This is a genomic window from Tianweitania aestuarii (genome assembly GCF_018457165.1).
Lineage (GTDB): Bacteria > Pseudomonadota > Alphaproteobacteria > Rhizobiales > Rhizobiaceae > Tianweitania > Tianweitania aestuarii.
The window spans coordinates 1,348,806-1,406,476 of record NZ_JAFMNX010000001.1; the positions used below are offsets into that span (position 1 = coordinate 1,348,806).

48 protein-coding genes and 1 pseudogene (2 of these 49 cut by a window edge) are annotated in these 57,671 nt (G+C 60.6%); 19 read left to right on the plus strand and 30 right to left on the minus strand.

The genetic code is table 11. The annotated features are described in order from the left end of the window. The 4 genes in view from JYU29_RS06720 to JYU29_RS06735 are tightly spaced (at most 60 nt apart) and all read left to right on the plus strand, a layout consistent with a single transcriptional unit that may run on beyond the window. Positions 1-127 carry the 3' end of an HNH endonuclease gene (locus JYU29_RS06720; RefSeq protein WP_213983905.1) on the plus strand. Its footprint begins 290 nt before the window's first position, so only the last 127 of its 417 coding nucleotides appear in the window; the start codon falls outside the window, past its left edge; the stop codon is at positions 125-127. Further along, the gene (crcB, locus tag JYU29_RS06725; RefSeq protein ID WP_213983906.1) at positions 124-501 is read left to right on the plus strand and encodes a fluoride efflux transporter CrcB; all 378 of its coding nucleotides are present in this window, start codon (positions 124-126) and stop codon (positions 499-501) included. The genes JYU29_RS06720 and crcB overlap by 4 nt, the downstream gene beginning before the upstream one ends. Before the next feature lie 31 nt (positions 502-532). Continuing rightward, positions 533-1,516, plus strand: a complete 984-nt coding sequence (locus tag JYU29_RS06730; protein WP_213983907.1) for an RluA family pseudouridine synthase — start codon at positions 533-535, stop codon at positions 1,514-1,516. Positions 1,517-1,576: 60 nt separating this feature from the next. Then, the gene (locus JYU29_RS06735; RefSeq protein ID WP_213983908.1) at positions 1,577-2,377 is read left to right on the plus strand and encodes an ATP12 family chaperone protein; all 801 of its coding nucleotides are present in this window, start codon (positions 1,577-1,579) and stop codon (positions 2,375-2,377) included. A 31-nt stretch (positions 2,378-2,408) separates the two neighbouring features. Here JYU29_RS06735 and JYU29_RS06740 read toward each other — a convergent pair whose 3' ends face one another. Further along, positions 2,409-2,597 (minus strand): DUF2735 domain-containing protein, encoded by a 189-nt coding sequence (locus tag JYU29_RS06740; protein ID WP_213983909.1) that lies wholly within the window; start codon positions 2,595-2,597, stop codon positions 2,409-2,411. A gap of 328 nt (positions 2,598-2,925) precedes the next feature. Between JYU29_RS06740 and JYU29_RS06745 the strand changes: the two genes are divergently transcribed. Next, a complete protein-coding gene (locus JYU29_RS06745) occupies positions 2,926-3,966 on the plus strand; it encodes a glutamine synthetase beta-grasp domain-containing protein (protein WP_213983910.1) in 1,041 nt (346 codons plus the stop codon). A 100-nt stretch (positions 3,967-4,066) separates the two neighbouring features. Here the strand turns inward: JYU29_RS06745 and JYU29_RS06750 are convergent, their stop codons facing one another. From JYU29_RS06750 to JYU29_RS06760, 3 genes are all read right to left on the minus strand, one after another. After that, positions 4,067-4,666, minus strand: coding sequence for a YdeI/OmpD-associated family protein (locus JYU29_RS06750; protein WP_213983911.1), 600 nt, complete (start codon positions 4,664-4,666; stop codon positions 4,067-4,069). Positions 4,667-4,756: 90 nt separating this feature from the next. Further along, entirely contained in the window at positions 4,757-6,166 is a 1,410-nt protein-coding gene (glnA, locus tag JYU29_RS06755) for a type I glutamate--ammonia ligase (protein ID WP_213983912.1), read from the minus strand. A 41-nt stretch (positions 6,167-6,207) separates the two neighbouring features. After that, complete coding sequence (locus JYU29_RS06760) at positions 6,208-6,546, minus strand: P-II family nitrogen regulator (protein WP_213983913.1); 339 nt, start codon at positions 6,544-6,546, stop codon at positions 6,208-6,210. Positions 6,547-6,825: 279 nt separating this feature from the next. On the opposite strand from JYU29_RS06760, the gene JYU29_RS06765 reads away from it, so the two are divergent. Then, positions 6,826-8,310 carry an NAD(P)H-hydrate dehydratase gene (locus tag JYU29_RS06765; protein ID WP_250157198.1) on the plus strand — a complete coding sequence of 495 codons (1,485 nt, stop codon included), beginning with the start codon at positions 6,826-6,828 and terminating at the stop codon, positions 8,308-8,310. Here JYU29_RS06765 and JYU29_RS06770 read toward each other — a convergent pair. Beyond that, positions 8,300-9,106, minus strand: a complete 807-nt coding sequence (locus JYU29_RS06770; protein ID WP_213983914.1) for a DUF72 domain-containing protein — start codon at positions 9,104-9,106, stop codon at positions 8,300-8,302. The two genes, JYU29_RS06765 and JYU29_RS06770, sit on opposite strands and share 11 nt — an antisense overlap. Positions 9,107-9,125: 19 nt before the next feature. Next, complete coding sequence (gene uvrA / locus JYU29_RS06775; protein WP_213983915.1) at positions 9,126-12,050, minus strand: excinuclease ABC subunit UvrA; 2,925 nt, start codon at positions 12,048-12,050, stop codon at positions 9,126-9,128. Between the two features lie 717 nt (positions 12,051-12,767). Between uvrA and ssb the strand changes: the two genes are divergently transcribed. Continuing rightward, positions 12,768-13,313 (plus strand): single-stranded DNA-binding protein, encoded by a 546-nt coding sequence (gene ssb, locus JYU29_RS06780; protein WP_213983916.1) that lies wholly within the window; start codon positions 12,768-12,770, stop codon positions 13,311-13,313. 63 nt (positions 13,314-13,376) lie between these two features. Here ssb and JYU29_RS06785 read toward each other — a convergent pair whose 3' ends face one another. Continuing rightward, positions 13,377-14,477: a catalase family protein gene (locus JYU29_RS06785; RefSeq protein WP_213983917.1), complete on the minus strand. Its 1,101-nt coding sequence runs from the start codon at positions 14,475-14,477 to the stop codon at positions 13,377-13,379. Positions 14,478-14,641: 164 nt separating this feature from the next. Here JYU29_RS06785 and JYU29_RS06790 point away from each other — a divergent pair, with 164 nt between their 5' ends. After that, positions 14,642-14,842 (plus strand): hypothetical protein, encoded by a 201-nt coding sequence (locus JYU29_RS06790; RefSeq protein WP_213983918.1) that lies wholly within the window; start codon positions 14,642-14,644, stop codon positions 14,840-14,842. 84 nt (positions 14,843-14,926) lie between these two features. Here the strand turns inward: JYU29_RS06790 and JYU29_RS06795 are convergent, their stop codons facing one another. From JYU29_RS06795 to JYU29_RS06825, 7 genes are all read right to left on the minus strand, one after another. Then, on the minus strand, positions 14,927-17,239 hold the full coding sequence (locus tag JYU29_RS06795) for an FdhF/YdeP family oxidoreductase (RefSeq protein WP_213983919.1): 2,313 nt from the start codon (positions 17,237-17,239) through the stop codon (positions 14,927-14,929). Between the two features lie 226 nt (positions 17,240-17,465). Continuing rightward, positions 17,466-20,012, minus strand: a complete 2,547-nt coding sequence (locus tag JYU29_RS06800; protein WP_213983920.1) for a cellulose synthase — start codon at positions 20,010-20,012, stop codon at positions 17,466-17,468. Then, positions 20,009-21,073: a family 8 glycosyl hydrolase gene (locus JYU29_RS06805; protein ID WP_213983921.1), complete on the minus strand. Its 1,065-nt coding sequence runs from the start codon at positions 21,071-21,073 to the stop codon at positions 20,009-20,011. Before JYU29_RS06805 ends, JYU29_RS06800 begins: the two co-directional genes overlap by 4 nt. Then, positions 21,070-23,535 (minus strand): cellulose biosynthesis cyclic di-GMP-binding regulatory protein BcsB, encoded by a 2,466-nt coding sequence (locus tag JYU29_RS06810; protein ID WP_213983922.1) that lies wholly within the window; start codon positions 23,533-23,535, stop codon positions 21,070-21,072. Before JYU29_RS06810 ends, JYU29_RS06805 begins: the two co-directional genes overlap by 4 nt. Beyond that, positions 23,532-25,724: a UDP-forming cellulose synthase catalytic subunit gene (bcsA, locus tag JYU29_RS06815; protein WP_213983923.1), complete on the minus strand. Its 2,193-nt coding sequence runs from the start codon at positions 25,722-25,724 to the stop codon at positions 23,532-23,534. The genes JYU29_RS06810 and bcsA overlap by 4 nt, the downstream gene beginning before the upstream one ends. Positions 25,725-25,950: 226 nt before the next feature. Next, a complete protein-coding gene (gene bcsN / locus JYU29_RS06820; protein WP_347879859.1) occupies positions 25,951-27,039 on the minus strand; it encodes a cellulose biosynthesis protein BcsN in 1,089 nt (362 codons plus the stop codon). A 154-nt stretch (positions 27,040-27,193) separates the two neighbouring features. Next, a complete protein-coding gene (locus tag JYU29_RS06825) occupies positions 27,194-27,940 on the minus strand; it encodes a glucose 1-dehydrogenase (RefSeq protein ID WP_213983925.1) in 747 nt (248 codons plus the stop codon). A 240-nt stretch (positions 27,941-28,180) separates the two neighbouring features. Here JYU29_RS06825 and JYU29_RS06830 point away from each other — a divergent pair, with 240 nt between their 5' ends. The 9 genes and pseudogenes from JYU29_RS06830 to mazG all read left to right on the plus strand — a co-directional run bounded on the left by JYU29_RS06830 (position 28,181) and on the right by mazG (position 37,992). After that, positions 28,181-29,356: a septal ring lytic transglycosylase RlpA family protein gene (locus JYU29_RS06830; RefSeq protein WP_213983926.1), complete on the plus strand. Its 1,176-nt coding sequence runs from the start codon at positions 28,181-28,183 to the stop codon at positions 29,354-29,356. Between the two features lie 62 nt (positions 29,357-29,418). After that, positions 29,419-30,606, plus strand: a complete 1,188-nt coding sequence (locus JYU29_RS06835; RefSeq protein WP_213983927.1) for a D-alanyl-D-alanine carboxypeptidase family protein — start codon at positions 29,419-29,421, stop codon at positions 30,604-30,606. Positions 30,607-30,686: 80 nt separating this feature from the next. Beyond that, entirely contained in the window at positions 30,687-31,355 is a 669-nt protein-coding gene (tmk, locus tag JYU29_RS06840) for a dTMP kinase (protein WP_213983928.1), read from the plus strand. Beyond that, the gene (locus JYU29_RS06845; protein ID WP_213983929.1) at positions 31,348-32,388 is read left to right on the plus strand and encodes a DNA polymerase III subunit delta'; all 1,041 of its coding nucleotides are present in this window, start codon (positions 31,348-31,350) and stop codon (positions 32,386-32,388) included. The genes tmk and JYU29_RS06845 overlap by 8 nt, the downstream gene beginning before the upstream one ends. Positions 32,389-32,423: 35 nt before the next feature. Continuing rightward, a pseudogene (metG, locus tag JYU29_RS06850) lies at positions 32,424-34,001 on the plus strand (methionine--tRNA ligase); the annotation flags it as partial. A gap of 2 nt (positions 34,002-34,003) precedes the next feature. Continuing rightward, positions 34,004-34,795, plus strand: coding sequence for a TatD family hydrolase (locus JYU29_RS06855; RefSeq protein ID WP_213983931.1), 792 nt, complete (start codon positions 34,004-34,006; stop codon positions 34,793-34,795). A 4-nt stretch (positions 34,796-34,799) separates the two neighbouring features. Beyond that, positions 34,800-35,618, plus strand: coding sequence for an MBL fold metallo-hydrolase (locus JYU29_RS06860; RefSeq protein ID WP_213983932.1), 819 nt, complete (start codon positions 34,800-34,802; stop codon positions 35,616-35,618). Between the two features lie 132 nt (positions 35,619-35,750). After that, a complete protein-coding gene (locus JYU29_RS06865; RefSeq protein WP_213983933.1) occupies positions 35,751-36,956 on the plus strand; it encodes an ABC transporter substrate-binding protein in 1,206 nt (401 codons plus the stop codon). Between the two features lie 196 nt (positions 36,957-37,152). Then, on the plus strand, positions 37,153-37,992 hold the full coding sequence (gene mazG, locus JYU29_RS06870; protein WP_213983934.1) for a nucleoside triphosphate pyrophosphohydrolase: 840 nt from the start codon (positions 37,153-37,155) through the stop codon (positions 37,990-37,992). Here mazG and hflX read toward each other — a convergent pair. The 9 genes from hflX to dusB form a co-directional block, all read right to left on the minus strand. Further along, positions 37,975-39,321, minus strand: coding sequence for a GTPase HflX (hflX, locus tag JYU29_RS06875; RefSeq protein ID WP_213984306.1), 1,347 nt, complete (start codon positions 39,319-39,321; stop codon positions 37,975-37,977). The genes mazG and hflX overlap by 18 nt on opposite strands. Before the next feature lie 18 nt (positions 39,322-39,339). Continuing rightward, positions 39,340-39,588 (minus strand): RNA chaperone Hfq, encoded by a 249-nt coding sequence (gene hfq, locus JYU29_RS06880; protein ID WP_213983935.1) that lies wholly within the window; start codon positions 39,586-39,588, stop codon positions 39,340-39,342. 117 nt (positions 39,589-39,705) lie between these two features. Continuing rightward, positions 39,706-40,566 (minus strand): D-amino-acid transaminase, encoded by an 861-nt coding sequence (locus JYU29_RS06885; RefSeq protein WP_213983936.1) that lies wholly within the window; start codon positions 40,564-40,566, stop codon positions 39,706-39,708. 11 nt (positions 40,567-40,577) lie between these two features. Next, positions 40,578-41,954, minus strand: coding sequence for a Trk system potassium transporter TrkA (trkA, locus tag JYU29_RS06890; protein WP_213983937.1), 1,377 nt, complete (start codon positions 41,952-41,954; stop codon positions 40,578-40,580). Between the two features lie 19 nt (positions 41,955-41,973). Beyond that, positions 41,974-43,338 carry a nitrogen assimilation response regulator NtrX gene (ntrX, locus tag JYU29_RS06895; RefSeq protein ID WP_213983938.1) on the minus strand — a complete coding sequence of 455 codons (1,365 nt, stop codon included), beginning with the start codon at positions 43,336-43,338 and terminating at the stop codon, positions 41,974-41,976. Beyond that, on the minus strand, positions 43,328-45,601 hold the full coding sequence (locus tag JYU29_RS06900) for a sensor histidine kinase NtrY-like (protein ID WP_213983939.1): 2,274 nt from the start codon (positions 45,599-45,601) through the stop codon (positions 43,328-43,330). The genes ntrX and JYU29_RS06900 overlap by 11 nt, the downstream gene beginning before the upstream one ends. A 116-nt stretch (positions 45,602-45,717) precedes the next feature. Further along, positions 45,718-47,172, minus strand: coding sequence for a nitrogen regulation protein NR(I) (gene ntrC / locus JYU29_RS06905; protein WP_213983940.1), 1,455 nt, complete (start codon positions 47,170-47,172; stop codon positions 45,718-45,720). Then, the gene (locus JYU29_RS06910; RefSeq protein ID WP_213983941.1) at positions 47,169-48,317 is read right to left on the minus strand and encodes a two-component system sensor histidine kinase NtrB; all 1,149 of its coding nucleotides are present in this window, start codon (positions 48,315-48,317) and stop codon (positions 47,169-47,171) included. The genes ntrC and JYU29_RS06910 overlap by 4 nt, the downstream gene beginning before the upstream one ends. Then, a complete protein-coding gene (dusB, locus tag JYU29_RS06915; protein ID WP_213983942.1) occupies positions 48,314-49,309 on the minus strand; it encodes a tRNA dihydrouridine synthase DusB in 996 nt (331 codons plus the stop codon). Before dusB ends, JYU29_RS06910 begins: the two co-directional genes overlap by 4 nt. A 146-nt stretch (positions 49,310-49,455) precedes the next feature. Between dusB and JYU29_RS06920 the strand changes: the two genes are divergently transcribed. Beyond that, positions 49,456-50,649, plus strand: a complete 1,194-nt coding sequence (locus JYU29_RS06920) for a bifunctional 2-C-methyl-D-erythritol 4-phosphate cytidylyltransferase/2-C-methyl-D-erythritol 2,4-cyclodiphosphate synthase (RefSeq protein WP_213984307.1) — start codon at positions 49,456-49,458, stop codon at positions 50,647-50,649. Beyond that, positions 50,646-51,137, plus strand: a complete 492-nt coding sequence (locus tag JYU29_RS06925; RefSeq protein WP_213983943.1) for a CinA family protein — start codon at positions 50,646-50,648, stop codon at positions 51,135-51,137. Before JYU29_RS06920 ends, JYU29_RS06925 begins: the two co-directional genes overlap by 4 nt. Before the next feature lie 6 nt (positions 51,138-51,143). On the opposite strand, the gene JYU29_RS06930 is transcribed toward JYU29_RS06925, so the two are convergent. From JYU29_RS06930 to JYU29_RS06960, 7 genes are all read right to left on the minus strand, one after another. Further along, complete coding sequence (locus JYU29_RS06930; protein WP_213983944.1) at positions 51,144-51,599, minus strand: type II toxin-antitoxin system RatA family toxin; 456 nt, start codon at positions 51,597-51,599, stop codon at positions 51,144-51,146. Continuing rightward, on the minus strand, positions 51,599-52,573 hold the full coding sequence (gene lipA / locus JYU29_RS06935; RefSeq protein WP_213983945.1) for a lipoyl synthase: 975 nt from the start codon (positions 52,571-52,573) through the stop codon (positions 51,599-51,601). Before lipA ends, JYU29_RS06930 begins: the two co-directional genes overlap by 1 nt. Positions 52,574-52,713: 140 nt before the next feature. Further along, a complete protein-coding gene (locus JYU29_RS06940) occupies positions 52,714-52,971 on the minus strand; it encodes a GlsB/YeaQ/YmgE family stress response membrane protein (protein WP_213983946.1) in 258 nt (85 codons plus the stop codon). A gap of 139 nt (positions 52,972-53,110) precedes the next feature. Then, entirely contained in the window at positions 53,111-54,574 is a 1,464-nt protein-coding gene (gene lpdA, locus JYU29_RS06945; RefSeq protein WP_213983947.1) for a dihydrolipoyl dehydrogenase, read from the minus strand. Positions 54,575-54,584: 10 nt separating this feature from the next. Further along, on the minus strand, positions 54,585-55,223 hold the full coding sequence (locus JYU29_RS06950) for an SGNH/GDSL hydrolase family protein (protein WP_213983948.1): 639 nt from the start codon (positions 55,221-55,223) through the stop codon (positions 54,585-54,587). A 6-nt stretch (positions 55,224-55,229) separates the two neighbouring features. Then, positions 55,230-56,636: a pyruvate dehydrogenase complex dihydrolipoamide acetyltransferase gene (locus JYU29_RS06955; protein ID WP_213983949.1), complete on the minus strand. Its 1,407-nt coding sequence runs from the start codon at positions 56,634-56,636 to the stop codon at positions 55,230-55,232. A 10-nt stretch (positions 56,637-56,646) separates the two neighbouring features. Next, positions 56,647-57,671 carry the 3' portion of a pyruvate dehydrogenase complex E1 component subunit beta gene (locus tag JYU29_RS06960; protein ID WP_213983950.1) on the minus strand. The gene runs 448 nt beyond the window's last position, so 1,025 of the gene's 1,473 nt are visible here — the last part of the coding sequence; its start codon lies off the right edge, out of view; it ends in the stop codon at positions 56,647-56,649.

Here is a 57,671-nt window from a genome sequence, read left to right on the forward strand (position 1 = left end):
AAGAGACCTCTGGCTCGTGACCGCACTTGCAGCGGTGGAACAGGCAAAGGGATGCGAGAACGATGAAAGACAGTCTGTTTTGAAGATACCTGCGCCGAAGCCAGCGAACCGGCAGCAGCCGCGATGAACAACCTTCTTCTGGTTGCCGCAGGGGGCGCGGTCGGCGCGTCCTTGCGTCATCTCGTGAACGCCGGCAGTGCGCGTCTGACGACGACGGCCTTTCCTTGGTGGACGATCGTCATCAACATCCTGGGATCGCTGATCATGGGCCTGCTCGTCGGTTGGCTTGCGCGACGAAGCGGCACGTCGGATGCCTTGCGCCTGTTTGTCGCCACCGGCATGCTTGGCGGCTTCACGACATTCTCGGCTTTCTCGCTCGATTTCGCGACACTCTGGCAGCGCGGCGAGGTCATGGGAGCCTTCGGCTATGTGGCTGCAAGCGTCATCGTGTCTTTGATTGCCGTCTTTGCGGGATTGTGGGTCGCGCGCATCCTGCCGTGATGCTATCTGCGGATCAAACAGAGCGTGAAGTATGGCAGGCGTTGAAGTAAAATCGGTGGATGCGGGCGAGGCGGGCATGCGTCTCGATCGCTGGTTCAAATCCCATTATCCAGGGCTGGGCTTCGGCCACCTGCAGAAGCTGCTGCGATCCGGTCAGGTGCGCATCGATGGAAGCCGTGCGAAAGCCGACACGCGTATCCAGCCCGGCCAGTCGATCCGCATCCCCCCGCTGGGTATCGACGAGAAGGGTACGGGCGGACCGCTGACGGCGCGCACCATTCGCGGTCAGGATGACGGCGATCTGCTTGCCAAGATGCTGATCCATGAGGACGACAAGGTCTTCGTGTTCAACAAGCCTGCGGGTCTGGCAGTGCAGGGTGGTTCGGGCGTTTCGCGCCACGTTGACGGCATGCTGGAAGCCTGGCGCAACAAGAAGGGCGAAAAGCCGCGTCTGGTGCATCGCCTCGATCGCGATACATCCGGCGTGCTCGTCGTCGCGCGCTCGCGGCTGGCTGCGATGAAGCTCGCGGAAGCCTTCCGTCACCGGGAAACGCAGAAGACCTATTGGTCGCTCGTCAAAGGTGTGCCCAAGCAGCGGGAAGGCCGCATTTCCTCGTGGCTCATTCGGGAAACCACGCCTGATGGCGACCGCATGCGCGTGGCCAAGCATGGCGAAAAGGGTGCCGATCACGCCGTATCGAACTACCGCATTGTCGAGCAGGCTGGCCAGCAGTTGAGCTGGCTCGAGATGGAGCCTTATACCGGCCGGACCCATCAGCTGCGCGTTCATGCGCTCGACATGGGCTGCCCGATCATCGGCGATCCCAAATATTTTGAGGCCGATCAGAACTGGGACTTTCCCGGCGGCATGCAGAACCGTTTGCATCTGCATGCGCGGCGGATCGTGATCCCGCATCCGGATCGCGGCTCGATCGATGTGACGGCCGAGATGCCACCGCATATGGTGCAAAGCTGGAACCTGCTCGGCTTCGAAGAAGCAAGCGCGGCCGATTAAAGGTAGCGAAGCAGCGTTTCCATTCCTATCTGTGCTGCTTCAAGCAGAGTGCGAGTTTTCATGCGCGACATCCTGAACGACCTTGAAGGCGGACCTGTTCACAAAGACGAGGACCCGGTGAAGCGGGCGCAGCGGCTCACCAAGCCGGTGATGCCCAAGCGCTTCTACAAGGACGTCGCCGTTGTTCAGAATGCGGTTGGCTGGGTGGTCGAGCTTGATGGCAAGGCGATCCGCACGCCGGGTCAGCGGGTGATTGCACTGCCTTCAGAAGCGGCAGCAGCGCTGGTGGCCGATGAGTTCCGGGCTCAGGAAGATGTGGTCAATCTTGCGACCATGCCGGCTTATCGGCTGGTGAACACCGCGGTCGATGGTGTGGCGAGTGATCCGCAGGCGGTGATCGAAGACATCATGCGCTTCGCTTCGTCCGACCTTGTTTTCTACCGGGCCGACTCACCGGAAAAGCTGGTCGCGCTGCAGGCCGAAGGCTGGGATCCGGTGCTGGACTGGGCGCGCACGACACTTGGTGCACGCTTTTTCCTGGCGGAGGGCGTCATGCATGTCGAGCAGCCCAAGGAATCCGTTGCCGCGGTCGGCTTTCACCTCAAGCGCGACGCAGACCCGTTTCGGCTGGCTTCGCTTCACATCATGACCTCGATTGCCGGTTCGGCGCTGATTGCGCTGGCGCTGGAAGCCGGTGAACTTAGCTTCGATGGAGCGTGGAACGCTGCCCATGTCGATGAAGACTGGAACATTGCGCAGTGGGGTGAGGATGAGGAAGCGCAGGCACGCCGCGCATTCCGTCGCCGCGATATGCAAGCGGCGCACGCTTTACTGCAAACGCGCGCTGTAGACGGGCAGTAAGAGCCTCGCTTCGCCGGGGCCGCGCTCCAGCTTAGTTCTTCTGCGGAACGTCTTCCTGAACAGCCACATCATGGTACCAGCCGCTTTCCGGCATGATCACCGGAGCCGGCGCTGACGGCTGCGAAGCCTTGTCCCACTTGCGAAAGCCTTTAAGGCGGCCGGCGCGGCCTCCAACGGGAAACTCATAGATCGTTGCTGAAGAAGTCTGGGAAGTCGTCATGGCGCTTCCTTCCAAGTCGTTGTTTGTCCGAAGACTATGATGTCGAATATAGAGACTGCAAATGATTTGTGCAATGAAGCCTATTTTTTGAGCGGCATCCTGCAGAGCTGATCCGGCGATTGGGCCGGTAAGATCATCAACGGTTCTGCTGCCTGCCGGTTCCACTCATGCGCAGCCTTGTTTGCGTGGGATCCGAGGGCCAACTTGCGTCTATTGCCATCGTTGCAGTTCAATTGGCACGCCCCTTGCTAAGTATGATCTGACGCCGTCGGTCCCTTCACGACCGCACCGACGAGGACGCTTCAGGTCGTGGTTACGAGAGGCTAGAATGACAAAGTACAAGCTCGAGTATATTTGGCTGGATGGCTACACGCCGGTCCCCAACTTGCGCGGCAAAACGCAGATCAAGGAGTTCGCCTCCTTCCCAACGCTTGAAGAGCTTCCTTTGTGGGGCTTCGATGGCTCGTCCACGATGCAGGCTGAAGGCCACTCGTCGGATTGCGTTCTGAAGCCGGTCGCCGTGTATCCGGATCCCGCCCGTACCAACGGCGTGCTGGTGATGTGCGAAGTCATGATGCCCGATGGGGTCACGCCGCACGCCTCCAACAGCCGCGCGACCATCTTGGACGATGACGGCGCCTGGTTCGGCTTCGAACAGGAATACTTCTTCTACAAGGACGGCCGTCCGCTGGGCTTCCCGGAATCCGGCTATCCCGCTCCGCAGGGTCCGTACTACACGGGCGTCGGCTTCAAGAATGTCGGCAACGTCGCGCGTCAGATCGTCGAAGAACACCTCGACCTCTGCCTGGCCGCCGGCATCAACCACGAAGGCATCAATGCCGAAGTGGCCAAGGGCCAGTGGGAATTCCAGATCTTCGGCAAGGGCTCCAAGAAGGCTGCCGATCAGATCTGGATGGCGCGCTACCTGCTGCTTCGTTTGACCGAAAAGTACGGCATCGACATCGAGTTCCACTGCAAGCCGCTGGGCGACACCGACTGGAACGGCTCGGGCATGCACTGCAACTTCTCGACGGCGCATATGCGCGAAGTCGGCGGCAAGGACTACTTCGAGGCACTCATGGCTGCCTTCGACAAAAACCTCGATGACCACATCGCGGTTTACGGTCCGGACAACGACAAGCGCCTGACCGGCAAGCACGAGACCGCACCGTGGAACAAGTTCTCCTATGGTGTTGCCGATCGTGGCGCTTCAATCCGTGTACCGCATTCCTTCGTGAACAACGGCTACAAGGGCTATCTCGAGGATCGCCGCCCGAATTCGCAGGGCGACCCGTACCAGATCGCCTCGCAGGTGCTGAAGACGATTGCCGACGTTCCTGTTGAGGGCGTCAAGAAGGCTGCCGCTTAAAGACTGCTGATAATCCGAAGGGGAACAGCGAAGGGGCTCGGCAGGAAACTGCCGGGCCTTCTTTACATTCAAGCGTCGGTTGAGATGCTTACTGAGCGAGCTAGCGCTTGCGCTGAGGATAAATCGTCTCGCCTCGGGCAAGCATGGCCACATACCGCTCTATGTTGCGGGCACGCGCGGCCGGCGTCTTGATGGTGTGCATACGGAAAGCAAGCGCAAAACGATTTTGCTCGGTGAGAACGGCGAGCATGGCGTGCGCAGCCTCGTCCTGCTCTATCGCCTGCTGCAGGTCATGTGGGATCTTCAGATCCTTGCCGCTGGCATAGGCGCGCTCCCATCGGCCATCTGCCTTTGCGCTTTCGACGTGGTGCAGACCGTGTTCCGTCATCCGCCCTTCAGCGATGAGGCGCGCAACATTGTCGACATTGATCTTGCTCCAAACGCTGCGGGGGCCGCGTGGCGTGTAGCGCTGCAGAAAGCTGACGTCGTCGTGACTTTTACGGATCGCGTCGATCCAGCCCCAGCAAAGCACGACATCAACAGCCTGCGCCGGTGTGATCGTGGTCAGGCCGCTCTTCACCTTATGGATCTTGATCCAGATCTCGTCCTCGCTGTCGTGATGCAGCGCCAGCCAGTCGTTGAACGAGCTGGCATTCGCGAACGTCTGCACCTTGGATGGATCAACACTGATCTTTGGCATAGCGTACCTTCGAAGAGGTCTATGTGAGCCGTTCCGAACAACAAAAAAGCCCCGCCTTCTCAGGCGGGGCTTTGCTTAGCTTCGGTCGGTTTAGACCGAGTAGTACATGTCGAACTCAACCGGATGCGGCGTCATTTCGAAGCGCATGACCTCGGCCATCTTCAGCTCGATATAGGCGTCGATCTGGTCGTCGTCGAACACGCCGCCGGCCTTGAGGAAGCCGCGGTCGCGGTCGAGGCTCTGGAGCGCTTCGCGCAGCGAGCCGGACACGGTCGGGATCTTCTTCAGTTCCTTCGGCGGCAGATCATAAAGATCCTTGTCCATCGGCTGGCCAGGATGGATCTTGTTCTTGATGCCGTCGAGACCGGCCATCAGGAGGGCTGCAAAGGCGAGATAGGCGTTTGCGCCCGGATCCGGGAAGCGGACTTCAACGCGTTTCGACTTCGGCGAGGAGCCGAACGGAATACGGCAGGACGCCGAACGGTTGCGCGCGGAATAAGCGAGCAGCACCGGCGCTTCATAACCTGGAACGAGACGCTTGTAGGAGTTCGTCAGCGGGTTGGTAAAGGCATTGACCGCCTTGGCGTGCTTGATGACGCCGCCGATGAAGAACAGGCAGCTTTCCGACAGGCCAGCATATTCGTTGCCGGCGAAGGTCGGCTTGCCATCGCGCCAGATCGACATGTGCACGTGCATGCCCGAGCCGTTGTCGCCGAAGACCGGCTTCGGCATGAAGGTCGCGGTCTTGCCATAGGCGTTGGCGACCTGATGCACGACATACTTGTAGATCTGCATCTTGTCGGCGTTGCGAACGAGCGAGTCGAACTTGAGGCCGAGTTCGTGCTGCGCGGCAGCCACTTCGTGGTGATGCTTTTCGGTGCGCACGCCCATTTCGGACAGAACGGTCAGCATTTCCGAACGCATGTCCTGTGCGGAATCGATCGGCGGAACCGGGAAATAGCCGCCCTTGACGCGCGGGCGATGGCCCATATTGCCGGTTTCGTAATCGGTGTCGTCGTTGGTCGGCAATTCGGTGGAGTCGAGCTTGAAGCCGGTGTTGTACGGATCAGCCTTGTACTTCACGTCGTCGAAGATGAAGAACTCGGCTTCCGGACCAACGAAGATCGTGTCGCCTACGCCTTCAGCCTTCATGTAGGCTTCGGCCTTCTTGGCGGTGCCGCGCGGATCGCGGTTGTAGGCTTCGCCGGAGACCGGATCGAGGATATCGCACATCACCACCATGGTGGACTGTGCGAAGAACGGATCCATGTGGACCGTGTCCATATCCGGCATCAGCACCATGTCGGACTCGTTGATCGCCTTCCAGCCGCTGATGGAGGAGCCGTCGAACATGACGCCATCAGCGAACATGTCTTCATCAACTTCCACCACATCCATCGTGACGTGGTGCATCTTGCCCTTCGGATCAGTGAAGCGCAGGTCAACGAACTTTACCTCGTTGTCCTTGATCTGCTTCATGATGTCATTGGCTGTCGTCATGTTGTCTTTCCTGTCTCCGGTGGGATGGTTTCTGCCGTGGCTCAGATTGCGTCGACGCCGGTTTCACCGGTACGAATTCGCACGACTTCTTCGATATTGGAAACGAAAATCTTGCCGTCGCCGATCCGTCCCGTCTGTGCGGCGTTGCGGATGGCCTCGACGGCGGCCTCGACGGCTTCGTCGTTCAGCACGACCTCGATCTTCACCTTGGGCAGGAAGTCGACCACATATTCCGCGCCGCGGTAAAGCTCGGTATGCCCCTTTTGCCGGCCAAAGCCCTTGGCTTCCATGACCGTGATGCCCTGGAGCCCAACTTCCTGAAGGGCTTCCTTGACCTCGTCAAGCTTGAACGGCTTGATAATGGCTTCGATCTTCTTCATGGCGCCTGCCTCCACTGTACTGACTGCGCGTCATTTGCCGCTCGCACTGTTGTAAGCAGGAAGCGTGCCAAAGCCTAGCCTTTCAAGCGGCTTCCAACAGGCTTCGCGCGAACACGCGCGACAGCTGACGATGCTTGGGAAACGGATCAACGAAATTCTCGTTATGCAAACGAGAAGAGCAAGTCGCCGCCTTTTTGATGCACAAATGGCAGGCAGATTGCGCGAAGAATGTGCTTTAGTGGGATCGTTTGCTTAGCAGCAGCCGATCGAACGGGAGACATGATGGAAGTCCTTACGCCAAAGGAGATGGGGCAGGCCGATCGCCTCGCAGAACAGGCTGGAAGGTCCTTGTGGCACCTGATGCAGGCGGCTGGCGGTTCGGTGGCGCGTGAGGCTTTGGCGCGGTTCCCCGATAGGCGCTCGGTCGCGGTTTTGTGTGGGCCCGGCAACAATGGTGGCGACGGCTATGTTGCCGCTCGCCTATTGCGCGAAAGCGGTCTGGCGGTGGATGTTTGGCGCAGTGCTGAGCCGAAGCCGGGAAGCGATGCCGCACGCGCGGCGGATGCATGGAAAGGTGCGGTGGGCGCGCTGGCGGATTTCACGCCACAAGCCGACATGCTGGTGATCGACGCCCTGTTCGGCGCTGGCCTGGCGCGCGACTTGGATGGCGCAGAACGCGAAGCGGTGGAACGGGTGAAGGCTGCCGGCTCTGTCGTGCTCGCCGTTGATCTGCCATCCGGTGTCTCGGGCTCGAGTGGTGAGGTTATGGGCGAGGCGTTGCAAGCCGATTGCACCGTGACCTTCTTCCGTCCAAAGCCCGGTCATCTCCTATATCCCGGACGGGCACTGTGCGGTGAGGTCGTCGTCGCGGACATCGGCATTCCCGCCGGCGTTCTGGCTGACATCGAACCACAGCTATGGGCGAATGAACCCGCCCAGTGGCGGCATGCCCTGCCACGCCCAAAAAACATCGCGCACAAGTACCAGCGCGGTCATGTCGCTGTTTTCTCGGGCAAGATGTCGGCCACGGGCGCTGCGCGGCTTTCGGCGGACGCGGCTGCGCGGGCAGGGGCTGGCGCGGTGACGGTTTTGTCCCCGCCGGATGCGATGGCGGCGCTGGCGACGCACCTGACCGCCACCATGCTGCACCGCTTCGATGCGCCCGAGGATGTTCTTGCGTTCATCAAGGAGCGGAAGGTTCATGCTGCGGTTTGCGGGCCGGGTTTTGGCACCGGGGAAAAGCAGAAGGCGGTTGTCGAAACCCTGATGCATGAGAGTGATGTGCCGCTGGTGATCGATGCCGATGCCATCACGGTCCTGTCGCAAGACCTGGACTGCTTTCTGGCTGTGCGGAACAGCGGCGAGCCAACTCTGGTGCTAACCCCGCATGAGGGTGAGTTCGGCCGCTTGTTTCCGGATTTGGCGGAGAACAAGACACTGTCGAAGGTGGAACGTGCGCGGCTGGCAGCGGCCCGCGCAAAGGCGGTTGTGATCTATAAAGGTGCGGACACCGTGATTGCCGCATCGGATGGGCGTGCTGCGATCAATACCAATGGCACAGTGTGGCTCGCGACGGCGGGATCCGGGGACGTGCTGGCCGGGCTGGTTGCGGCGCTGCTGGGGCAGGGCATGCCACCGTTCGAAGCGGCTTGTGCTGCGGTGTGGATCCATGGGCAAGCCGGACAGCGGGAGGGCTTCGGGCTGACTGCGGAAGATCTGCCGCAAGCAGCCCGCAAGGTCCTGGCGGAGTTGATTAGTCGTTGAGCTTTTGCTGGAGCGCCATTGCGGCCTGCGGCGCGCGGATCTTTCCCTCGTGGATGAAGTAAACGAACACGTCCCGCGCCATCTTCTTCGGCTTGCGATCAGGCGCAGCCAAGTTCAGTCCCTCCGGCTGCTCACCCGACGCCCAAGCCTTTGCTCTCTCAGCCCACGTCTCAAGGTCCTTTTCCGGATAAGCGGTCGGAATGTCATCCTCCCCCTTCTGGAGCCGCGAATAAACAAAGTCGGCAGTGACATCCGCGATCTCAGGATAATCGTGATGATCGGCGTGGCAGATCGCAGTCTTGTACTTTTCAGCCAAGGCAACAAAGGCAGGGTCGATGAAGCTGGCATTGCGCACTTCGAGAACGTGCCGAAGCGAAACGCCGCCGCTGGTGGACGGCAGAAGCTTCAGGAAGGCTTCGAAGTCGTCGGGCTCGAACTTCTTGGTGGGGGCGAACTGCCAGATGATCGGCCCCAGCTTCTCGCCGAGTTCATGAACGCCGGTATCGAAGAACTTCTTCATCGACTCACCCGCTTCACCGAGCACCTTCTTGTTGGTGACGAAGCGGTTGCCTTTTACCGAAAAGACGAAGCCCTCCGGTGCGTCCGCAGCCCATTTCGCAAAGGTCGCGGGCGTTTGTCCGCGATAATAGGTGCCGTTCACCTCGATCGTGCGCAGCTGGGATGAGGCATATTCGAGCTGCCGCTTCTTGGGCAGATCGTCGGGATAGAACGTGCCTTCCCATGGCTCGAAGGTCCAGCCGCCGATACCGGCCCGGATCGTCCCGCTCTTGCTCATCCTTGCACCCTCCCGTGCGTCATTCTGCGGCCTCGGCCTGGCGGGCGCCCGGCCGGCGTTGGAGAAGGTCCTTCAGGAAGCGGCCGGTATAGCTGCGCTCGACCTTCACCACGTCTTCCGGCGTGCCGCTCGCAACCAGCTCGCCGCCGCCGTCACCCCCTTCGGGACCGAGATCCAGCAGCCAGTCCGCCGTTTTGATGACCTCCAGATTGTGCTCGATCACGACAACCGTGTTGCCCTGATCAACCAGCTCCTGCAGCAGTTCGAGCAGCTTGGCGACATCGTGGAAGTGGAGACCGGTGGTCGGCTCGTCCAGGATGTACAGCGTCTTGCCGGTGGCCTTGCGCGACAGCTCCTTGGCCAGCTTGATGCGCTGGGCCTCGCCGCCGGAAAGCGTCGTCGCCTGCTGGCCAACCTTGATGTAACCGAGGCCGACCTGCTTCAGCGTTTCCAGCTTGTCGCGAACCACGGGCACGGCCGCAAAGAAGTCGACGCCTTCCTCGACCGTCATGTCCAGCACATCCGCGATCGACTTGCCCTTGAAGGTCACATCGAGGGTTTCGCGATTGTAGCGCTTGCCGTGGCAGACATCGCAGGTGACGTAAACGTCCGGCAGGAAGTGCATCTCGATCTTGATGACGCCGTCGCCCTGACAGGCCTCGCAGCGACCGCCCTTGATATTGAAGGAAAAGCGGCCGGGCTGATAACCGCGGGCTTTTGCTTCCGGCAGGCCTGCGAACCAGTCGCGGATCGGCGTGAAAGCGCCGGTATAGGTGGCAGGATTGGAGCGCGGCGTGCGTCCGATCGGCGACTGGTCGATGTCGATGACCTTGTCGATGAACTCCAGACCTTCGATCCGATCATGCTCCGCCGGAAGCTCGCGCGAGCCCATGACGCGACGCGACGCTGCCTTGAACAAGGTCTCGATCAGGAAGGTCGACTTGCCGCCGCCGGACACGCCGGTGACCGCCGTGAAAGTGCCGAGCGGAATCTCGCCGGTGACATTGCGCAGATTATTGCCGCGCGCGCCAACGACCTTGATCGACTTGCCCTTCTTGGCCTTCCGACGTTCAGCCGGCAGGGCGACTTCCATTGCACCGGACAGGTATTTGCCGGTCAGCGACTGGTCATTCGCCATGATGTCGGATGGCGTGCCCTGGGCGATAATCTGTCCGCCATGGACGCCGGCTGCCGGGCCGATATCGACGACATAATCGGCTGTGAGGATCGCATCCTCATCATGTTCCACCACGATCACCGTGTTGCCGAGATCGCGCAGATGTCGGAGTGTGTCGAGCAAACGGGCATTGTCACGCTGATGCAGGCCGATGGAGGGCTCGTCGAGCACGTAGAGCACGCCCGTCAGGCCGGAGCCGATTTGGGATGCCAAACGGATGCGCTGGCTTTCGCCACCGGACAGCGTGCCGGAATTGCGCGACAGCGTGAGATATTCCAGACCGACATCGTTGAGAAAGCGCAGCCGCTCGCGGATTTCCTTGAGGATGCGATAGGCAATTTCGTTCTGCTTGCTGCTGAGACCTTCCGGCAGATCCTCGAACCAGGTCACGGCGTTGCGGATCGACAAGGCGGTCGCTTCGCCGATGTGCTTGCCACCGATCTTCACGGCCAAGGCTTCCGGCTTCAAACGATAGCCGCGGCAGGCCGGGCAGGGCGTTGCCGACATGAAGCGCTCGATCTCTTCGCGCATCCAGGCCGATTCCGTTTCCTTCCAGCGGCGCTGAAGATTGGGAATGACGCCCTCAAAGGTCTTCGTCGTCTTGTAGGCGCGCAGACCATCATCATAGCTGAAGGCGACCTGGCGATCACCCGTGCCATGAAGAACGGCCTGCTTGGCCTCATCAGACAGGTCACGCCAGCGGTCGGCGAGCTTGAAGCCGTATTCCTTGCCGAGGCCTTCCAGGGTCTGGCCGTAATAAGGCGAGCTCGACTTGGCCCAGGGGGCAATCGCCCCTTCCTTGAGGCTTACATGATCCTCGGGAACCACCAGGGCGGCATCAATGGCGCTCTGGCTGCCAAGACCGTCGCAGGTCGGGCAGGCACCAAACGGATTGTTGAACGAGAACAAGCGCGGCTCGATCTCGGGGATAGTAAAGCCTGAGACGGGGCAGGCGAACTTTTCCGAGAACAGAATGCGCTCATGCGTCTCGTTCTTGGACTTGTTGACGGCATCGGCGCCCGTCCGCTTTCCTTCCAGCGGCTTGTCGGCAAATTCCGCGACTGCCAGACCTTCGGCCAGCCTCAAACAGGTCTCGAGGCTGTCGGCCAGGCGGGCCTTGATGTCGCCGCGCACGACAACACGATCCACCACGACATCGATGTCGTGCTTGTACTTCTTGTCGAGAACCGGAGCGTCCGCGATTTCGTAGAACTCGCCGTCGATCTTGACGCGCTGGAAGCCCTTCTTCTGAAGCTCGGCGAGTTCCTTCTTGTACTCGCCCTTCCGGCCGCGAACCATCGGCGCCATGATGAAAAGGCGTGCGCCTTCCTCCAGCGCCATCACACGATCAACCATCTGGCTGACGGTCTGGCTCTCGATCGGCAGGCCGGTGGCGGGCGAATAAGGAATGCCGACGCGCGCATAAAGCAGGCGCATATAGTCGTAGATTTCGGTGACGGTGCCGACCGTCGAGCGCGGATTGCGGCTGGTGGTCTTCTGCTCGATGGAAATGGCAGGCGACAGACCGTCGATCTGATCCACGTCCGGCTTCTGCATCATTTCCAGGAACTGGCGCGCATAAGCCGACAGGCTCTCGACATAACGACGCTGGCCTTCCGCATAGATCGTGTCGAACGCCAGCGAAGATTTGCCGGACCCCGAGAGGCCCGTCATCACGATAAGGCTGTCGCGCGGCAGGTCGAGATCGATGTTCTTGAGATTGTGCTCGCGCGCGCCGCGAATGGAAATGTGCTTGTGGTCGGCCATGCCGCCTCGCAAATAAGATGTGACGGAGGTTGCGCGACGAGGCTCGCACACGCATCCCGCATGTAGGTTCGTGGTCCCGGTCTGTCCACGTCTGCAGGCAGCATTAACCTCTTCCTCCTGCCGTGCAAAGCAAAAAGAACAAAGGAGGAACTTTGTAGTTTATGTTTCAGCCGATCACATTTCACCGGTGCGGTTGACGTAGAGGCAAGAGCGGCGCATCCTTCCTTCAGTCGATCGGCAATGCCACAAGGGCGGCTGAGAGAAGCGTCAGGCAGAAAGCCGGATCGGCGTAGCCAAAGGCGAGGAGACAGGCATGACTCCACCGGACTGTTAAGAAGGGGCTCTGCTTCACTTCAGGGTCCCGCCGGCGCAAAGACTTAAAACGCCATAGCGTTCGGCAAACCGAAAATCAGAGACTGCAGTCGGATCGCGGCTGAACCGCACAGCATCCGAGACAGCGTCGGGAGCTCCGTCCCGACCGGAGGCTCAGACCTCATTATAGGCTCCGTGGTCTTCCATGATGGAAGCGCGGAGCCTTCGTCCATTTGGCTTATCCAAGATTTCTGTTGCAGCAAACGAACCAAGGCTATAGAACAAAAAGGGAACGATCTTTTGGTTGCCTCGCGGCAGATCGTGGAAAACCAGACAGGCCGGGCGACAGAGCGCCCTTGCTTCTATAGGGTGCGGCCACTTTTCGGATGAGCACGGAGTAGCATCATGGCGGGTAGCGTCAATAAAGTCATTCTGGTGGGAAACCTCGGGGCTGATCCGGAGATCCGTCGGCTGAATTCCGGCGATGCGGTCGTCAACCTGCGCATCGCGACTTCCGAAACCTGGCGCGACAAGAATTCGGGCGAGCGCAAGGAAAAGACCGAATGGCACAGCGTCGTCATCTTCAACGATAACCTTGCCAAGGTGGCCGAGCAGTATCTGAAGAAGGGCATGAAAGTGTACCTCGAAGGATCGCTGCAAACACGCAAGTGGCAGGACAAGGACGGTCAGGATCGCTACAGCACCGAAGTCGTGCTGCAGAAGTTCCGTGGCGAATTGCAGATGCTGGACGCACGCGGCGGCGGCGGCGGCTCGGATGTGGGCGAATATGGCGGCGGCTCAAGCTACGGCGGCGGTGGCGGTGGCGGCGGTGGACGCCGAGGCGGTTCCGACTTCGGTCAGTCCAGCCCGTCCGATGATCGTGGCGGCCGAGGTGGTGGCGGCGGAGGCGGAGGCTTCTCGCGCGATCTCGACGACGAGATCCCCTTCTGATCATGAAAAACAAAAAGGCCGGCGATAATCGCCGGCCTTTTTGCATCATGCCTGTGCTTCGGTTCAGGGCAGGTCGAGCGTATCAGGCTCCTGCACCGGCGTTCCGTTTCGCTCGCTGCGAAACTGCTGGGAATGTTTGTACGCCGCCTTGCGCATGCGCATGAGGGAGCCAAGCGGTCGATGGGCTTCCACGCCGTTCCAGGGATTGAAGCCCATTCCATCGTCGACAAGGCGCGAACGCTCTTCGCTCCAGGCTTGCTGCGGCTTGGCGGTCAGCGTGCCCAGGCGCACATATGGACTCTCGTCTTCGCTCCATTCCTTGTTGGCTGGCTCAAGCGGCATGTCGTCCAGATTGGTGCAAAGCTGGGCGCGGATCTCCCACACAGCGGTCTGGCTGCCGAAGAAATCGACCACAGCGGCGCGGATGCCATCCGGTACGCCGTTGACGTCCAGCGGCTGATCGGTGAGCGCGCGCAGGTTGTCGGATAGAGGTGCGACCGAAATCTTGGCGATGTAATCGCCGAAGCGCATAGGCAGCTGGCTGAAGAAGCTGTCGCCGAGAATATGGGTTTCCGGTTGGCCGCCCATGCTCTTCAGCATGGCGCTTTCCCCGCCGACGGCTTCCACGACCGTCTCGATGCCGCGCGCCGCAGCAGACACGACCTTTTTCAGACCCTCTACGCGATCGGTGGTGGCTGCGATCGGCTTGAGGCTGCCGAGGAAGGCTTTGCCGTCCGGGGCCTGGAAGGTAGGGCCATTGACCAGAATGAAATCCTGATTTCGGCTGCCTTCCGAATCCGGCAGCCGGTCGCCGTCAACGTCAAAAATCTTTATGGCCACGCCACGCGGCGTCGAGACGCTGTCAGGAAGAATGTCGCCGGGGATCGTGGAAAAGCGCATCAGGACGTCATGGCGGCCGGGATGGGCAAAAATGCCTTGGGCGAGCACATCAGGGAGATCGCCGTCGATCTCCAGCTCGGCCTGCAGGATGCCGTGGCTTTTCGCATGCACGCTGCGAATAGCGTGGCCGGAATCCTCATAGGTCTTCTCGCGGACCTTGCCCATCGTCTCGTCGATCTTGCGGCCGATTTCCGCTTCTTCAGGCGTGGGCTCATCAAGAGCCGGTGAGTAGCGCTGCAGAGAAAGAGGTGGCTGGCTCGACATGGCGGGCTCCCTGGTGAGTGAATGAAGCTGAGCATCGGCACAATTCACAAGGCGCCTTGTGGTTGCTTTGCAGGAGCTTGTGGTTGCTTTGCAGGAGAAAGCGGAACCGGATCATCCCGTGGTTGTTCGAGAGGACCTGTTGCGCGCAATCCACGGAGGACATCATGCAGCGACGCGAAATCTGGATCCTGGTACTGGTTGTCGTGCTGATCGGCGCGATCTGGACCGTGCACACTCTGCTCGACCAGGAAATGATGACGGACACAGCCCCAGTGGAGCGATCCGACCAACAGAACTCGGGTACCAACGCTCCAAGCGAACAGGTCCCGGCGGCGGGAACGACCGGCGCGCAGACCAATCCATAAAGCTGAAACAGAACGATCCCGCTATGGAGCGGGATCGTTCATTCTTAAGACAGTGGTTGCGATGACCGATGGCCGGGCTTCTGGCTAAGCCGCGGCCTGATCGGTGTTCATCTTGATCACCCGAACCGGAACCGACTTCGCAGCCGGAACTTTGCTTTCTTCGGCATGCTGCCAAAGCGGGATCAGGGCGTTGCATTCGGGGAAGTACGCGCCAACGCATCCGGTCGGGATGTTGTAGTTCACGACCTCGAAGCCATCCATCCGGCGCTTGAACGGATCGCTGGTGTCGGCTTCCATAGCGACGATCTCGCCGTTCTGGATATTCAGCCGTTCCATGTCCAACGTGTTCATCAACACGACCATGCGGGTGCCATTGATGCCGCGGAAGCGATCGGAATAGCCGTAGACCGTTGTGTTGAACTGATCATTGCTGCGAAGCGTGATCAGGCGCAGCACATCCGGCTCATTATCCGTCTGGAAGCTCGCTGACAGGGCTTCCGGCACAACGAAGTTCGCCTTGCCGGTGTCGGTGTTCCATTTCCGCTCACGGGCAGCGAGCGGCTTCGGGAAACCGCCCGGCGTGAACATGCGTGCGTTGAAGTCCTTGAAGATGTCAGGGTAGGTGGCTTCGATAGCATCGCGCACCTTGCCGTAATCATCGACCCAATCGCTCCAGGGGATCTGCACGGCGTCCGGCAATGTCGCCTTGGCCATTTCCGCGACGATGCGGGTTTCCGAGAGCAGATGTTCGCTGGCCGGCTTGGCAAAGCCGCGCGACGCGTGAATGCAGGACGTGCTGTCTTCCACCGTCACAACCTGCTGGCCGCTTGCCTGCTCGTCGATCTCGATACGGCCGAGGCATGGCAGGAGATAGGCAACCTCGCCGTTGAACAGCTGACCGCGGTTGAGCTTGGTGGCGATTTGAACCGTCAGGCGCATGCGCGGCCACGCCTTTTCCATCAGCTCACGCTCAGGCACGGCGCGCAGGAAGTTGCCGCCGAGGCCAATAAAGGCGCTTACCTCGCCGCGAATGATCGCACCGCAGGCATCCACCGTGCTGTAGCCGGTCTCCGTTGGCGGTTCGAAGTGGTAGAGCTCCCTGAGCTTGTCAAGGGGCACGAGTTCGGGCTTTTCCGAGATGCCGACGGTGCGCTGACCCTGCACATTGGAATGACCGCGCACAGGGCAGATGCCCGCGCCATCCCTACCGATATTGCCGCGCAGGAACAGGAAATTGGCCAGAAGGCGAACGGTCGTGACGCCAAGCTTATGCTGTGTCAGGCCCATGCCGTAGACGCCGATCACCCGCTCAGCCTTGGCGTAGGTCGTCGCGGCGCTCGTCAGCGCCTCGCGGGTCAGTCCGGAATGACGCTCGAGTTCATCCCAGTCGCTGCTTCTGACGTAATCGAGGAACTCGGTCGAACCATGCGTGTGTTCGGTGAGGAAGGCATTATCGAGCAGGCTCGGCTGTCCTGCGGCAAGCGCCTGCGCGTCCATCTCGAGCAGCGCCTTGCACATGCCGGTGATGGCCGCGATATCGCCGCCTGCCTTGACCTGGTAATATTCGCTGCTGATGCGGGTTTCGCTGCCCGTCGCCATCTCCACGGGAGACTGCGGATTGGTGAAGCTTTCCAGACCACGCTCGCGCAGCGGGTTGAACGTGACGATCGGTACGCCGCGTTTGCTCGCTTCCTGCAGATCATGCAGCAAGCGCGGGCTGTTGGAGCCGACATTCTGGCCGAAAAAGAAGATCGCATCGGCTTTCTCGAAATCATCGAGGCGGACAGTGCCCACCGGCACGCCGATGCTCTTCGGAAGCGCCACGGAGGTGGACTCATGGCACATGTTGGAGCTGTCCGGCAGATTGTTGTTGCCGTAGAGGCGCGCCATCAGCGCATACATGTAAGAGGTTTCGAGCGACGCGCGTCCTGAGGCGTAGAAGACGGTCTTTTTTGGATCAACAGCGCGGATCGCCGAAAGCTCGCGCCCGATCTCCGCAAAAGCCATGCCCCAGCTAACCGGCTCATATCGATCCGTGGTGTGATTGAAGCGCATGGGGTGCGTCAGGCGTCCGGCAGCTTCCAGATCGTAGTCCGGCCAGGTCTGCAGTTCCGTGACCGTATGCTTGGCGAAGAACTCAGGTTGGGCGCGCTTTGTCGTCAGTTCCCAGAAGGTCGCCTTGGCGCCGTTCTCGCAGAACTCGGCGGCATGCGGCTTTGCCGGCTTGGCCCAGGCGCAGCTTGTGCAGGCAAAGCCATCAGGCTTGTTCTGCTTTGCGAGGATGGCCGAGTTCTTGAGGACATGCCCTTCCTCAAGCGCGTATTTGGTCAGCGATTGGACGGATCCCCAACCGCCCGCTGGTCCCTCATAGGGCTCATAATGGTCGCTGTCGTGCATGAGCTGTTCCTCGCAAAAAGGCTGGAACTGGCACAATCGGACAGATGCCGCTTAGTTCCCGGGTCTGGTCGCGAATGCTGCCATGACGCAAGGCGAACGAGGCGTTCGCATTGGGTGAACCTTTTGCGGAGCGATCGAGGATGGCGCTGTACAGAAAGAGTGCGCACACTGACAGGCAATGAAGATGCCTTTAGCCGCGCCTTTGAACCGGCGCGGCATGTCTGCATCAAGGAAGGCGGCGAACCTCACGGATCGTGGCCAGGCCCTTGTAGCCTTCCTTGCTTCCAACGGCGGCCATGGCGTTGAACACACGTTCTGCATCGCCGAGACGCTTGAGGTTCAGATAGGCATAACCACGAATGGCCATGAGGTCGACGCGTTCAGTGGCAATACGCGAGCGTTGGTCGAGTGCAAGCAGAGCCTCGTTGTAGCGCTTCTGCTCATAGAAGCCGAGTGCGCGCTGCGTCAGGATGTCGACTTCCAGCTGATGGGAGCGCTTCGGGTCCTGCGCAGCCTTACTTGCCGACAGTGCCGCATCATCCACCATGTTGCGGCTGAGATAGGCGAGCGACTGGCCATAAGCCGCTTCACGCCGAACCGCATCATTACCGGTGCGGATCGCTTGTTCAAAGGTCGCAGCCGCCTCCAACGGCCGGTTCATTTCCGACAAGCACCAGGCGCGCGCCAAGGCAGCCTGTCCGGTCAGCTGCGTGTACTGATCCGTGGTGGAGCAGTTGCGGTTCTGGGACGCGCGATTGCCGCCGCCGGATGAACTGTTTTGCCGTGCCTGAGCAGGTGCTACGGCCGCATTCCGCGTTCGTGCGGTCGTGTAGGCTTCCTGTATGGTTGCACCGCGATCCACGTCAGTAACATCGGTCGGCGCCATACGATCGGCCATTGCGATGTTGCCGCTTGGAGCCGCTTGAGCCGGTGCGACAGCATAGCTTCCAGCGGGCGTCACCGTTTGCTGCGCAGGAGCGGTGTAGGCGGCGACTGGTGTTGTCGAAGCCGCTGCCGGCGCTGCGGGCGCTGCACTACTCACAGGCTGTCCCGTCCAAGGCGCATCGGTGGGAGCCGGAATGCGTCTGTTTGCCTGGGTCTGCTCGGCTGGTTCACCCAGATTGGCGATGCGCGTCGAGCGACCGGCCCACAGCCTCTGGATTTCACGGACACCAGCTTTGTCGCCGAGCAGGTTCAGCGTCAAAACCAGGCCGTAAGCAGAAGGTTCATCATCGGGCTTCCATTGCAAGGCCGTGGTAAACCACTGGGCTGCCGTTTGATGCTGGTTCAAATCGCGCGCATACCAGCCGAACTGCTGAGCTGCCGCTGGATCATGCGTTTCAGCGGTTTCCTGCGCCATGCGGGCAAGAATGGTTGGATCGATGACGACACGCGGCTCCGTGGCCAGGTAGTTGGCAGCGGCCGCCATGTAAACCTTGCGGATATCGTCGGTTTCGTCGCGGTACTTGTAGAGAATGTCCTCTGCTTCGCCAGGCTTGTTCAGAGCGATCTTGGCCAAGGCCAGCCCTTGAGCCGCTTCCGCGCTGTCTTCCCGCTCACGCGACTTGGTGAACCAGAGTTCCGCATCCTGCGGCTGGTCGCGGCGGATATAATACCAGCCGAGCAGGCGGGGATCGGATGCGTTGCCGGTGTCCGGCTCAGCAACGGCCTTCACAGCATTGAGATCTGACTGCGGCACCACAAGGTCGGGATCCTGACCGGCATTGGCGACGATCTGGCGGGACAGCGCCAAGCGGGCCTGCTCGAATTCGCCTTTGCCATCTGGACCCGTGCGCTCTGTGGCAAGGAGCTGATCCACCAGCGGCTTGGGCAGAAGCGGGATTGCCTTTTCCACGGTCGCAAGGCGCTGTTCGGGATCGTTGCAGCTGTCGAGCACGTATTTATAGGCGTCGCGTGCGCGCTCGGGACGATCCGTCTTTGCGAAAGCCTCGGCCAAACGCCAGAGAACATCGACCTCGGCGCATGTCAGCAGGCTCGGCGTGTCGGCCGCGGTGCGAACAACAGTCTCGTATTGCTTGAGATCGGACGCATTGATCAGCCGCTCACGCGCTTCTGCGACGCCCAGACGCTCGAGCATATCGGCCGGCACTTGCCAGCTGGGATCAGCCGCTTGCCGATCGGCGATGGCCTTGCGCAGCTCGGCATACTTGCCCTCGGAATAAAGCTGCCACATCGCATCAAGCTGCGGATCGCCAACATTGGGAACGGCCAAGGGATCGGCCGGCGGCGTCCAGTCGGGATAGAGCGCGCGAAGGCGGGCAATTTCGGCATCGAGACGCCGCTGGTCGCCTTGCCGCGCGAAATAGCGCAAGGCGCTTTCGTCGATCTTCGGCTCCGCTGTTGCATTTGCTGTAGCCGTGGCAGCCGGAGCCGGTACGGTTGGAACAGAAGGCGTCGATGCGTCGGAAGCAGACGTGTTGTTTGAAGCCGGATCAGCCTGTGCAACCAGGATCGATTTGCGGTCAGGCGCTTCGTCGGCGTAAGCCGCAAAAAACGATGTGGAGCGAACATGCTTCACCGGCAGTCCGCTCAGGCGGTCACTCTTTCCTCGTGCCGTCAGGCCAAGGCGATCGTCTTTGTCGCTGTGCCAGGTGTTCGCTGGAACAGAGCCGGTGGAACGAAAGTCGACCATCTGGGCTGGAGCCGGCGCAGCACTCGTTTGAGGCGCAACACCGATCGCGCCGCCAAGGTGCAGGATGGCCGTCGTGCTCAGGCTGGTCAGGATCGCAGTCGCGACGATCGCCGTTTTCACGTGCAGCCTCCCGGAATGTTCCTCAGGTAAGACAAAGCGAGCAACTGCAGTGTTGCAGGATAATAGTCGGTCGGCGTGAATTGCAGCAGATCCTGCGGCAACGGCTTCTTGTCGAGCACGCAAGCAACAAGCGATGGAATGATCCTGTAGCCGGGATCGGTCAGCGTTGCGGTGACCGCGCCGCTGTTCAGATTGACCAGCGACAGACCGGGTCCGCCCGCATCGGCCATGAAGGGGCGCAGCAGATTGCGATCGGTGATGCCGGCTCGGATCATGTAAAGCGGGATGCGGATCGCGTTGTAGCCGAATTCAGCGGTAAAGCCTTCAGCCGGTACCGGGTTCTGCTTGATCGAGACCCATTCCGCCGGCAACTGGCGCTCGCCGAAGCGGGCCGTCTGAACCAGGGCCTGCCCGGACCGCGACAGAGCCTTCCAGTCCACCGCTTTGTCGCGCGACGCAAAGCGGGTCATGGCTTCGAACACCCAGTACGATGGATTGACCACCGGACCATCTTCGCGCTCGGTGCTTTTAAAGCCGGTGACGCCCGGCAACAAGGTGATGCCGCCATTATCCGTGGGCACAACGACATGCTTTCCGATGGCCGCGATCATCGATTGGGCTGCGCTGGTCAGGTCCGGCCGCTGCCAGGCTTCACCGGCCAGCGACAATGCGTAAGCGATCAGGATGTCACCATCGCTTGCGTCGTTGGCGTCGGTGACGTGCGGGGTCTTGGTCGGATCCCAGCGCCAAACGGCCAAGCCATCGTCGCGCAGAAGCAACTCTGTCTTGGTGAAGGTCCAGATCTGATCGAAATCCGCAGCGCTGTTTGCGAGATAGGCCAAGATCAGGCCATAACCCTGGCCTTCCGAATGGCTGATGCCGCCATTGGCAGTGTCGATGATACGGCCGCTCGAATCGAGGAACTTGGCCTTGTAGGCAGCCCAATCCTCACCACTCACAGACCCGGCCGCTGCCGCGGTCGTCTGGGGCTGAGCCTGGGCGGGCATGGCCAAGCCAATCATCATGGCGAGTGCAGAAGCCGTGAGCAAACGAAGGTTCATTGACGCCTTCCCAGGTTCTTCAGGAGAGTTGCCGTGGCAATCCCAAGGAATATGCACATGATGAAAAGTCCTGCGGCATAGGACAGCACGTTGCCCGACAGCCAGTTGGCTAGGATAAGACGATAATTTGCCAGCGAGAACGGTTGTGTTTCGCGGAATTCGTAGGTGCTGACTTCGCGTGTGGACGTGATGTCGCCCGTTCTGTTGTAGAGCGTCATCTCGCCACCGACCTTGTTCCACTGCTCGGTATGCACGAGGCCGTCCGCGCCCTGCCACAGAGCCTCCGCCGTCGGCGCCGTGGCCAACGTCCAAATGTGGGTGTCATCGGGGGCAGGGCGTTGGGCAATCACGAACGACGTGTCGAAAGGCGGTGTGATCGGCTGTGCGGTGCGTGGGGTCAGGCGAAGCGTGTCGAGCGAAATGTCGAACTTGCTGTTCAGCCATTCGCTGAAGCCGTTGATCTGACCGCGCCAGCCGGCGCCGGAAAGCTGGTCGCGCCATTTGTCGAATGTAGCCGTTGTCTGCCCGGCGTTGCGGGTGGCAGTCGGCAGATCGGTTTCCTGGCCCCAGCTGACGCGGCTTTCGGCTGCCAAGCCAACCTGCGTCAGGACCTCGGGATCAAACCTGCCGATCGGTCCAAAGAACATGGCGTCACGCTCGCCGATCGCCTGAACCGAGTTCACCGGTTCGATGGCAAAGGGGCGGCCGGCGGCAAGCGTCAGCTTGGCCAACAAGGTTGCTGCCGTTGAAAGCGACTCAACCTCGCTCTTGTCGACCAGAACCGGGATCGGGTTCGACGAACGGTTATACGGGAAAGACGTGCCTGCCGTGCGCGCAAGATTGGGCAATTGGGCGATGCGTGCAAAACGCGGCATCTCGAAAGCCGAGGTGTCGAACATCACGAAGCGCGAATCGGTTTGACCTGTGGCGCCCGGAGCGCAGGCCGCATCCTTTTGCGTCATCAACACGGCTTCGATGGCGATCTTGTTCGCGCCCGGCCGGAAGTGGCGCATGGTCACTGGAACCGGCAACTTGCGCAAAATGGCACCGCCGGACGTCGTGATCGGTACCGTCGCCGCAATGTTGTCGTTGACGTAGATGTCGATGTGGCTTCCCGGCAGAACTTCTGCGGAGTAGGCGGCATCGAGGAGCAGCCGCGCTTGGCCGTAATCGTTGGCGTAGAAGTCCGACGGAATGCCGATCACGAAATCCGTGCGGAAGCGGCGTCCGGCAAATTCTTGGGTGGGAAGGCCAAGCTGTGCGAAGCTTTGCTGTCCGGCTTCAGAGAAGATGGGCGCATCCGGATAATGCCAGGCTTCGGTCGACAGAGTTGTTCGTGCGGTGTCTAGTGGCCGGTCAGCGGGTGCGATGACGCTTTCCACCGAAGACGCGATCGACTGCCATGTCGGGCCGGTGACCACCATCGTGTTTGGACCGGTTTTCTGGTCATCCACGAAGGTGATGGTTGGCGAAACGGTCGCGCCTTCCGGAACGGTCTGCAGCACCTGCGAAACTTCGGCAGGCAAGCCCACCACGACGTTCAGGGCACCTTCAGCCAGATTGGCTTCCGCTTCCCGGGAGACCGAGATGCGCTGGTTCGGCATGTTTGCGAACACGGCCAAGCCTTGTGACAATCGAAGCACAGGTCCGGTTGCCGCTGGACTGTCGACACCGGGTGCAATGATGTTGAAGCGCGTGTTGCCTTCTTCGTCGACGCCGATCGTGGACACGTCTTCGAAGTTGGTGATGTGACGTTCAGCGTTAGGCCCGAATGTCAGGAAGGTGCGCTCGGGCGCGATTTCCGACCAGAGCTCATATGTCGACTGGATCGTGCAATCGGTGCGGTGGCGCTGGCTGACATCGAACGAGATCAGGTTCTTGCCGGTTCGCAGCACATCGGCAGGCAGATTGACGATGACGTCGCTGACGCCTTCCGAGGATTGCACCGGCTGATCGAGAACCGTGACCCCGTTCATCGCGACCTTCACCCGAGACAGTTCGGGCGCGATCACCAGCGCGTTCTGGTAGCCGACATGCAGCTGCGTTGCCGTTCGCGCTTCGTCGGCCGTGAGCTGGACCGTCCACTGCTTGCGCGCGATCTCGCCATTGAGGGACAGCTTGTCGCTCGGGATGAGGAAGCGCCGCATGCCGCTGCCGGACGGCTGTGTTGATGGCGAGGACACCATGGACGCAGGCGGAAGCGGCGTCGTCGTGTTGGACGGCGCGCTGGACTGGGGGTGCGGCAGTGGAACAGCGGCCGCAGGTGCGGCGGCTGGCGGAGCAGATGGTGCCGGCGTCGGAGCAACGGCAGGCTGCGCAGGAGCAGTCGGTGCCGACGGTGTTGCATCCGGAGTTTGTTGTTCTTCCTTGCGCTCGGTCGACATGTCGAACGGCACCGACTGACCGGAAGCCAGACCAGTGGTGACCAGCAAGGATGCGGCGAGAAGGGTCGTTCGTTTCATCGGGCTGCCTTTGCGGCAACCGGCTTGGCCGGACGGCTCGAGCGCGCGAGGTAAACGAGGCCGCGATAGGTCTGGAACAGCGCCAGACCGAAGAAGCGCACGGTTCCTTTCAGCAGGCCCGGATTACCGCGGCGCGACAGCTGGAACTGCGTCCACTGGCTGGAGTCGGCGAAAACGAGATCGGCGATCAGCTTCTGATGCAGCGGCTCCTGTGGCGCGAACAAGCAGCCAATGGCAGTTGTTTCGCCCAGCGTCTGAACGTTGCGGATATTCATCGGCAAAATGTGCTGTTCTTGATCGAAATAGGTCTTGAAGCGAACGCCGGAGAGATCGTTCACCTTCGCTGCCGACGCTTCATGACCGTAAAGCACGATGCGAACGCCATAGACCGAGACGTCCTCGATCGTACCTGGCAGCCATTGCTCGCCGAACTGGAATTCGCAGCGGCGGCTGACCTTGATGCGCCGCGTGATCTGCCGTTCGCCGCGCTCAGACACCACGCCGAGGGCTGCACCCGCCATGATCAGGTTCAGCAAGTTCCAACCACCCACGACCAAGGTGACGTCGGCTTTGAAGGGCTCGGTGTAGACGCGGTAGATCGTGACGAAAACAGCGACCAGAAGAACCGCAAAGATGATAAAGAACGGGGTCGAAATCTCCGACAAGCGGCTGGTCGAGATCGATTCATCCTTGGCCGTCACCTTGAAGGTCGGCTTGCTCGGATGGAGGATCACGGAAATAACGGCCGGCAGAAGATGCACGGTCTGAACATATTCGTAGAGTTCCGAGATCCAGGGCCAGCGGAACGCGCCATACAGATAGTTCTGCATGATCAGGTTCACGACCATGTAGGTCAACGTGTAGGCCATGAACTCGCCGCCCGAGGCGGTGAAGATCTCGAGGTCGAAGAACAGGTAGAACAAGGGCGCGACCAGGAAGATGGCGCGTGGAAACGGGAACAGCCAGAACAGCGTCGAGGACATGTAGCAAAGGCGCTGCGGCAGGGAGAGGCCGCGCTTCAGGGGCGGAAAGCGATAACGCAGGATCTGCATCATGCCCTGGGCCCAGCGGCTGCGCTGGCCGATGAAGCTTGCGAATGTAGCAGGCTGAAGGCCGGCAATGAGCGGCTTGTCGATATAGATCGACTTCCAGCCCTTGCCGTGCAGAGCCAAAGCTGTTTCGCAGTCCTCGGTGATGGAGATGCCGCTGAAGCCGTCTGTTTCAGCAAGCGCTTTGCGTGACAGAACGGCAGCAGAGCCGCAAAAGAACGAGGCGTTCCACTTGTCCAGACCGCGCTGAATGATGCCGTAGAACATCTCGTTCTCGGACGGCATCTTCTCGAAGGTCTGAAGATTGCGCTCAAGCGGATCGGGATTGAGGAAGAAGTGCGGGGTTTGCACGAGGAAGAGTTTGTCTTCTTCCTGGAAGTAGCCAACCGTTTCCAGCAGAAAGTCGCGTGCCGGCGCATGGTCGGCATCGAAAACCGCGATCAGATCGCCGCTCGAATGTGCAAGTGCGTTGTTGAGATTGCCAGCTTTTGCGTGCTCGTTGCGCTCGCGCGTGATGTAAATCGCGCCGAGATCTTCCGCGAGCTTTTTCAGCTCCACATAGCGAGCCTCGGCGGCATGTGCGTCGGTGATCTTGGTGGAATTACGCTTCTGAACGGATCCGCCGTCGTCCAGCAGCCACACCTTGAACTTGTCGGCGGGGTAATCCATCGACACGGAGGCAGCGATGGTCTTCGCCAGCAGATCGGAATCTTCGTTGTAGGTCGGGATGAAGACGTCGACGGTCGGCAGGTTGTCCCAATCCTCGCGCTGCGCCTCGGCGCGCGACGGCTTCGCCGGCAGCGGCAGAGCCACCACGAAAAGGCTGATGGCCAGCATCATCACGCTGTACATTTCAGCGAGATAAAGCAGCAAGCCGGGAATGAAATCTTCGAGCTGATTGACCGGAGGCAAGGTGCTGGTCGTGCGCCAGTAGACATAACGCATGACGATTGCCGTTCCGAAGGCAAGCGAGATCAGGCGCCAGATGCCTTCCGCGCTGATCGACTTCAGGATCATCATCACGGACAACACGAACAGGCCTGCGATGAGCTGCGTCCGCAAGCTGATCGGCAGCGTAACCAGCGCGACCACAGCCACCGACATGACGGCCCAGAATGCTACGAATACGAGCTTTCTCATGAGCGCCTGTGTCCCTTCAGCTGTGATTGAAACAAGGCAATCAACTGCTTGGTCGCGCTTGCCATCGAGAACACATCAAAGCCATGGGGGTTAACGAGCGGTGAATATCTGTTAACGCGCCGCCAAATCGTCTGCGAACGTGAAGAAACCCTTGAGGATCCGAGATCCGTGGCGGTCTCACCACCGTTCATCCAGTTAAGAGAGCCCAAGACCGGCATGATCTGTTTTACCGGTTATCCGGGGGTGGAGCAGGCACGGCTCCAAACCCGCTCGAGGTCGCTTGCGAAGTCGTTGTCGGCACAGCAGTTCTCGGCGCAGATGGCGCCGCGTCGGACGAACCTGAAACCGGCGGCAACAAAGTGGAGATCGAGCGTGTCGCGCCTCCACTTGGAGCTGCCGTCGAAGCAGAAGGCGAAGCTTGCGGTGCGGTGATGGGGCCGGTTCTTGCCGACGGAGGCGGTGGCGGAACCGTTGGGCCCACCGGCTGAAGCAATTCAACCGGCGGTGCAGAAACCGGTGCGGCGGCAGCCTGGGTGCGACGCGGCGCACGCCTTGTCGGCGCAGGCGCAGGTGGCGGAGCAGGCTGTTGCAGCACCGGCTCCAACTGGCCAAGGGCAGTCGGATAAACATCCGGTCCTGGTACGCCCAGGCTTTCGGGTACTTTGGATGGATCACCGTAGGGGTTCCATCCCTCGGCATCCACGAAGACGTTGGCGGTATAGCCGTACATCACGGCGAGCAACTGCGCTTCCGTTGCGCCGGTCTCGCAAAGCCGCAGACGAATATCGATCGAGCCGCGGTCATTCCAAGAGAACTGACGCGAGCGAATGTTCTGGAAGCCGTACAGGCAGGTCTCGCGCCCCCTGCGGCCGACGGCATAGCCGAAGGGTCCGTAGCGGTTCTGGACATAGAAAGGTGCGCGCTGAAGCGGCAGACCCGGAACGACGCGCCGAATTTCGCTATCTATGTTGCGAAGTGGCTGGAACTGCTCGGGCATGGCCGTTTGGCCTTCCGCAACCGCCTTGATCGGCCCGTAAAGTCGAACACGGAAGCTGTTCTGAACAGGCAAGGTCGATTTGGTCGCAAGCGCAATGTCTTGCTGGATGCCGTTTGTGTAGGTGCGCTCGGTTACTGCGACCACCGCAGGGCCGCCCGGCGGGGGCAGGATATAGGCTGAGCTGTTTGCGACAACGCGCTCAACGGAAGATGTGCCTACCTGCAGTGTGCGCGTGCATCCGGTCGACGCAAAAACCGCTGCGGCTGTCAGGAACAACAGCCCTAATCGTCCAGCGGTCATTGAGTTTATGCGCTTCATAACCGAGTTGCATATGAGATTCGGCAAGAAGCAAGAAGAGCGCGCCGGTTACTGTCTCCAGACCGGCGCAAGCTTCGCGAACAAGGAAGCTGGCAAGATCAAGTGGCCAGTGCATTGTCGAGGAGCGATGCACCGCCAATCTTCACCGAATGCCTCAAATACAGCGGCCGCCGTCGACTTCCATGGCCACGCCGGTGACCATGCTGGCCTCATCCGAGCACAGGAAACATGCCGCATTGCCCATATCTTCCGGGGTCGAGAAGCGCCCGATAGGGATTGTGGACAGGAATTTGGCGCGAATGTCCGGTGTGTCCTCGCCCATGAAGGTCTTGAGCAGCGGGGTATCGCCGGCAACCGGGTTGATGGCGTTGACCCGGATGCCGAACGGCGCGAGTTCGACGGCCATGCCGCGTGTTGCCGTGATGGCCCAGCCCTTGGACGCGTTGTACCAGGTCAGGTTCGGACGAGGGCTGACGCCACCGGTCGAGGCAACGTTGAGGATCGCGCCATATGTCTGCGCCTTGAACAGCGGCACGATAGCCTTGGCGCCGAAATAGATCGCCTTCATGTTTACGGCGGCCACGCGATCGAACACGTCTTCTTCCACCGATTCAAGCGGCTGGGGCAGGTGGCCGACACCGGCATTGTTGACCAGGATGTGGACGCCGCCGAAGGCCGACTTCGTGGCGTCAACGATCGACTCGAACCCGCCTTGCGACGCGACATCGGCTTCAAAGGCTTGCACCTGTTCACCAATGCTCTCTGCAACGCGGCGTGCGCCTTCGAGATTGCGATCAGCGATCAAAACCTTGGCACCTTCGGCCGCGAACTTGCGGACGATGCCCTCGCCAAAGCCGGATCCGCCGCCGGTCACGATCGCAATCTTGTTTTCAAGACGCATGGTTCTCATCCCTTTCCAATTATCGGTGCTGTTCGGGAGGCTTAAAGTGCTCATCGCGCATTCTTGTCAACTGAAGAGGGCGACTCACGCTTCCGCCATTTTGCTGCCGTAATTCGTTAATGCAGTACTAAGGGTTGTGTGTGCACAACAACAAGGAAGACGAGGGCTCGGGACGGGCTGCGTCGAACCACGATCCGGGTGTATGCCGGTGTCAGTAGTGCGTGCGTGGGGACAAACAGGATGCGAGTGGCTTCCGTCAAAGCGGTGCGACGTGTCACGGGTGTGGTTGCAGTGTCGATGCTGGCCGTTCTGGTCGCGTCCTGCGCAAGCCAGCAGAAGACGTCTTCAAAGAAGACGCGCTCTAAGGAATATTTTGCCGAGTCCGTTTATGGCGTGAAGGCAAGCCCGCGCGTCAGCAACCTGCGCACGAAGCTTCCGCGTGGCGGTGGCCGCGACCAGACGGGCAAGCCCTACATGGTCAAGGGCCGCTGGTATTACCCCAAGGAAGAAAAAGGCTACTCCAAGACCGGCGAGGCGTCCTGGTATGGTTCGGCCTTCCACGGTCGCCTGACCGCCAACGGCGAGATCTACGACATGACGCATCTGACGGCTGCGCATCCGACGATGCCGCTGCCGAGCTATGCGCGCGTCACCAACATGAAGAACGGCAACTCGGTTATCGTGCGCGTCAACGATCGTGGTCCTTATGAAAAGGGCCGCGTGATCGACTTGTCGCAGAAGGCGGCTGAGATGCTTGATTACGCCCATTCCGGCATGGCGTCGGTGAAGGTGGATTACGTCGGCCGTGCACCGCTGGACGGCAAGGACGACAGCTACCTCATGGCCTCGTATCGACCCGGCAACGGCGCGCTCGATCCAAGCGACGGCCTGCCGACCGGCGTGATGGTTGCCATGAACGGTGCAACGCGCAGCAGCGCTTCTTCGTCGGCTTCGACGGTCGCTTATCCGAATGGCGGTCTTGCGGCCTTCGGTGCGGTTTCGGTCGCTTCGGTGGTTCTGCCGGATTACGGCCCGATGGCGCCGGATCGTCCGGGCGCTTTCCAGGTTGCCAGCACGACAATGCCGGTTCTCGGCTATGCCGAGCAGCGTTCCGCCAAGGCTGCAGCAGCTTTCTCTGCACTGGAAGGCAAGACGCCGGTTGCTGCCGCCGTTGCCAATCAGTGGAAGCAGGCGCTGGATGGTTTGAACGACTATGTCGCCGTCGGCACCTATGCGACGCAAGAAGAAGCGCTGAAGCGTTCCGCAGCCTTGTCGTCCTTCGGCAAGATCGGCTTCGAGATGTCCGATGCGGGTGTGGCGCTCACTTTGCGTCCCGATGGTCGCACAGCCATCGACGACATGCTGCAGGCTGCCTGGGACAATGGCGCGTCCGACGCTTTCGTGATCCACGACTGAGATGTCGTTTACCTCCATCTGCTAGGATAAAGGAGGACGCACCTCCTTTGAACGCAGATGGAATGGCAGTGTTGACCCACAAACATCGCGGCAGACTGACTGGCCTGAGCCTCGCTCTCGTGCTTCTCGCGCCAACGGCTTGGGCGCAAGGAGAGGCTTCCAAGCAGCGGTTCGAGACCAAGGCCCCGCAAGCCTTTCTGATGGAAGCCAAGACCGGCACCGTGCTTTTTTCCAAGCAGCCGGATACGCTGATTGCGCCGGCCGCCCTTGCCAAGCTGATGACGATGGAAGTCGTGTTCGACGCGCTCAAGTCGGGCCGTGCCAAGCTCGACGATGTTTACACCGTGAGCGAGAATGCCTGGCGCACCGGCGGTGCCCCGTCACGCGGCTCCACGATGTTTGCCGCGGTCAAGTCGCAGCTGACGCTCAACGATCTCATTCAAGGTGCAATCGTTCAGTCCGCCAATGATGCCTGCATCATCATTGCGGAAGGTATGGCGGGTTCGGAAGCAAAGTTTGCCGAGCTGATGAACGAGCGCGCGCGCGAAATCGGCCTCAAGAAGTCCGTGTTCAAGAATGCCACTGGTCTGCCTGCGGAAGGGCAGGTGGTCAGTCTCAGCGAACTCGCTATTCTCGGTCGCCACATCTGGGAGACCTATCCCGAGCTTTATCGCATCTATGCGCAGCGCGACTTTACCTGGAACAAGATCACCCAGCGAAACCGAAATCCGCTTCTGTCGGCCGGGATTGGTGCCGATGGCATGGGAACGGGCTACACAGAAGCCAGCGGCTACGCCATTCTGGGTTCCGCCGAGCAGAACGGACGCCGTTTGTTTGCCGCGATGAGTGGCATGACGAGTGAAGCCGAGCGTGCGCAGGAAGCACGCAAGTTGCTCGATTACGGCCTCAACGGTTTTGAAGATGCCCACTTGTTCGATGCCGGCGCTATCATCGGCACGGCGCGCGTTTATGGCGGCATGAAGCAGGACGTGCCGCTGAAGTCACTCGATCCAGTCGAGGTCTTCGTGCCGCTGACCGACAAGGATCTCGTCAAGGTTCACCTTGTTTACGACGGACCTTTGCGCGCGCCGATTGCTTCGAACCAGCCGATCGGATCGCTGGAAGTCTGGATTGGAGACAGTCTTGCGAAAAGCTTTCAGCTGGCTGCAGCCGAAGATGTCGCGCTTGGTTCGCTGAGCAGCCGCGCCGCGGATGCCGCCCATGAGCTTGCCTTTGGATGGCTGCGCTAGAACCAGCCAGCCACGTCTGGATATGCCGGGACGTATAGCTTAGATGTCCGGCAGGCGGATCAACTGCCGGGACGGTCTCTTTGGCACACGGTTTTTTCATTACATTCGAAGGCGGTGAGGGCGCTGGAAAGTCCACGCAGATCCGCCGCTTTGCCAAGCGACTGGAAGCGGCCGGCCGCGATGTGGTGGTCACGCGTGAGCCAGGTGGTTCGCCCGGTGCGGAAGCGGTGCGCCATGTGCTCTTGTCCGGTGCCGCCGAACCCTTCGGGCCGAAGACCGAAGCGATCCTGTTTTCTGCCGCGCGTGCGGATCATGTCGACACGGTCATCCGCCCCGCCGTTGAAGCCGGAAAAGTCGTTCTGTGCGACCGCTACATGGATTCGTCGCGTGTTTATCAGGGCGTCACCGGCAACCTCGATCCCCATTTCATGCGCGGGCTCGAATCTGTTGCGATCGACGGCATGCTGCCGGATCTCACGCTCATTCTGGACATCGATCCTCGTCTCGGCCTCACACGCGCCAGTCAGCGTCGTGGGAACGACGAGGCCGATCGCTTCGAAAAGGAAACGCTGGCGATCCACCGCGCCCGTCGTGAAGCCTTCCTGGAGATTGCCCGCAACGAGCCGGAGCGATGCGCCGTGGTCAACGCTTCGCATGATGTGGAGAGAACGGCACAGGGCATCTGGCAAGCCGTGCAGGAGCGTCTTCCCGAGCTTGCTCAAGCCGATAAGGTGAGTGGCGATGTATGAGCGTCTTGCGCCACTGACCCACGATTCGCTGGACGACATTCCTGAACCGTCCGAGACCTTGCGGCTCGTCGGGCACCATGACGCGCGCGAAATGCTGCGTTCGGCTCATGCTGGAAGCAAGCTGCATCACGCGATCCTGCTGTCTGGCCCGCAAGGCATCGGCAAGGCTACGCTGGCCTTTCAGTTTGCAGCTCAGCTTTTGGGCGAGGGCACGCCCGGCGGCTTTGATCCGCGTGATCCCGCCGGAGGGCTGTATCGTCAGATCGCCAGCGGCGCGCATCCCGGCGTGCTGCATCTCAGCCGCCCTTATGACGACAAGACGAAGAAATTCCGCACTGTCATCACGGCCGACGAGATCCGCCGCGTGAGCCGGTTCCTGTCTTTGCGCACACATGACGGCGGTTATCGCATCGTGATCGTCGATCCCGCCGACGACATGAACCGCAGTGCGGCCAATGCTTTGCTGAAGAACCTGGAAGAACCACCTTCGAAGGTGTTGTTTATCCTGATCTCGCATTCGCCCGGCAGGCTGCTGCCCACCATTCGCTCGCGCGCGCAGGTCATCAAGTTCCAGCCGTTGGGCGTCGACGATCTTTTCGAGGCAATGGGTGCGCTTCAGGTTGCGCTCCCGGGTACAGCTGAGGAGCGCGCAGAGCTGGCGCGCCGTGCCGGTGGCAGCCCGCGGGCGGCCATTCTTCTGACGCTGCATGGCGGCCTTGAAATCGCGCAAGCAACCGACAAGCTGATCGCCGGTCGCTCGAATGATGTGGCTGCAGCCTACAAGCTCGCCGATGCCGTGACCGGCCGCGATGCCGGCATGCAGTTCCAGCTGTTCAACGCTTATGCGCTTGAGCGTCTGTCGGAAGCGGCAACGACGCTTGGTCATGACGGGCATGCGGCTGCGGCTGCACGTGTCGCCGATGCCTGGACCGATGCCACGCGGCGCATTGGAGAAACGGAAGCCTATAATCTCGACAAGAAGCAGCATGTCATGTCCATGCTTCAAACGCTTCGCGAGCAGCTGGCGGCCTAAGCGTCTGGCCATCCGGGCGGGGATGGTCTAGGGAGCAGGCTTTCCCAATTGGCCGCACCCGAATGTCCGAAAAATACTACATCACAACCGCGATCTCTTATCCCAATGGCAAGCCGCATATCGGCCATGCCTATGAACTGATCGCCTGTGATGCGATGGCGCGTTTCCAGCGCAAGGATGGCAAGGACGTCTTGTTCGTGACGGGCACGGATGAGCACGGCATCAAGATGCTGCAGACTGCGCGCAAGGAGGGCATTCCTGTTCGTGAGCTGGCAGACCGCAACGCCGCCGAATTCCAGCGCATGGCTGCCTCGCTGAACGCCTCCAACGACGACTTCATCCGCACCACAGAAGAGCGTCACAAGATTGCCTCGCAAGCGATCTGGAAAGCCATGGAAGCAAGCGGCGACATCTACAAGGGTGGTTACGCCGGCTGGTATTCCGTGCGTGATGAAGCCTATTACGGCGAAGAAGAAACCGAAGTTCGTCCCGATAATGTTCGCTATGGGCCGCAGGGCACGCCTGTGGAGTGGGTCGAGGAGGAAAGCTACTTCTTCCAGTTGTCGGCCTATCAGGACAGGCTGCTTGCGCTTTACGAATCCAATCCCGGCTTCATCGCTCCGAACGAGCGTCGTAACGAGATCGTGAGCTTCGTCCGCTCCGGCTTGAAGGACCTGTCGATCTCGCGCACCACCTTCGACTGGGGCATTCCGGTGCCGGGCGACGAGAAGCATGTGATGTATGTGTGGGTCGATGCCTTGACTAACTACCTCACGGCTACCGGCTTTCCAGACGTCGATGCAGCCCGCTGGAAATACTGGCCAGCTGACGCGCATGTCATCGGCAAGGACATCACGCGCTTCCACGCCGTGTATTGGCCGGCCTTCCTGATGTCTGCCGGCATCGAGTTGCCGAAGCGCGTGTTCGGCCATGGCTTCGTGTTCAACCGGGGTGAGAAGATGTCGAAGTCGGTCGGCAACGTCATCGATCCGATGGCTTTGGCCGAACATTATGGGCTGGACCAGCTTCGCTATTTCCTTTTGCGTGAAGTGCCATTCGGTCAGGACGGCAACTACAGCCATGAAGCGATCGTCAACCGCACCAATGCGGATCTCGCAAACGACCTCGGTAATCTCGCGCAGCGCTCGCTGTCGATGATTGCCAAGAACTGCGAGGGCAGGGTGCCCTCGCCGGCGGCGACGAACGACACAGACCGGGGGATTCTGGCGCAAGCCGACGCGGCACTTGCGACGGCACGCGAAGCGATGGCCGGACAGGCGACGCATCATGCGCTGGCAGCGATCTTTGCCGTGGTGTCGGACGCCAACCGGTATTTCGCGGCGCAGGAACCCTGGGCGCTGAAGAAGACCGACCCGGCGCGCATGGAGGCTGTGCTTTATACCACGGCGGAAGTCATCCGGCGCGTCGCCATTCTTTGCACGCCGTTCATCCCGGCATCGGCCGACAAGCTGCTCGATCTGCTCGACGTACCCGCCGATCAGCGCAGCTTCGGCGATCTGGGCGATGCCGGTGCATTGAAGGCAGGTGCGAGCTTGCCGGCTCCCCAGGGCGTGTTCCCGCGCTATGTCGAAAGCGCAACTGAACAGGCCTGATCATGCTGGTTGATAGCCACTGCCATCTCGACTTTCCCGACTTTGGAGCCGAGCGCGAAGCGATCGTCGAGCGCGCGCGGGCGGCAGGTGTCGGCACAATGGTCACCATCTCCACACGTGTTCGGCAGTTCGACCGCCTGCGCGCGATCGTGGCTGCTTATGACGATGTCTGGTGCTCAATCGGCACGCATCCGCATCAAGCGGGCGAAGAAGCGGATGTGACGCTGGACGAGATCCTGCGCATCGCCGAAGAGCCGAAAGTCGTGGCGATCGGCGAGGCGGGTCTCGATTACTTCTACGACAAGGCGCCGCGCGATCTGCAGGCGCAAGGCTTCCGGACGCATATCGCAGCCGCGCGGACAACCGGATTGCCGCTCGTTATCCATGCGCGCGACGCGGATGATGATGTGGCGGCCATTCTGCGCGACGAAAGCGAAAAGGGCGCCTTCCCGTTCATTCTGCATTGCTTTTCGTCCGGTCCGGACCTGGCGCGCATCGGTGTTGAACTTGGCGGCTATGTCTCGTTTTCCGGCATCCTGACGTTCAAGAAGTCGGAAGCGCTGCGGGAGATTGCAGCCAACGTGCCGCGCGATCGTCTGCTCGTCGAAACCGACGCGCCATTTCTTGCGCCGTTGCCGCATCGCGGCAAGCGCAACGAACCGTCTTTCGTGGTCAACACCGCGCGTGTGCTGGCCGACGTTCATGGGGTTTCGGCGGAAGAGATGGCTGACGCCACGACAAACAACTTCTTCCGTTTGTTCGCGAAATGTCGCCGTCCGGCAAAAGCTGATTGATCGCATGACTGACCGGCTGCGCCTGACAATCCTTGGCTGCGGCTCGTCGCCCGGCGTGCCGCGTCCGAATGGCGACTGGGGCGCGTGCGATCCTTCGAACCCCAGGAACAAGCGCAAACGCGCTGCGGCCCTGGTTGAGCGTATTTCCCCTAGCGGCATCACCCGGGTGGCAATCGACACCGGCCCCGATTTTCGCGAGCAGATGATTGCGGCCAAGGTCGACTTTCTCGACGCGGTGGTTCTGACGCATGCTCATGCCGACCATATCCATGGCATCGACGACCTGCGAAGCTACTATCTCGACAAGCGGCAGCTGATTGATGTCTATTCCGATCAGGCGACATTCGAGCGCGTCGATCAGGCCTTCGGCTATTGCTACACGACGCCAGCTGGCAGCAGCTATCCGCCCATCCTGCGGGATCGGCGCATCCAGCATTTCGAGCCATTTACAATCGAAGGGAAGGGGGGTGCCCTCACCTTCGAGCCGCTGCCACAGCAGCACGGCGATATCGTCTCGCTTGGCTTCCGGCTCGGGTCGATCGCCTATTGTTCCGATGTCAGCCAGTACCCCGAAGCGACCGCGGATCGTCTGCACGGCCTCGACTGCCTGGTGATCGACGCGCTGCAATATCGCAGTCATCCCAGCCACTTCTCTTTGAGCGAGGCGCTAGGCTGGATCGAACGTCTGGCGCCGAAGCGCGCCGTTCTCACCCATATGCACGTGCCGCTGGATTACGATGTCGTTCAGCGCGAAACACCCGATCACGTTGCGCCGGCCTATGATGGCCTGGTGATCGAAGCTGACTACGTGGATCAGATCTGAGCTTTTCCGAGCGCCGCCCTTGACAGCATTGCCGTTGCAGTGACGTCATACGTTTGGCCAATTGTTTGTTTGAACGCGCTGAAGGAGGTTCGGTGCGTCCATCCTTGATGGCTGCAATTTTGGGAGGAATTGATGAAACGTGCTGCTCTGGCGACAGGTCTGGCTTTGCTCTTCGCTGCAAGTCCGGCTCTAGCGCAGGAAATTTCCGATGATGTCGTCAAAATCGGCATTCTGAACGACCAATCCGGTGTTTATGCCGACTTCGGCGGCAAGAACTCGGTTGAAGCGGCCAAGATGGCGGTCGAGGATTTCGGTGGGATCGTGGCTGGTAAGCGGATCGAGATCGTCTCCGCCGATCACCAGAACAAGGCAGACATCGCCGCAAACATCGCGCGGCAATGGTATGATCTGGATCAGGTCGACACGATCATGGATCTGACCACATCCTCGGTCGGTCTGGCCGTGCAGGCCTTGTCGGCCGAAAAGAAGAAGATCACCATCAACACCGGCGCCGCCACGGCGGAACTGACCGGCAAGCAATGCACGCCCTACGGCTTCCATTGGGCCTATGACACGCATGCGCTGGCTGTCGGTACCGGTGGTCAGCTTGTGAAGGAAGGCGGCGACAGCTGGTTCTTCATCACGGCCGATTACGCCTTCGGCCATTCGCTCGAGCAACAAACCGGCGATCTCGTGAAAGCCAGCGGCGGCACTGTTGTCGGTGCTACGCGCCATCCGCTCGGCACCAGCGATTTCTCGTCCTTCCTGCTGCAGGCGCAATCATCCGGCGCCAAGATCGTCGGCTTGGCCAATGCCGGCACTGATACGGCCAACGCCATCAAGCAAGCCTCGGAATTCGGCATCGTGGAAAGCGGGCAGCGCTTGGCTGGCTTGCTGGTGACATTGGCCGAGGTTCACGGCTTGGGCTTAGAAACCGCTCAAGGTCTGGTGCTGACGGAAGGCTTCTACTGGAAGCGGACGCCGGACACCGAAAAGTTCAGCAAGCGCTTCTTTGAACGCACCAATGCCATGCCGAACATGATCCATGCCGGCACATACTCGGCTGTGCTCCAGTATCTGAAAGCCGTGGAGAAGACGAAGAGCGACGACACGGAAACGGTCGCCAAGGCGCTGCATGAAATGCCGGTCAACGACATCTTCGCTGAGAACGGCACGGTCGGCGCGAACGGTCGCATGTTCCACGACATGTATCTCATGCAGGTGAAGAAGCCCGGCGAGAGCGATGTGCCTTGGGACTACTACACGGTGCTGGCCACAGTGCCGGGTGATCAGGCTTTTGCAAAGCCTGCCGAAAGCGGCTGTCCGCTGGTGAAGTAACCTGACACGTGCGGCGGGATCACGGATATCCCGCCGCATCGTCACGGCTCTCTTCATTACTCTGTTCCATAATCCATCTTATGTGATCCAGATTGCTGCACTTGTATGGGGAAGTCGCTACCCATCTGATGTGGATAGACCCTTCCCGCTGCCGACGATCCTTGCCGATCCTTCGAGGCAAGCGCTACGATCGGGCATGAAGCCCAGCAAAGACATTTCCCGCCTGCTCGAAATCATGACCGCTCTGCGCACGCCGGAAACCGGTTGCCCTTGGGACCTGGAGCAGGATTTCGCGTCCATCGTGCCGTACACGATCGAGGAAGCATACGAGGTCGCGGATGCGATCGAGCGCAATGACCTCGATGATCTGCGTGACGAACTCGGTGACCTCCTGTTGCAGGTTGTCTACCATGCCCAGATGGCAAGCGAAGCCGGCGCGTTCGACTTCGGTGATGTCGTCGAGGCCGTCACGACCAAGATGATCCGTCGCCACCCACATGTCTTCGGCGATGCGCGGGCTGCTGATGGCGGCATGGCGAAGGGTCAGTGGGAGCGCATCAAGGCTGAGGAGAAAGCCGAAAAGCGTGCGCGTCGCCTGGCCCGCGGTTTACCGGCCGAGGATCATGGTGCGGGTTATCTCGACTCACTTCCCGTCAATATGCCGGCGCTCACGCGGGCATTGAAGCTGCAAGGCAAAGCGGCGAAGGTCGGTTTTGACTGGGCGGAAGCCGAACCGATCCTGGCCAAGATCGAAGAAGAAATTGGTGAGTTTCGCGAGGCTCTCAGGCAGAACGACGCGGCTGCCAAGGCGGACGAGTTCGGCGATGTGCTGTTTTCGCTGGTGAACCTAGGCCGGCACCTCGACCTTGATGCGGAAGCCGCTTTGCAAGGCACGAATGCCAAGTTCAAGACGCGCTTTCACGCCATCGAAAACGCGTTGAAAGAAGACGGCCGTACATTGGCGGACAGCAACCTGGAAGAGATGGAAGCGCTTTGGCAGAAAGCCAAGACGCTTCCGTCAGGCAGCGCCACCTAAACGCGCTTCGATCTCGGTACGGCGCGCTTGCGTGGCGCGCAGCGTGAGGGCCACGGAGCCGTCTTCGCGATCTTCGCGCTCGACAACATCGCCGCCGCGGTAGATCCAGTCTAGAAGGCCGAGTTGGTCGTTATGAAGCACGATCTCGATGTTTGCCAGCTTGCCGGCAATGCGGGTTTCTATCAGCTCCGCCAGTGCCGGAATGCCCTCGCCTGTAATGGCCGAGATCGAGATCGGCGGTCCGTCCGTCGCTTGCAGAAGCTGCTCACGGGTCGCATCATCGATCAGGTCGACCTTGTTCCAGACTTCGACGACATGCTCGGCATCTTCCGCGTCGATGCCGAGATCGGAAAGGATCTGCTCCACATCCTCGGCTTGTGCTGCCGTATCCGGGTCTGAAATGTCGCGGAGATGGATCACCAGATCCGCTTCCACGACTTCTTCAAGCGTCGCGCGGAACGCGGCGACGAGATGGGTTGGAAGATCGGAAATGAAGCCGACGGTGTCCGACAGGATGATCGTGGTGCCATGCGGCAGCTGCACGCGCCGCAGCGTCGGATCGAGCGTCGCAAACAGCATGTTCTCGGCCAGAACGCCGGCGCCCGTCAGGCGGTTGAACAGCGTGGATTTGCCGGCATTGGTGTAGCCGACGATCGAGACGATCGGAAACGGCACCTTACGGCGCTTTGCACGATGCAGGTCGCGCGTGCGACGAACCGTTTCCAGCTCGCGCTTCAGCTTGATGATCTTGTCTTGCAGGAGACGGCGATCGGCCTCGATCTGGGTTTCACCGGGACCACCGAGGAAACCCGCGCCACCGCGCTGCCGTTCAAGGTGGGTCCAGCTGCGAACGAGCCTGCCGCGCTGATAGTTCAGATGCGCAAGCTCGACCTGAAGCGAACCTTCCTTGGTGCGCGCGCGACGTCCGAAGATTTCGAGGATCAGACCCGTTCGGTCGAGAACCTTGATGTTCAGTTCTTTTTCGAGATTGCGCTGCTGCACCGGCGTCAGCGGATGGTCGATGATCGCGAGGTTGGCTTTCGCTTCCTTCGCGATCTCGGCCATCTCGGCGACTTTGCCTGAGCCGAGCAGCGTGCCCGGTTTGGGATCGGCCAGCATCACAATGTCGGTGAAAACGGGTTCGAGGTCGATGGCCTGCGCCAGACCCACGGCCTCTTCGAGACGCGCTTCCGGAGAGCGACCTAGACGAGGCCGACCGCTATGCTCGTCCTCGTTGCGCTGATGGCGCGTGAGAACGGGAACGATGACGAGGGTGCGTCCTGTTGAACCGCCCTCGCCGAGCTCGAGATCTGGGCGCTCAGTGCCCATTCCGGTCAATTCAGCCAATCAGGCGTCCCGGCCTGCTTCTTCACCTTCAAACATCTGAACCGGCTGGCTCGGCATGATGGTGGAGATGGCATGCTTGTAGACGAGCTGCGAATGCCCGTCGCGGCGCAAGAGAACACAGAAATTGTCGAAAGACGTCACGACGCCTGTCAGCTTGACGCCGTTGATCAGAAAGATCGTGAGCGGATTCTTGGTCTTGCGGACCGAGTTGAGGAAAAGATCCTGCAGATTTTGTGCGCGTTCGGCCATTCTTTTTATCTTTCGCCGGTCTCGTAGAGGGGATGATGCCGGGGCCTGGAAGAAGCCGACACAAGAAAGGTCTTACGCAAGTCTGCGCGCAACATTTCTTCCCCCTCTTTGCGGGTATCAGGCCTTCATTTTTTCCGCAATGTCAAAAAACGCCTGACGCAGCGAGGAGGCGATGGAACCGGGGTGTCCGTTGGCAATGGAGCGATCGTTGATGGTGACCACTGGCGTCACCAGCGTCGTCGCCGAGGTGATGAATGCTTCACGCGCATCATAGGCTTCTTCGACGGTGAACGGCCGTTCTTCAACGGAAAGACCATGCTTCTTGATGATGTCGAGCACCGTTGTGCGCGTCACGCCGCGCAGAATGCCCGAGTCGGCCGGCCGAGTAACCAGAACGCCGTCCTTGGTGATGATCCAGGCGTTCGTTGAAGCGCCCTCTTTCACCGTGCCGTCCGGATCGACGAACCACGCTTCTTGAGCGCCGGCTTCCTTGGCCTGTTGCTTGGCCAGAACATTGGGCAACAAGCCAACCGACTTGATGTCCACGCGCTCCCAACGGTTTTCAGCGACCGTGATGACCTTGATGCCGCTTTCGGCGCGTTTGTTGCCGCCGGCCGGATCGATGCGCTTCGCCGTGACAACGAGGCTCGGCTTGGTATTGGCAGGAAATGCATGATCGCGCGGTGCGACGCCGCGTGTGACCTGGAGATAAACGAGGCCGTTTTCAACCATGTTGCGGCGGATGACCTCGCGCATGACGGTCAGAAGCGGCTGACGCGCCATGGGCGAAGCGATCTTCAGCTCACGCAGCGATCGGTCCAGCCGCTCAAGATGGCGGGTACTGTCGATGATGTGGCCCCGCGCGATCTCGCAAACCTCGTATACGCCGTCAGCGAATTGGTAGCCGCGATCTTCGATATGCACGGCTGCATCTGCGTGGACGGTGTAGCGGCCATTGACGTAAGCAATTCTTGGCACGGTGGCCTCCCTCAGAAGAACTCGAGGCTGACGCGGAACATCTGCTCCGCGCTTTTGACGCCTTCAGCCGAGGCGAACATGACAACGCGGTCCTTCGCCTTGACCTGGAAGTCGCCGGATGGCCGCAACACGGCGCCGTTGCGGTAAATGGCGCCGATGCGGATGCCGGCCGGCAGATGGAGATCCCGCAAGGCCGTTCCAACCAGCGGCGAGGTTTCAAGCGCTTCAGCCTCGATGATCTCGGCAGCACCGCGTCCGATGCTGTGCACAGCGCGGATGCGGCCGCGACGCACATGCTGGAGCACGCGAGAAATGGTGACGGATCGTGGATTGACCTGCGCGTCGATGCCTAATGTGTGGGTGAATTCCTGGAACGACGGATTGTTGATCAGCGTCAGGTTGGAGCGGCAGCCGAGACGCTTGGCCATGATGCTCGACAGAACATTGACCTGATCGTCATTGGTCAGGGCGACCATCAGATCCGTGTCGTCGATATCAGCTTCCGTGAGCAGCTTCTGGTCAAGGGCGCTGCCGTGCAGGACAACCGTGCGGCGTAGCTCGTCGGCGATGGCGACGGCGCGTTCCCGGCCGCTTTCGATGATTTTGACGCGCGTTCGGCTTTGCTTCTTTTCAAGCGTCTGCGCGACATACAGGCCGATATTCCCGCCGCCTGCAATGACGATGCGGGTCGCTTCCTGCTTGTCGTGCCCGAACAGGCCGAGTGTCCGACGCACGTGGTCCTTGGCAGTTACGACATAAGCAAGATCGCCGGCAAACAACTGATCAGTCGAGCGCGGAACAAACAAGCGCCCTTCCCGGCTGATGGCGACGACCGTGGAAAGTAGATCGGGGAACAGTTCGCTCAGTTGCGCCAGGGGCGTGCTGATAACCGGACATTCGTCCAGGCATTCAATCGCCACCATCGCGATGTCGCCTTCGGCGAATAGGACGACATCGTTCGCGCCAGGCAACGCAATGCGGCGCAAGACGAGTTCGGCGACTTCGCGCTCGGGCGAAATGATCACGTCGATCGGCATCTGCTCGCGTGCGAACAGGTCCTGGTACTGCGAAAGAAGGTAAGACTGCGCCCTCACCCGGGCGATCTTGGTGGGCACGTTGAAGAGCGAATGCGCCACCTGACAGGCGACCATGTTGACTTCATCGTAGAGCGTGACCGCTACGATCATGTCCGCATCCTGCGCGCCTGCCCGGGCCAGCACATCGGGATGGGCGCCGTGGCCGACGAAGCCCTTTGCGTCCAGTGTATCGCGGACGTTGCGGATCAGTTCAGGCGAGACGTCGATAACCGAAACGTCGTTGCGTTCGGCCGCCAGACGTTCCGCGATACCGTATCCGACCTGGCCGGCACCGCAGATAATGACCTTCATGACAGACCCTGTTCAGGAATTAGACGCCGAGAGATTTGAGCTTCCGGTGAAGCGCTGAACGCTCCATACCAATGAACTCGGCGGTACGCGAGATATTGCCGCCAAAACGGTTGATCTGCGCGATAAGATATTCCTTCTCGAAATGCTCGCGGGCTTCGCGTAGCGGCAGCGCCATGATGTGCTGATCCGACTGGTTCGGCGCACGGGGCATCATGTCTCCGATTTCTGCCGGAAGCAGATCGGCGGTGATCGGCGCGCTCTCGTCGCCGTCCCGCGAGAGAATCAGCAGACGCTCGATATTGTTGCGAAGTTGACGGACATTGCCCGGCCAGTTATGCGCCTGCAGCACCGCCATCGCATCATTGCCAATCTGCCGCGGCCGGATGCCGGCACTGCGCGCCGTCTGGCGCATGAAGCTGTCGACGAGAAACGGAATATCCTCACGCCGTTCCGCCAAACCCGGCACCACAACGGGAACAACGGCGAGGCGGTGATACAGATCCTCGCGAAAGCGACCCTGCGCCGTCATTGAATCGAGGTTGTGCGCCGTGGACGAAATGATACGCACATCGACCTTCACGCGCTTCGTGCCACCGACGCGCTCGAACTGTTGATCCACCAGCACGCGCAGGATCTTGTTCTGCGTTTCGCGCGGCATGTCGGCGACTTCATCGAGGTAGAGGATGCCGCGATGCGCTTCTTCCAGCGCGCCGACCTTGCGCCCACCGCCATCCGACGATTCGGTGCCGAACAGCTCGATCTCCATGCGGTCCGGCGTGATCGAGGCTGCGCTCAGCGCAACGAAGGGGCCGCTCTTGCGCGCCGAATGCGAATGAATGGCGCGCGCCACCATCTCCTTGCCCGAACCGGAGGGGCCCAGAATCATGATGCGGCTGTTGGTCGGCGACACCCGCTCGATCGTCTGGCGTAGCTGGTTCATGGCAGCCGAGGTGCCGATCAGATCAAAATTGTCGCCGCTGCGCTTCTTGAGGTCGGACACCTCTCGCTTCAGCTTGGAGGCCTCCAGCGCACGTTCAGCGATCAGGATCAGCCGGTCCGCCTTGAACGGCTTCTCGATGAAATCATAGGCGCCGCTGCGAATGGCGGACACGGCCGTTTCCACATTGCCGTGACCCGAGATCATCACGATCGGCAGATCAGGATGCAGCTTCTTGACCTCAGCGAGCAGTTCTAGACCGTCCAGGCGCGAGCCCTGCATCCAGATATCGAGAAAAACGAGCCGCGGCACGCGGTCGTTGATGGCTGCAAGCGCACTATCCGCATCATGGGCCGTGCGGGTCTCGTGCCCTTCATCGTCCAGAATGCCTGCAACGAGGTCGCGGATGTCGGCTTCGTCGTCAACGATGAGGATATCAGAGGCCATCAATCACCTTCTCGGCTACGGGTTGCGGGGCGGTGCCGGCTCCATTTCGGTCGACCTGATCCACCGCCGGCAGAACGATACGGATCAGGGCGCCCCGGCCTTCATGGAAGTCCTTTGGGGCATCGTGCAGTTCGAGGTGGCCGCCATGGTCCTCGACGATCTTCTTGACGATCGCCAAGCCGAGCCCGGTGCCCTTCTCGCGCGTGGTCATGTAGGGCTCGAGCAGGCGCTGGCGATTTTCGCGCGGTAGACCTTTGCCGTTGTCCATGACATCGACCTGGATCATTGCGCCTTCGCGTCGTGACGCAACCCGGATGACACCATCCGTGCGCTCGGCACCTTCGATCGCTTCAGCGGCGTTCTTGATGATGTTGCCGAAAGCTTGGCTGAGAAGACGGCTATCGAACTGCCCTTTCAGCGGAACAGAGCCAAAGTCTCGTTCGAAGCTGATCTCCGAGCGGCTGACCTCGACCAGGAACGAGGCTTCATGCAGCGCTTCCCGGAGGTCGATGAGCTTCAGCTCGGGCTTGGGCATCCGTGCAAAGGCCGAGAATTCATCGACCATGCGGCCGATGTCACCGACTTGGCGAATGATCGTGTCCGTACACTGGTCGAACACCTCGCGGTCTTCCGTGATGACCTTGCCGTAGCGGCGCCGTATGCGCTCGGCGGACAGCTGGATCGGTGTCAGAGGATTTTTGATCTCATGCGCGATACGGCGCGCGACATCGGCCCATGCCGACGAGCGCTGCGCCTGCACGAGATCGGTGATGTCATCGACGGTCACGACATAAGAGCGTTCGTTCTCTTCGCCGCTTTCCTCGATTGTCACCTGAACGTTGAAGGTGCGCTCGGCGCCGGCGCGGAAGAACGTGACCTGTTCGCGGTAAACGGCGCGTCCAAGCTCGCGCGCTGCGTTCAGAACGCCGCCGACATGCGGCAGAACTTCCGACAGGTTCTTGCCAATAGCCGTCGAAAACGGCAGTGCCAGCATCGTCAGGGCGGATCGATTTACGACCTGGATTTCTCCATTCGGATCGACGCCGATCACGCCCGCCGTCACACCGGAAAGCACGGCTTCGGAAAAGCGGCGGCGGTCTTCCGCATCATCACGCGCCGAGAGGATCTCGTTGCGCTGCGATTTCAGCTCCTGGACCATCTTGTTGAACGTATCGCCGAGCGAGGCGACGTCGCCGTCCGTTGCGCGGACCTGCACGGCAGCATCCATGTTGCCGCTCGCAACCTTGTCAGCCGCGCCGATCAACTGACGGATAGGCCGCACAATACGATCGGCCACGGCAATACCGGTCCAGATGGCAGACAGGACGATGATCAGCGTCAGCCCGATATAGATCAGAGCGAACGCGATCTGCGTTGTGCGGCGGTTGTTGCCGAGATCTCGATAGGCATCGGCATTGGCCCGCACGATCTGACGAGCGCGGATGACCTCGGGATCAACCAGGCGGATCGTGTAGAGATAGAGATCCGGCAGCTCCTTCAGCCGAATGATGGCGCCGACGATGTTCTGGCGTAGCGGCGGGATCAGCACGGGCTTGCCGTCTGCAGCCGTTCGAACGGCTTCAATCGGCGGCGGCGGGATCTCGAAATTGTTGTTCGGCGCGTCGGCCGACATCTCGAACGATCCATCGGCGCGGATGAGCACGGCACCCGCCAAGGCGCGGCCGATCACATGCCGTTGCATGAGTTCCCGAAAACCGGTGCGGTCGAGATTATAAACTGATCGCGACTGGTCGAGGTCATGCGCCATGGACAAGGTCGTGCCCTGCAGATTGCGGGCGTTTTCCTGCACATAGGCTTCGGCGATCGACAGCGACGTGTTGATGATCGTCTTGGTGCGGATCTCGAACCAGCGATCGAGACCGACATCCAGCGAAATCGAGGCAACCACCGCGACGAGAATCGCTGGAATGGCCGCGATCAGCGCGAACATCGCGACGATACGGACGTGGAGGCGGGAAGCCGCCCTGCCCGCGCGCCGTGCCCGATAGATGCGGTAGATCTCGCGGCTGATCAGCCCGAAGAGAACCAAGACCGAAAGCGCATTGGCGCCGATCAGCGCCAGAACCGCTTCTTCATTCGGCTCGATGGGCGTCAAACCCATGAGGATCGTGAAGGAGATGCCGCCGACGACTAGCGCGCAAACCACGGCAATCACGCCCGGCAGGAGGCTGACGCGCCGTCCTTCAGATGTGTAGGTCTGCCTCAACAGCGGACCGGATGCGGCTGGTGCCTGCGCAGTCATATGGTTGCAAATCACCCCTCGAGTCCGTTGCACTTATGCAACGCAATGTGGCGAGATTGCAACAAACGCCTGTGTGATGCGCGTTCATCAACAGGCGCTTTGGCGTGTCGCCGTGCTCAGCGGCCGCCACGATAAACGTTGACGCCCAATTCGCGGATCTTCTTGCGCAGCGTGTTCCGGTTGAGACCGAGAAGCTCGGCCGCCTTGATCTGATTGCCGCGTGTGGCGGTCATCGACGCCAGAACGAGCGGGTATTCGACCTCTGCAAGGAGCCGCTGGTACAGACCGGGTGGCGGAAGATCGGTGCCGAACTCCGCGAAGTAGCGCTGCAGATAAACTTCAACGGCTTGGCCGATGGAAAGGTCGTCAGGCAGACCGGCACTGGTGCCGCCGCCGCTGACGGTATCGCGGGTGCGCAGCTCCTGTTCGATGATTTCAGCTGCAATCTCGTCCTGCGGGTAAAGCGCTGCCAGCCGGCGGATCAGGTTTTCAAGCTCGCGTACATTGCCCGGCCAAGGATAGCGCTTCATCAGGTCGTAGCCGGCAGGCGTGATTCGCTTCTGCTGCAGCCCCTCGCCTTCGCCCTGCTTGAAGAAGTGGCGTACGAGGTCGGGAATGTCTTCGCTGCGTTCACGGAGCGGCGGCAGCCGCAACGGAACGACGTTGAGGCGGTAGAACAGGTCTTCGCGAAAAAGCCCCTGATTGATCAGCGTGCGCAGATCCTTGTTGGTGGCGGCAACGATGCGGACATCCGTCTTGATCGGCGTGCGGCCACCAACCGTCGTGTATTCGCCCTGCTGAAGCACACGCAGAAGCCGAGTCTGGGCTTCCATCGGCATGTCGCCGATTTCATCGAGAAAGAGCGTGCCGCCTTCCGCTTGTTCGAAGCGGCCCGTCGAGCGGTTCTGCGCTCCGGTGAACGCGCCCTTCTCGTGGCCGAACAATTCCGATTCGATCAGATCGCGCGGAATGGCCGCCATGTTGATGGCAACGAACGGCCCGTTGCGACGGCGGCCATATTCATGCAGGGCGCGCGCCACCAGCTCCTTGCCGGTTCCAGATTCGCCCGAGATCATCACGGTGAGATCTGTCTGCATCATGCGCGCAAGCATGCGGTAGATGTCCTGCATGGCAGGCGAGCGCCCGACGAGCGGCATCGAATCCGGCTGCTCTTCCAGATTGCGATCATGGCGCGGCTTCTTCGGCTCCGACAGCGCGCGATTGACGATGTTGAGCAGTTCGGTGAGGTCGAAAGGCTTGGGCAGATACTCGTAAGCGCCGGATTCGGAGGCGCGGATCGCAGTCATGAACGTGTTCTGTGCGCTCATCACGACGACCGGCAGATCCGGGCGTGCCTTCTTGATGCGCGGCAGCATGTCGAAGGCGTTCTCGTCCGGCATCACGACATCCGTGATAACGAGATCACCATCGCCCGCCGAGACCCAGCGCCAAAGCGTTGTGGCGTTGGAGGTCACGCGCACATCATGGCCGACGCGCGACAGCGCCTGGTTGAGCACAGTGCGAATCGCGGCATCGTCATCGGCGATCAGGATGCTGCCTTTGACTGTCATTTTGCTTGGTATCCGTCGGAGGAGGAGGAGGAAGAGGAGGGATGCCGGCCATGGTCGTCTTTCCAGGCAGGCATCAGGATGCGGAAGGAAGTGCCGCGCGGTGTGGAATCACATTCGATCACGCCACCATGCTCGCCCACGAGCTTGGCGACGAGCGCCAGTCCCAGGCCGGAGCCATTAGTCTTGGTGGTGATGAACGGATCAAACAGGATCGGCAAAATGTCTTCGGACACGCCCGGTCCATTGTCGATGACGCAGAATTCCAGCGGCAAGGAAACGCGGTCCCTGGAACCAGGTGCCATGACCCGGATGCCGGGCCGAAAGGCGGTGGTCAGCGTAATTTCGCCATGCGGATTGTTGCCGATCGCTTCGGCTGCGTTCTTCACGAGGTTCAGGAAGATCTGCACCAGCTGGTCGCGATTGGCATAAACCGGCGGCAGGCTGGGATCGTAGATCTCGTTGATCTTGATGCGTCGCGCAAAGCCGTTTGCCGCGATCGCTTTTACCCGGTCAAAAACGACATGGATGTTGACCGGCTGACGCTCGATCGGACGCTCGTCGGAAAAGACTTCCATACGATCAACCAGCGACACGATGCGGTCGGTTTCCTCGGTGATCAGCCTTGTGAGCGATCTGTCTTCGTCGGACACGGCGGTTTCAAGAAGCTGGGCCGCGCCGCGGATGCCGGACAGCGGGTTCTTGATCTCATGCGCGAGCATCGCTGCCAGTCCCGTCACCGAACGCGCAGCACTGCGATGCGTCATCTGGCGCTCGATCTTGTCGGCCATGGAGCGCTCCTGCAGCATCACCACCACGGAGCCAACGATCTCGGGTACAGGCGCGACATAGACGTCGACCAGCTTTTCCAAGCCCAGGCGTGGGCTGGAAACATCGACGCGGTATTCGTTGACGGGCGCATTGCGTTCGCGGACCTGATCAACAAGGGTCAGTAAGGGACTGCCGAAAGGAAGCAGTTTGTCGAGCGAGTTCTTGGCGAGAACGGCTGCGCTCGAGCGGAAGAAATCCTCGGCTTCGGCATTGGCGAAGCTGATCAGCCCCTCACCATCCACCATGATCACGGGGCGCCGGATCGTGTTCAGAACGATGTTCGCAGGAGCGGCCGCGCTCGAAGGGTCGAAACTCATGCGACCATCTCCAGATCGGGTGAAGGCGAGAAAGCCGAACGCAGTTCGCGGATAACGGCGGCGGGATCCAGACTGGTCATGATCGCCGCCTTGCGTGCTTGGGAAAGATGCGGAACGTGCCGGTCGAGATACCAGCCGAGATGCTTGCGCGCCTGCCGAAGTCCGCTTTCACGTCCATAAAGGCTCAACATATCCTCGTAATGGAACACGACGTAGCTGGCGAGGTCGGCCGGCTTTGTGTCCATGCCGCTGGCAACAGCACCGGCTGACCAAGGCGCTCCGTAATGGGCGCGGCCCATCATGACAGCATCGGCGCCCGAAGCTGTGAGGGCAGCCTGTGCATCGGCTAGAGATTCGATGTCGCCATTGACGACAACTGGCAGAGACACGGCCGCTTTCACGGCAGCCACGGCGCTCCAATCGGCCGCACCCTTGTAGAACTGGCAGCGGGTGCGTCCGTGCACCGTCACCATCGACACACCCGATTGCTCGGCGCGAGCGGCGAGTTCAGGTGCGTTGCGCGAGTCGTCGTCCCAACCAAGCCGCATCTTCACCGTCACAGGAACGGAAACCGCAGCGACAACCGCGTCGATCAGGGACACGGCGTGATCGAGGTTGCGCATGAGCGCCGAGCCGCAATAACCGCCTGTCACCTTCTTCGCCGGGCATCCCATGTTGATGTCGATGATATCGGCGCCCTCGCCTGCTGCGACCTTTGCCGCTTCGGCCATGGCGCCGGCTTCACGACCGGCGAGCTGGATCATGTGGACGGGCAAGCCGGAATGGCGTAGGCGTCTGCGGGAATCCTCATGGCCCTTGACGAGTTCGCCGCTGGCAACCATCTCGGCCACCACAAGTCCCGCGCCATGATCAAAGGCGCGCTGCCGCAACGGCTCGTCGGTGATTCCCGACATCGGAGCCAGAAACACGCGATTGCGCACGATCGCTGAGCCGATCGTCAGAGGTGCCGCTAGAATGTTCAACTCGGTCATGCTCAAAAACCAAGCAATGGCGTGGAATGCTTGTTCTCTAACCAGCTTTGCCGCCACTCGCAATGGTGCTGCTTGCAATCCGTGCAGCTTTGCTGATGTGACCTGTTCAAGAGCGGCAGGTCTTTGAGGTGAGCGTCCTGAACGACATGCCTTCGGATATCCCGGTTATCATTCTCGCAGCCGGACGTGGTGAGCGGGCTGGACAGGCAGAAGGCCCGAAGCAGTATCGCATGGTAGGCGGTAAACCTGTCATCGCTTGTACGCTTGAAGCGTTCACGGATCATCCCGCAGTGGGAAAGATCATCGTTGCCATTCATCCCGATGACGAAAGCTTGTTCCACGCCGCCACGCAGGATCATGCGGACCGCGTCACCTTCGTTCACGGTGGAGCAACCCGCCAAGCCTCGACGCGGCTGGCGCTCGAGGCTTTAGCTGAAGGCTTTCCGAAATTCGTCATGATCCATGACGCCGCCCGCCCCTTTGTGGATGCAGGTCTGATCTCACGCGTAGCGGCCGCCTTGAACGGCGCTGAAGCCGTTCTTCCCGCGTTACCTGTGTCCGACACGATCAAACGGGCTGATGAGGATCTCAACGTTCTGGAAACAGTTCCGCGTGAGGATCTGCATGCCGCACAAACGCCTCAGGCCTTCAACTACCAGCGCATCCGCTATGCGCATCGTCTGGCAGCCGAAGAGGGCCTCGATGCCTTCACCGATGACGCTGCCATCGCAGCTTGGGCAGGCGTTGCGGTGCGGATCGTGCCGGGCGCCGTCGACAACATCAAACTGACTTGGGCGAGAGACATCGCAATGGCAGACCAGCGGCTGCAAATATCAGCCACCTTCCCCGATGTGCGCACCGGCAACGGCTATGACGTTCATTCTTTTGAGGCAGGTGATGCTGTCTGGCTCTGCGGCGTGTCGATCCCGCATCATAAGAAGCTGTCAGGCCACTCCGACGCGGATGTCGGTCTCCATGCCCTCACCGACGCCTTGCTGGCCACCTGCGGTGCAGGTGACATCGGTACGCACTTTCCCCCGTCTGATCCGCAGTGGCGCGGCGCATCCTCCAAAATCTTCGTGGAGCATGCCGCCAAGATCGTTCGCGAGAATGGCGGACGGATCGCCAATGCTGACGTGACCCTGATCTGCGAGGAACCGAAAGTCGGTCCAAACCGTCATGCTATGGTGACGGCCATGGCCGCGATGCTCGGAATCGATCCAAAACGCGTGTCCGTGAAAGCCACCACAAACGAGCGGCTCGGCTTTATCGGCCGCTCCGAGGGCATTGCCGCCATCGCCACCGCATCTGTTGTTTATCCCGGGAGCCTGGAAGAATGAGCGAAGACACCGATCTGGTTGTGGAGTTTCTGAAGGGTTGCTGGGAGCGCCGTGTGATGGCGGCCACCGCTGAATCCTGCACCGGCGGCCTCATCGCCACGATGCTGACAGACGTGCCTGGTGCATCAGCCGTCGTGGATCGTGGCTTCGTAACCTATTCCAACGCAGCCAAGGTCGAGATGCTCGGTGTTTCCGCGGACACTCTGGAGCAGTTCGGCGCTGTCTCCCAGCAAGCTGCCATCGAAATGGCTGCTGGTGCCTTGGAGCACTCCAAGGCGGGAATCGCTTTGTCGACATCTGGAATCGCCGGTCCCGAAGGCGGCACGGACGACAAGCCCGTTGGTCTCGTCTGGTTCGGCATCGCCGTGGAAGGCCGCAAGCCGATGGCGATCAAGCGCATCTTCGAAGACAATGGACGCGAGTTCATCCGGCGTGAAGCTGCCCGCACCGCGCTTCAGTATGGTGTCGAGGCGCTTCGCGGCGCCTGACGCCGTTTAGGCTGGCCGACCGTAGATGACGTCGGCCCGCTTCTCGAACGCTTCGGAGAACATACGAAAGGCGCGATCGAACATCGCGCCCATCATCGCACCGAGAATGCGGCTCTTGAACTCGTAGTCGATGAAGAACTGGATGTCCGTTCCACCATCCTCGGTCGGCACGAACTTCCACTGGTTGGTCAGGTAACGGAACGGGCCATCCATATACTTCACGTCGATGACGTTCTCGGCAGGCTTGAGAACGACCTGGCTCGTGAACGTCTCGCGTATCGCCTTGTAGCCGACGCTCATATCCGCAACGAGCACGGTCAAGCCATCGCGTTCTCGCTTGGAACGAACGCTCAGCGCTTCGCAAAGCGGCAGGAACTGGGGATACTGTTCGACATCCGCAACAAGCGCAAACATCTTGTCCGGCGCATGGCGGACATGCCTTGTGGTCTGGAACTGAGGCATCAGGCGGCGGTTACTGCGGCAGCTTTCAATTGCGCTTCACGCGCCAGACGCAGCCGCGCAAAATCTTCGCCGGCGTGATGAGAGGAGCGCGTCAGCGGGCTCGACGCGACAACCAGGAAGCCTTTCGACAGCGCGACCGTCTCGTAAGACTTGAACTCGTCAGGCGTCACGAATGCCTTCACGGGATGGTGCTTCTTCGTCGGCTGCAGGTACTGGCCGATCGTCATGAAATCGACCTCTGCGCTGCGCAGATCGTCCATGAGCTGAAGCACTTCATTCCGCTCTTCGCCCAGGCCGACCATGATGCCGGACTTCGTGAAGATGGATGGATCAAGCTCCTTCACCCGCTGCAGCAGGCGGATGGAGTGGAAGTAACGCGCGCCTGGCCGCACGGTGAGATAGTTGGACGGCACGGTTTCGAGGTTATGGTTGAACACGTCGGGGCGAGCGGCAACCACGACTTCGAGAGCGCCGTCTTTGCGCAGGAAATCGGGCGTCAGGATCTCGATGGTGGTCTGTGGTGTGCGTTCGCGAATGGCGTGGATAACTTCCGCGAAATGCTGCGCGCCGCCATCCGCCAGATCGTCGCGATCGACCGAAGTGATCACCACATGCGCCAGCCCCATCTGCTGAACCGCCTTGGCCACATTGGCCGGTTCAAATGGATCGAGTGCGAGCGGGCGTCCAGTGGAAACATTGCAGAAGGCACAGGCGCGTGTGCAGATCTCGCCCATGATCATGAAGGTAGCGTGCTTCTTTTCCCAGCATTCGCCAATGTTCGGGCAGCCAGCCTCTTCGCAGACCGTGACGAGTTTGTTCTCTTTCACGATCGAGCGCGTTTCGGCGTAGCCTCTCGATGTGGGCGCCTTCACGCGAATCCAGTCCGGCTTGCGCGCCACGTCCTGATCGGGACGATGCGCCTTTTCGGGATGGCGCAGGCGGGGGCGCTGAACGGTGTCGAGAACGGTGACCATGTCATCCCCATTCGAAGTGTCCGGGTCGCCGCCGAGTGCAGCGCAACCCTCTCCCCGCATGTAAGACGACTGAATACAAAAGAAAACCCCGCCCGCGCCGGTGAGCGCGAACGGGGATCTGCCTTGCAGAAAGAGTGGATCTAGCGGCGGACCAGGCGGCCAATCCAGATCAGCAAACATGCGCCGATGAAGCCCGTGATCAGGTACGCGATCCAGCCGACGCCGAGGATGCCGATGTTGAGAGCAACGAGGATCGCGTTCAGCACGACCGCACCGATGATGCCCAGAATGATGTTCATGAAGAGACCCATGTCGCTCTTCATGACCTTTTCGGCCAGCCAACCGGCCAAGCCACCGATGATGATGGCTGCGAGCCAACCTACGCCATTCATTTCCATATCCCGCTCCTTTTGATTGCCAGCGCAAAATACCCCGTGCGCTTCCGAGGAACGGCGAAAGCCATTCCGGGTCGGAAACGTTCTTAGCTGTACTTTGGTTCCACGACAGGGACGCGTTCTATGAAGATGGCCCGATGGATCAGGCGTTCAGCGCCCAACCATAGGCGTCAAGCACGCTTTCCTTCATCATTTCGGACAAAGTTGGATGCGGGAAGATCGTATGCATCAGCTCTTCCTCGGTGGTTTCGAGGTTCATCGCCACCACGAAGCCCTGGATGAGTTCGGTGACTTCCGCACCCACCATATGCGCGCCGAGCAACTCGCCGGTCTTGGCATCGAAGATCGTCTTCACCAGACCCTGATCCTCGCCCAGTGCGATGGCCTTGCCGTTAGCTGCGAAGGAAAAGCGACCAACGCGAATCTCGCGACCCGTTTCCTTGGCCTTTGCTTCCGTCAGACCCACTGATGCGACCTGCGGCTGGCAGTAGGTGCAGCCGGGGATTTTGCCTTTGTCGAGGGCATGAACATGCAGACCCGCAATCTTCTCGATGCAGGTGACGCCTTCATGCTCGGCCTTGTGCGCCAGCATCGGAGCACCGGCAACATCGCCGATGGCGTGAATGCCCGGGACATTGGTCGTGCCCTTGCCGTCGGTCTTGATGATACCGCGGTCGAGTTCGATGCCTAGCGCTTCCAGGCCCAGATTCTCGAAGTTGCCCTGTACGCCGACAGCGGAAATCAGCTTGTCCGCCTTCAGCTGCTGGGTCTTGCCGTCCTTTGTTTCGATATGCGCAACCACGCCGTCGGCCGTTTTCTCGACCTTGGCAACCTTGGCTTCAAGAAGGAACTTCAGCCCCTGCTTCTCCAGCTGTTTCTGCGCGAACTTGGAAATCTCGGCGTCTTCCACCGGCATGACCTGCGGCAGAAGCTCGACGACCGTCACATCCGCACCCATGGTGCGGTAGAAGGAGGCGAACTCGATGCCGATCGCACCCGAACCCATGACAATCAGAGACTTCGGCAAAGCCTTGGGAACCATGGCTTCGAAGTAGGTCCAGATCTTGTCGCCATCCGGTTCGATGCCGGGCAGAACGCGCGGCCGCGCGCCGGTTGCGATGATGATGTTCTTGGCCTTGTAGGTGCCCTCGCCCAGCGTGCCCTTCGGCGCTGGCGGCTGCGGCTCCATGGCTTTCTTGGTTGATTTACCGACGACGATCTCGCCCGGCGCTTCACCCTTGGCTGCCTTGGTGATCTTGGCTTCACCCCAGATCACGTCGACCTTGTTCTTCTTCATGAGGAAGCCGACGCCGCCGTTCAGGCGCAGCGAAACGCCGCGCGAACGTTTCACCACGGCATCCACATCGGCAGACACCTGGCCGTCGATCTTGAGCCCGTAAGCTTCCGGATGCTGGGCGTAATGCATCACCTCTGCCGAGCGCAGGAGCGCCTTGGTCGGTATGCAACCCCAGTTCAGGCAGATGCCGCCAAGATGCTCGCGCTCCACGATCGCGGTCTTGAGACCGAGCTGAGCCGCGCGCACGGCGGCGACATAACCGCCAGGACCCGAGCCGATGATGATCACGTCATAGGTTGTGTCGGCCATCACCGTCTCCTTAAAGTCCAAGCATCATTCTGACGATCGGCTCAAGGCCCCTGCCGATCGCTTTTGTATTGGCGGCATCGAGATGGATGCCGTCGAGCGGCGATGTCTTCGCCACCGCGCCCGCATCGAAAAAGCCGCATCCGAGTTGGTCGGCCAGGTCGGCATAAAGCGGCGCGAGCATATGCGACTCGTCAATCGAGCCGGCAAAGATCGCGGCAAAGTCCGGATCGGCCGTTTCGCAGATCACCGGCGGCGCCACGATCAGGATGTCAGGCGCATCCGCAGCCATCGGATAGGCATGATAGCGAACGATCTCGATCAGCCGTTCCATGCCCTGGCGAGCGCCATGTGCCTTGCCGCAGATCAACGGCTTCATGTCGTTTGTGCCAAGCATAAAGATCACCAGATCGAGCGGTGCATGCGTGGACAAGACGGAAGGCAGGATGCGTGCGCCGTTCCGGTCGGCGGGAGCGAGGTGATCGTCCCACACCGTGGTGCGGCCGTTCAGGCCTTCGGCTATGATCGCCGCCTGATCGCCGAGAGCCGCCTGAAGAACGCTCGTCCAGCGATCCTCATGGGCGTGGCGACCGCTGCCTTCGGGGTCGTAACCCCAAGTCAGCGAATCGCCATAACAAAGCGCCGTCTTCATGGCCGCTTAAACCAGCATGCCCAGCGGGTTTTCGATATGGCGCTTGAAAGCGCCGATCAGTTCGGCACCCAGCGCGCCGTCCACCGCACGGTGATCGGTCGAGAGCGTCACCGACATCACTGTTGCAACCTTGATCTCGCCGCCCTTCACGACCGCCCGCTCTTCGCCCGCGCCGATCGCCAGGATCGTTGCATGCGGCGGGTTGATCACGGCTGCGAAATCCTTGATGCCGAACATGCCGAGATTGGACACGGCAGTCGTACCACCCTGGTACTCCTCGGGCTTCAGCTTGCGCGAGCGTGCGCGGGCCGCCAGATCCTTCATCTCGTTCGAGATGGTCGACAGCGACTTTTCTTCCGCCCGACGAATGATCGGCGTGATCAGTCCGCCTGGAATGGAAACGGCAACTCCGACATCGGCATGCTTGTGCATGACCATGTTGGTTTCGGTCCAGGACGCGTTAGCCGTTGGAACATCGCGCAACGCAAGCGCCATGGCCTTGATGATCATGTCGTTGACCGAAAGCTTGTAGAGCGGGGCTTCGCCCTTCTCGGTCTTCTTCATGGGCGATGCGGCGTTGAGCTGCTGGCGCAGGGCCAAAAGCGCGTCGAGCTCGCAATCCACCGTCAGGTAGAAATGCGGAATGGTCGACTTGGCTTCCACCAGACGGCGCGCGATCGTCTTGCGCATGCCATCATGGGGCACGAGTTCGTAGGAGCCTTCCTCGAACAGCTTGAGAACGGCTTCGTCCGACATCCCTTTCGGTGCGGATGCCGCTGCCGGAGCGGTTGCACCGGTCTGGGCCGCTGTCGCCGTCGGCTGAGCGGACCCTGCCTTGCCTGCACCTTCAACATCGGCCTTCACGATCCGACCGCGCGGACCGGAACCGGAAAGGCTCGCCAAATCGATACCTGCATCCTTGGCCAAACGACGTGCAAGCGGTGACGCAAACACGCGTTCGCCTTCCGACTTGGCAGGCGCCTTTGGAGCCGCTTCGGTCTTCGGCGCGTCCGAAGGCTTCTTCGCGCCATCGACAGGAACATCGCTGCCGCCATAGCCCGACTTGGCTGCGGCATTGCCTTCCGGGTCGCTCTTCTGCGGTTCAGCCGATTTTGGGGCCTCCGCAGGCTGGCTCGCCGGTTCGGCTGCTGCAGCCGCGCTGGCGTCTTCGCCCTCGGCCGCCAGAACGGCGATGAGAGAATTGACCTTCACGCCTTCGGTGCCGGCTGCAACGACGATCTTTGCGACAGTGCCTTCGTCGACGGCCTCGACTTCCATCGTGGCCTTATCGGTTTCGATCTCGGCGATCACATCGCCGGGCGCTACCTTGTCGCCTTCCTTGACCAGCCACTTGGCGAGGTTGCCCTCTTCCATCGTGGGTGACAGGGCCGGCATGGTGATGTTGATCGGCATGACGCTCCCCTTAAGCCCGGTAAGTAACGGCTTTCACCGCTTCAACCACATCTGCAACAGTCGGCAGGGCCAGCTTTTCCAGATTGGCCGCATAAGGCATCGGCACATCCTTGCCGCAGACCGTGATGACCGGCGCATCGAGATAATCGAAGGCGCGCTGCATGACCTGGCTGGCGATATGATCGCCGACCGAATTCTGCGGGAAGCCTTCTTCGATGGTCACGAGCCGGTTCGTCTTCTTCACCGAAGCGAGGATCGTGTCGAAATCGAGCGGACGGATCGTGCGAAGGTCGATGATCTCCGCATCGATACCCATCTCGCGCAGTTCCAGCTCTGCCTTCACAGCATAGGTCATACCGATGCCGGCGGACACGATGGTCACATCCTTGCCCTGCTTATGGATGCGCGCCTTGCCGATCGGCAAAACGAAATCATCCAGCTTCGGCACATCGAAGGATTGGCCGTACAGGATCTCGTTCTCGAGGAAGATCACCGGATTGGGATCGCGGATCGCCGCCTTGAGAAGCCCCTTGGCGTCGGCAGCGGTATAAGGCTGCACCACCTTCAGGCCCGGGATATGGCTATACCATGCCGCATAATCCTGGCTGTGCTGAGCACCGACGCGTGCGGCAGCACCGTTCGGACCACGGAACACGATCGGTGCACCCATCTGGCCACCCGACATGTAGAGCGTCTTCGCAGCCGAATTGACGATCTGGTCAATCGCCTGCATCGCAAAGTTGAACGTCATGAACTCGACGATCGGCTTCAAGCCTGACATCGCTGCGCCAACGCCAACACCGGCAAAGCCATGTTCGGTGATCGGCGTATCGACAACACGCTGCGCGCCGAATTCCTGAAGAAGGCCCTGCGTGATCTTATAGGCGCCCTGATATTCGGCGACCTCTTCGCCCATCACGAAGACGTCCTTGTCGCGGCGCATCTCCTCGGCCATCGCGTCGCGCAGGGCTTCGCGAACGGTGGTAGACACCATTTCCGTGCCGGCCGGAACATCGGGATCAGCGGCAACATCAA

Bases quoted from the DNA above. Each gene is read 5' to 3' on its own strand.
- bcsA (WP_213983923.1), bottom strand. From the start codon at position 25,724: ATGAGAAAGCTCGTATTCGTAGCATTCTGGGCCGTCATGTCGGTGGCT.
- ssb (WP_213983916.1), top strand. From the start codon at position 12,768: ATGGCGGGTAGCGTCAATAAAGTCATTCTGGTGGGAAACCTCGGGGCT.
- JYU29_RS06730 (WP_213983907.1), top strand. From the start codon at position 533: ATGGCAGGCGTTGAAGTAAAATCGGTGGATGCGGGCGAGGCGGGCATG.
- JYU29_RS06790 (WP_213983918.1), top strand. From the start codon at position 14,642: ATGCAGCGACGCGAAATCTGGATCCTGGTACTGGTTGTCGTGCTGATC.
- JYU29_RS06740 (WP_213983909.1), bottom strand. From the start codon at position 2,597: ATGACGACTTCCCAGACTTCTTCAGCAACGATCTATGAGTTTCCCGTT.
- dusB (WP_213983942.1), bottom strand. From the start codon at position 49,309: ATGACCGAGTTGAACATTCTAGCGGCACCTCTGACGATCGGCTCAGCG.
- JYU29_RS06900 (WP_213983939.1), bottom strand. From the start codon at position 45,601: ATGACTGCGCAGGCACCAGCCGCATCCGGTCCGCTGTTGAGGCAGACC.
- JYU29_RS06770 (WP_213983914.1), bottom strand. From the start codon at position 9,106: ATGAGCAAGAGCGGGACGATCCGGGCCGGTATCGGCGGCTGGACCTTC.
- ntrX (WP_213983938.1), bottom strand. From the start codon at position 43,338: ATGGCCTCTGATATCCTCATCGTTGACGACGAAGCCGACATCCGCGAC.
- ntrC (WP_213983940.1), bottom strand. From the start codon at position 47,172: ATGACAGTCAAAGGCAGCATCCTGATCGCCGATGACGATGCCGCGATT.
- JYU29_RS06925 (WP_213983943.1), top strand. From the start codon at position 50,646: ATGAGCGAAGACACCGATCTGGTTGTGGAGTTTCTGAAGGGTTGCTGG.
- uvrA (WP_213983915.1), bottom strand. From the start codon at position 12,050: ATGGCCGACCACAAGCACATTTCCATTCGCGGCGCGCGCGAGCACAAT.
- JYU29_RS06825 (WP_213983925.1), bottom strand. From the start codon at position 27,940: ATGCGTCTTGAAAACAAGATTGCGATCGTGACCGGCGGCGGATCCGGC.
- hflX (WP_213984306.1), bottom strand. From the start codon at position 39,321: ATGGGCACTGAGCGCCCAGATCTCGAGCTCGGCGAGGGCGGTTCAACA.
- JYU29_RS06950 (WP_213983948.1), bottom strand. From the start codon at position 55,223: ATGAAGACGGCGCTTTGTTATGGCGATTCGCTGACTTGGGGTTACGAC.
- JYU29_RS06860 (WP_213983932.1), top strand. From the start codon at position 34,800: ATGACTGACCGGCTGCGCCTGACAATCCTTGGCTGCGGCTCGTCGCCC.
- lpdA (WP_213983947.1), bottom strand. From the start codon at position 54,574: ATGGCCGACACAACCTATGACGTGATCATCATCGGCTCGGGTCCTGGC.
- bcsN (WP_347879859.1), bottom strand. From the start codon at position 27,039: ATGAAGCGCATAAACTCAATGACCGCTGGACGATTAGGGCTGTTGTTC.
- JYU29_RS06760 (WP_213983913.1), bottom strand. From the start codon at position 6,546: ATGAAGAAGATCGAAGCCATTATCAAGCCGTTCAAGCTTGACGAGGTC.
- JYU29_RS06835 (WP_213983927.1), top strand. From the start codon at position 29,419: ATGGCAGTGTTGACCCACAAACATCGCGGCAGACTGACTGGCCTGAGC.
- JYU29_RS06795 (WP_213983919.1), bottom strand. From the start codon at position 17,239: ATGCACGACAGCGACCATTATGAGCCCTATGAGGGACCAGCGGGCGGT.
- JYU29_RS06830 (WP_213983926.1), top strand. From the start codon at position 28,181: ATGCGAGTGGCTTCCGTCAAAGCGGTGCGACGTGTCACGGGTGTGGTT.
- JYU29_RS06845 (WP_213983929.1), top strand. From the start codon at position 31,348: ATGTATGAGCGTCTTGCGCCACTGACCCACGATTCGCTGGACGACATT.
- JYU29_RS06745 (WP_213983910.1), top strand. From the start codon at position 2,926: ATGACAAAGTACAAGCTCGAGTATATTTGGCTGGATGGCTACACGCCG.
- JYU29_RS06955 (WP_213983949.1), bottom strand. From the start codon at position 56,636: ATGCCGATCAACATCACCATGCCGGCCCTGTCACCCACGATGGAAGAG.
- glnA (WP_213983912.1), bottom strand. From the start codon at position 6,166: ATGACGACAGCCAATGACATCATGAAGCAGATCAAGGACAACGAGGTA.
- lipA (WP_213983945.1), bottom strand. From the start codon at position 52,573: ATGGTCACCGTTCTCGACACCGTTCAGCGCCCCCGCCTGCGCCATCCC.
- JYU29_RS06855 (WP_213983931.1), top strand. From the start codon at position 34,004: ATGCTGGTTGATAGCCACTGCCATCTCGACTTTCCCGACTTTGGAGCC.
- JYU29_RS06940 (WP_213983946.1), bottom strand. From the start codon at position 52,971: ATGGAAATGAATGGCGTAGGTTGGCTCGCAGCCATCATCATCGGTGGC.
- trkA (WP_213983937.1), bottom strand. From the start codon at position 41,954: ATGAAGGTCATTATCTGCGGTGCCGGCCAGGTCGGATACGGTATCGCG.
- JYU29_RS06765 (WP_250157198.1), top strand. From the start codon at position 6,826: ATGATGGAAGTCCTTACGCCAAAGGAGATGGGGCAGGCCGATCGCCTC.
- JYU29_RS06865 (WP_213983933.1), top strand. From the start codon at position 35,751: ATGAAACGTGCTGCTCTGGCGACAGGTCTGGCTTTGCTCTTCGCTGCA.
- JYU29_RS06910 (WP_213983941.1), bottom strand. From the start codon at position 48,317: ATGAGTTTCGACCCTTCGAGCGCGGCCGCTCCTGCGAACATCGTTCTG.
- JYU29_RS06930 (WP_213983944.1), bottom strand. From the start codon at position 51,599: ATGCCTCAGTTCCAGACCACAAGGCATGTCCGCCATGCGCCGGACAAG.
- JYU29_RS06805 (WP_213983921.1), bottom strand. From the start codon at position 21,073: ATGAACCTTCGTTTGCTCACGGCTTCTGCACTCGCCATGATGATTGGC.
- hfq (WP_213983935.1), bottom strand. From the start codon at position 39,588: ATGGCCGAACGCGCACAAAATCTGCAGGATCTTTTCCTCAACTCGGTC.
- crcB (WP_213983906.1), top strand. From the start codon at position 124: ATGAACAACCTTCTTCTGGTTGCCGCAGGGGGCGCGGTCGGCGCGTCC.
- JYU29_RS06735 (WP_213983908.1), top strand. From the start codon at position 1,577: ATGCGCGACATCCTGAACGACCTTGAAGGCGGACCTGTTCACAAAGAC.
- JYU29_RS06810 (WP_213983922.1), bottom strand. From the start codon at position 23,535: ATGAAACGAACGACCCTTCTCGCCGCATCCTTGCTGGTCACCACTGGT.
- JYU29_RS06785 (WP_213983917.1), bottom strand. From the start codon at position 14,477: ATGTCGAGCCAGCCACCTCTTTCTCTGCAGCGCTACTCACCGGCTCTT.
- JYU29_RS06920 (WP_213984307.1), top strand. From the start codon at position 49,456: ATGCCTTCGGATATCCCGGTTATCATTCTCGCAGCCGGACGTGGTGAG.
- mazG (WP_213983934.1), top strand. From the start codon at position 37,153: ATGAAGCCCAGCAAAGACATTTCCCGCCTGCTCGAAATCATGACCGCT.
- JYU29_RS06750 (WP_213983911.1), bottom strand. From the start codon at position 4,666: ATGCCAAAGATCAGTGTTGATCCATCCAAGGTGCAGACGTTCGCGAAT.